At 44.9% G+C, this 57,671-nt stretch carries 31 protein-coding genes (1 of these 31 running past the window's edge); 18 read left to right on the top strand and 13 right to left on the bottom strand.

Features of this window, described 5'->3' with window-relative positions; all coding sequences use genetic code 11:
- Positions 1-722 carry the 3' portion of a 2-oxoglutarate dehydrogenase complex dihydrolipoyllysine-residue succinyltransferase gene (odhB, locus tag AC59IL_RS33675; RefSeq protein WP_496556656.1) on the top strand. 505 nt of this gene lie to the left of the window's left edge, so the window shows 722 of its 1,227 coding nt (coding positions 506-1,227); the start codon falls outside the window, past its left edge; it ends in the stop codon at positions 720-722.
- A 64-nt stretch (positions 723-786) separates the two neighbouring features.
- Positions 787-1,314 (top strand): hypothetical protein, encoded by a 528-nt coding sequence (locus AC59IL_RS33670; RefSeq protein WP_496556655.1) that lies wholly within the window; start codon positions 787-789, stop codon positions 1,312-1,314.
- On the opposite strand, the gene AC59IL_RS33665 is transcribed toward AC59IL_RS33670, so the two are convergent.
- Both AC59IL_RS33665 and AC59IL_RS33660 read right to left on the bottom strand, forming a co-directional pair.
- Positions 1,315-1,941 (bottom strand): response regulator, encoded by a 627-nt coding sequence (locus tag AC59IL_RS33665; RefSeq protein WP_496556654.1) that lies wholly within the window; start codon positions 1,939-1,941, stop codon positions 1,315-1,317. It abuts the gene before it with no gap.
- Between the two features lie 268 nt (positions 1,942-2,209).
- Positions 2,210-3,043, bottom strand: coding sequence for a sensor histidine kinase (locus AC59IL_RS33660; protein ID WP_496556653.1), 834 nt, complete (start codon positions 3,041-3,043; stop codon positions 2,210-2,212).
- Between the two features lie 59 nt (positions 3,044-3,102).
- Here AC59IL_RS33660 and AC59IL_RS33655 point away from each other — a divergent pair, with 59 nt between their 5' ends.
- Positions 3,103-4,332: an RsmB/NOP family class I SAM-dependent RNA methyltransferase gene (locus AC59IL_RS33655; protein ID WP_496556652.1), complete on the top strand. Its 1,230-nt coding sequence runs from the start codon at positions 3,103-3,105 to the stop codon at positions 4,330-4,332.
- Here AC59IL_RS33655 and AC59IL_RS33650 read toward each other — a convergent pair.
- The 4 genes from AC59IL_RS33650 to AC59IL_RS33635 all read right to left on the bottom strand — a co-directional run bounded on the left by AC59IL_RS33650 (position 4,313) and on the right by AC59IL_RS33635 (position 9,117).
- On the bottom strand, positions 4,313-6,016 hold the full coding sequence (locus AC59IL_RS33650; RefSeq protein ID WP_496556651.1) for a S8 family serine peptidase: 1,704 nt from the start codon (positions 6,014-6,016) through the stop codon (positions 4,313-4,315). The genes AC59IL_RS33655 and AC59IL_RS33650 overlap by 20 nt on opposite strands.
- Positions 6,017-6,139: 123 nt before the next feature.
- Positions 6,140-6,910, bottom strand: coding sequence for a hypothetical protein (locus tag AC59IL_RS33645; RefSeq protein WP_496556650.1), 771 nt, complete (start codon positions 6,908-6,910; stop codon positions 6,140-6,142).
- A gap of 162 nt (positions 6,911-7,072) precedes the next feature.
- A complete protein-coding gene (gene mnmA / locus AC59IL_RS33640) occupies positions 7,073-8,176 on the bottom strand; it encodes a tRNA 2-thiouridine(34) synthase MnmA (RefSeq protein ID WP_496556649.1) in 1,104 nt (367 codons plus the stop codon).
- A 767-nt stretch (positions 8,177-8,943) separates the two neighbouring features.
- Positions 8,944-9,117 carry a hypothetical protein gene (locus AC59IL_RS33635; protein ID WP_496556648.1) on the bottom strand — a complete coding sequence of 58 codons (174 nt, stop codon included), beginning with the start codon at positions 9,115-9,117 and terminating at the stop codon, positions 8,944-8,946.
- 180 nt (positions 9,118-9,297) lie between these two features.
- Here AC59IL_RS33635 and AC59IL_RS33630 point away from each other — a divergent pair, with 180 nt between their 5' ends.
- Positions 9,298-9,738, top strand: coding sequence for a single-stranded DNA-binding protein (locus tag AC59IL_RS33630; protein WP_496556647.1), 441 nt, complete (start codon positions 9,298-9,300; stop codon positions 9,736-9,738).
- A 138-nt stretch (positions 9,739-9,876) separates the two neighbouring features.
- On the opposite strand, the gene AC59IL_RS33625 is transcribed toward AC59IL_RS33630, so the two are convergent.
- Positions 9,877-11,193, bottom strand: coding sequence for a hypothetical protein (locus AC59IL_RS33625; RefSeq protein WP_496556646.1), 1,317 nt, complete (start codon positions 11,191-11,193; stop codon positions 9,877-9,879).
- 332 nt (positions 11,194-11,525) lie between these two features.
- Between AC59IL_RS33625 and AC59IL_RS33620 the strand changes: the two genes are divergently transcribed.
- The 3 genes from AC59IL_RS33620 to AC59IL_RS33610 all read left to right on the top strand — a co-directional run bounded on the left by AC59IL_RS33620 (position 11,526) and on the right by AC59IL_RS33610 (position 15,765).
- On the top strand, positions 11,526-12,929 hold the full coding sequence (locus tag AC59IL_RS33620) for a Gfo/Idh/MocA family protein (protein ID WP_496556645.1): 1,404 nt from the start codon (positions 11,526-11,528) through the stop codon (positions 12,927-12,929).
- A gap of 236 nt (positions 12,930-13,165) precedes the next feature.
- On the top strand, positions 13,166-14,245 hold the full coding sequence (locus tag AC59IL_RS33615) for an Ldh family oxidoreductase (protein WP_496556644.1): 1,080 nt from the start codon (positions 13,166-13,168) through the stop codon (positions 14,243-14,245).
- A 194-nt stretch (positions 14,246-14,439) separates the two neighbouring features.
- On the top strand, positions 14,440-15,765 hold the full coding sequence (locus AC59IL_RS33610) for an aspartate kinase (RefSeq protein ID WP_496556643.1): 1,326 nt from the start codon (positions 14,440-14,442) through the stop codon (positions 15,763-15,765).
- A 78-nt stretch (positions 15,766-15,843) separates the two neighbouring features.
- Here AC59IL_RS33610 and AC59IL_RS33605 read toward each other — a convergent pair whose 3' ends face one another.
- A complete protein-coding gene (locus AC59IL_RS33605) occupies positions 15,844-16,764 on the bottom strand; it encodes an alpha/beta hydrolase (RefSeq protein WP_496556642.1) in 921 nt (306 codons plus the stop codon).
- Between the two features lie 332 nt (positions 16,765-17,096).
- Between AC59IL_RS33605 and AC59IL_RS33600 the strand changes: the two genes are divergently transcribed.
- Positions 17,097-17,528, top strand: coding sequence for a hypothetical protein (locus tag AC59IL_RS33600; protein ID WP_496556641.1), 432 nt, complete (start codon positions 17,097-17,099; stop codon positions 17,526-17,528).
- A gap of 130 nt (positions 17,529-17,658) precedes the next feature.
- Here AC59IL_RS33600 and queA read toward each other — a convergent pair whose 3' ends face one another.
- Positions 17,659-18,708 carry a tRNA preQ1(34) S-adenosylmethionine ribosyltransferase-isomerase QueA gene (queA, locus tag AC59IL_RS33595; RefSeq protein ID WP_496556640.1) on the bottom strand — a complete coding sequence of 350 codons (1,050 nt, stop codon included), beginning with the start codon at positions 18,706-18,708 and terminating at the stop codon, positions 17,659-17,661.
- Positions 18,709-19,284: 576 nt separating this feature from the next.
- On the opposite strand from queA, the gene AC59IL_RS33590 reads away from it, so the two are divergent.
- Entirely contained in the window at positions 19,285-23,181 is a 3,897-nt protein-coding gene (locus AC59IL_RS33590) for a TraB/GumN family protein (protein ID WP_496556639.1), read from the top strand.
- A gap of 140 nt (positions 23,182-23,321) precedes the next feature.
- Entirely contained in the window at positions 23,322-23,864 is a 543-nt protein-coding gene (locus AC59IL_RS33585; RefSeq protein ID WP_496556638.1) for a DUF1415 domain-containing protein, read from the top strand.
- Between the two features lie 66 nt (positions 23,865-23,930).
- Here the strand turns inward: AC59IL_RS33585 and AC59IL_RS33580 are convergent, their stop codons facing one another.
- Positions 23,931-25,661: an ABC transporter ATP-binding protein gene (locus AC59IL_RS33580; RefSeq protein WP_496556637.1), complete on the bottom strand. Its 1,731-nt coding sequence runs from the start codon at positions 25,659-25,661 to the stop codon at positions 23,931-23,933.
- 142 nt (positions 25,662-25,803) lie between these two features.
- Positions 25,804-31,233 carry an alpha-2-macroglobulin family protein gene (locus AC59IL_RS33575; RefSeq protein WP_496556636.1) on the bottom strand — a complete coding sequence of 1,810 codons (5,430 nt, stop codon included), beginning with the start codon at positions 31,231-31,233 and terminating at the stop codon, positions 25,804-25,806.
- Between the two features lie 319 nt (positions 31,234-31,552).
- Here AC59IL_RS33575 and pbpC point away from each other — a divergent pair, with 319 nt between their 5' ends.
- On the top strand, positions 31,553-33,934 hold the full coding sequence (gene pbpC / locus AC59IL_RS33570; protein WP_496556635.1) for a penicillin-binding protein 1C: 2,382 nt from the start codon (positions 31,553-31,555) through the stop codon (positions 33,932-33,934).
- Between the two features lie 96 nt (positions 33,935-34,030).
- On the opposite strand, the gene AC59IL_RS33565 is transcribed toward pbpC, so the two are convergent.
- The gene (locus AC59IL_RS33565; RefSeq protein ID WP_496556634.1) at positions 34,031-34,747 is read right to left on the bottom strand and encodes a head GIN domain-containing protein; all 717 of its coding nucleotides are present in this window, start codon (positions 34,745-34,747) and stop codon (positions 34,031-34,033) included.
- Positions 34,748-35,096: 349 nt separating this feature from the next.
- Here AC59IL_RS33565 and guaA point away from each other — a divergent pair, with 349 nt between their 5' ends.
- From guaA to AC59IL_RS33535, 6 genes are all read left to right on the top strand, one after another.
- A complete protein-coding gene (gene guaA, locus AC59IL_RS33560) occupies positions 35,097-36,659 on the top strand; it encodes a glutamine-hydrolyzing GMP synthase (protein WP_496556633.1) in 1,563 nt (520 codons plus the stop codon).
- Positions 36,660-36,800: 141 nt separating this feature from the next.
- Positions 36,801-37,979, top strand: a complete 1,179-nt coding sequence (locus AC59IL_RS33555) for a type 1 periplasmic-binding domain-containing protein (protein ID WP_496556632.1) — start codon at positions 36,801-36,803, stop codon at positions 37,977-37,979.
- Between the two features lie 137 nt (positions 37,980-38,116).
- Positions 38,117-39,133: a ligase-associated DNA damage response exonuclease gene (locus AC59IL_RS33550; protein WP_496556631.1), complete on the top strand. Its 1,017-nt coding sequence runs from the start codon at positions 38,117-38,119 to the stop codon at positions 39,131-39,133.
- A gap of 88 nt (positions 39,134-39,221) precedes the next feature.
- Entirely contained in the window at positions 39,222-40,865 is a 1,644-nt protein-coding gene (locus AC59IL_RS33545) for an ATP-dependent DNA ligase (RefSeq protein ID WP_496556630.1), read from the top strand.
- A 201-nt stretch (positions 40,866-41,066) separates the two neighbouring features.
- On the top strand, positions 41,067-42,449 hold the full coding sequence (locus AC59IL_RS33540; RefSeq protein WP_496556629.1) for a c-type cytochrome: 1,383 nt from the start codon (positions 41,067-41,069) through the stop codon (positions 42,447-42,449).
- Between the two features lie 325 nt (positions 42,450-42,774).
- On the top strand, positions 42,775-45,567 hold the full coding sequence (locus AC59IL_RS33535; protein ID WP_496556628.1) for a T9SS type A sorting domain-containing protein: 2,793 nt from the start codon (positions 42,775-42,777) through the stop codon (positions 45,565-45,567).
- A 55-nt stretch (positions 45,568-45,622) separates the two neighbouring features.
- Here AC59IL_RS33535 and AC59IL_RS33530 read toward each other — a convergent pair whose 3' ends face one another.
- Complete coding sequence (locus tag AC59IL_RS33530; protein ID WP_496556627.1) at positions 45,623-47,224, bottom strand: T9SS type A sorting domain-containing protein; 1,602 nt, start codon at positions 47,222-47,224, stop codon at positions 45,623-45,625.
- Positions 47,225-47,842: 618 nt separating this feature from the next.
- Between AC59IL_RS33530 and AC59IL_RS33525 the strand changes: the two genes are divergently transcribed.
- On the top strand, positions 47,843-57,671 hold a 9,829-nt coding region (locus AC59IL_RS33525), incomplete at its 3' end, for a beta strand repeat-containing protein (protein WP_496556626.1).

The following is a 57,671-nucleotide window of genomic DNA, read 5'->3' as shown; positions in this document are numbered from 1 at the left end:
ATAAGAAAATGGAAAAAATGAGCCAGCTGCGCAAAACCATCAGTCGCCGCCTGGTAGAAGCCAAGAATACAACAGCCATGCTCACCACCTTTAACGAGGCTGACATGAGCAGCATTATGGCTATCCGCAGCAAGTTTAAAGATAAATTCAAGGAAGCACACGGTGTTGGCCTGGGCTTTATGAGCTTTTTTGCCAAAGCCTGCGCCATTGCCTTACAGGAATGGCCTGCTGTTAATGCCTATATCGATGGCGATCATCTTGTATACCACGAATACTGCGATATTTCGATCGCCGTTTCAACACCACGCGGTTTAACGGTTCCGGTAATTCGCAATGTTGAAAGTTTGAGCATGGCCGAAATTGAGAAGAAAGTAATTGAGCTGGCCAATAAAGCAAGAGACAATAAATTATCAATGGACGAACTGCAGGGCGGTACCTTTACCATTACCAATGGTGGCGTGTTCGGCTCCTTAATGAGCACACCGATCATTAACCTGCCCCAAAGCGCCATACTGGGTATGCACAAAATTCAGGAGCGCCCGATGGCTATAAACGGACAGGTAGTAATTAAACCCATGATGTACCTGGCTTTAAGCTACGATCACCGCATCATCGACGGCCGTGAGAGCGTAAGCTTTTTGGTACGCGTAAAAGAATTGCTCGAAAACCCTGAACTGTTGCTGTTTGGTAAAGATCCGGTAAAAACGTTGCTGGAATTATAATAAAGTGAGTGTTAAATTTTTGAAAGTGCTTGTTGCAAAACAGGCACTTTTTTATTTTGTATAGATGCGTAGTTCCATAATTATACTGCTGCTCTTTGTTTGCCAAACCGCATTCCCGCAGAATAAAAAACTTTTTTTTATCGATCCGTTTATAAAACCCCGGTTTGAGGGAGACACCATTGTACCATATCTTGCAATTGGGAACAATGTGTGTTATAAGTTCTTTGGTGAATCGGGAATGCCCTGCCTGAATTTCATGAAATTTGAATACTATGCAGCTAATTACCCAATCGATTCCATAATAGTATTCACCCACCCGCAATACATGCTGAGTTTGCGTTTATATTCAATCTGGGCTTTAGTAAGAAGAAACTATGATTCAATAGAGAATATTGGTGAAAGTTTTTTTACAGATACTACCAGTTTTCGATTTTATGTAGAAAGCTTAGACTTATACCGCGTTAACATATTTGTATATGAACTATTAGCCGGCAATATTGATGACGCCTGTAAAAAGCTATCTAAAGAACGCTTAGTGGCTATTAGAAAAAAATACAATATAAAACCGATGTATAAAGATGAGTATGAGTAGTTACACGATCCGCTCGCTCAATGCTTTCGCTATCGCCTCCTTACCACAATTCACATGCAGTTTCTGATAAATGTTTTTCAGATGCGAGCGCACGGTATCGAAAGCAAGACTCATTTCAGCTGCAATTATCTTAATGCTATAGCCCTTGATAAGCCATTGCAGCACTTCAATTTCGCGGGGAGATAAGTGATATTTATTGGAGGTTTCTTTTACCTGAAACGAATTCAACACCTTGCGTGCAATAACCGGACTCATCGGCGCGCCGCCTTCGAGCACTTCCTGAATGGCATCGAACAAACGCGCAGGCGGCGTTTTTTTAAGCAGATAGCCATTAGCCCCGGCACACAGGCACTCAAATAACTTTTCATCATCTTCAAAAACCGTATACATGATCACCGAGGTTTGCGGTCGCGCCTCTTTTATCATTCGCACGCCTTTGATGCCATTGTCGCCCGGCATATCGATATCCATCAAAACCACATCAGGTTCATACACCCGCGCAATATTGGCCGCCTCGCTGCATTGGTTATAATCGCCCACCACCTCATACTCATTCATCTTCAGTAAATAAGCCAGCGACTCGCGCAGGCGGTCATTATCTTCGAATAACACAATTTTTATAGGCATTGTACAAAATTAAAAAGGTTATACAACTCATAGGTATCGCTCATTGGGGGGATAGAAGAAGGTAGTAGAGAATATCGTTTAATTAGGAATGGGTAAAAGAATGGGGTACTCTATTGTCCCATCAGGGACATAATGTTGGTAGAAAATTCAAACAAGGAATGTCGCCCTGTAAGGACGAAACATCGATTCCATGCTTTAGGTTTCGTCCCTACGGGACGATACCAATCCAAACATTCTTTCTACCAACATTTGATGCCTAATGGCATTATCAAACAGGCATCTTCAGCTCCGTCATAGTACCCTCCCCCTCCGACGAAGTGATCGTTACAGCACCCTCCCACTTTTGTATACGATTGCGAATATTTTTCAATCCGTTCCGGTGCGTTGCCGTGGTAATGTCAAATCCCTTCCCATCGTCTTTTATCATCATGTGCAGCTGACTTTTTTCGATCCACACTTTTATCTGCACATTCCTTGCCTGTGCATGTTTGTAAATATTATTTAAGCTTTCCTTGAAAATCAAAAAGCAATCACGGCGTTGCTCCATGTTCAGTTTGTAGTTTTCAAATGCTTCATTCAGATGCAACGAATAGCGGATGTTGGCGGCATCGAATATTTCGGCAGCATACCGTCGCATGCGGGCAACAGTTTGTTCAAGGGTATCGTTTTTTGTATTGATGCTCCATACAATATCATCGAGGGCCTGACTTGAATTTTGCACTTCTTCTGCTATACGGTCGAGAAATACGATAGCGTCTTCTTTCTGTTGCAGATTTTTCTTACTCAATTCTGAAAGTATACTGATGTTTGTTAAGGTGGTTCCAATTTCATCGTGCAGGTCGGTAGCAATGCGGTTGCGCACTTTTTGCATTTGTATCAACTGGTTAATGCGGTACCGGTAAAACGCATACAACAGAACCGCCAGCAATAAAATACACAAAGCAAGTAACCAGTATGTACGCCAGAAAGGCGGCTTTATAATTATTTCCAGTATTGTTACAGGATCCTTTACTTTAAAAACATAATGTTCCGGAGAAGCAGGCTGGCCCGACACATACAAATGCACATACAGCACATATAGTAATAGCAGCAATTTGCGCATACCGCACAGGTAATTAGTAAGGTAAGATATTATTTTTTTGGATCGTATCTTGCATGGCAATGAAATATTTCTCCCATCTGAATACCGCCGTGCAATTGCTGCAACAATACAACGGAAAGCAACCGTTCGGCAACTTTATAAAACAGTTCTTTGCTCAGCATAAAAAATACGGGTCAAAAGACAGGAAAAATATTTCTCAGCTTTGCTATGCCTGTTTTCGCACGGGTAAGGCATTACCGCATCTTTCAATTGAAGAACGGATACTAACAGGTTTATTTCTTTGTTCAACCGGGCCTAATGAATTACTGCAAAACCTGAAACCCGAATGGAATGAAACAGCCCATCTTCCGGTAAAGCAAAAGCTTGATCAGTTAAGCATTTCATTAAACGCCATTTTTCCCTGGAAAGACGAACTGAGCGAAGGCATCGATTACGAACAATTCTGCATTTCTTTTTTTACACAACCCGATCTTTTTCTGCGTTTACGCCCCGGTAAGGAACAAACGGTACGGCTAAAACTGCAACAGGCCGGCCTGTCATTTACCAATGTATCCGATACATGTATCGCCCTGCCGAATGCTTCTAAAATTGACACGGTAATTGAAACAGATAAAGAAGCGGTGGTGCAGGATTACAGCTCACAGCGGGTGGGTGAGTTTATGAAGCACGTTCGCGCTTCGGCTACGCTCAGCGCTTCTCAATCACACACTTCGACTTCGCTCAGTGCGTCTCAATCACGTCCTTCGACTGCGCTCAGGACCCTCAGCGTATGGGATGCCTGTGCTGCCAGCGGCGGAAAATCAATATTGGCGCATGATGTATTCAAACAAATTGATATCACCGTTACCGATATCAGAGAATCGATCCTCTTCAATCTGAAAAAAAGATTTGCCGCCGCAGGTATAAGCGCCTGGCATCCGTTTGTTATCGACTTATCGGCATCCGCATTTACAGGGTCAACATTCGATATAATAATCACCGATGTTCCCTGCAGCGGCTCGGGCACATGGAGCCGTACACCTGAGCAGTTATACTATTTTAATGCAGAGGAGATTAACAGGTACAGTTCTTTACAAAAAAAAATTATTCATAACGTAATACCGCAACTGAAACCAGGAGGCTGGTTATTGTACTGCACCTGTTCGGTTTTTAAAAAAGAAAATGAAGAAATGGTTCAGTTGCTGCAACAACAGTACCGCCTGCGATTACATAAAATGGAATTATTAAAAGGATATGATCAAAAGGCCGACACGTTGTTTGCGGCCCTGTTTATCGCCGAACCACAGTAAGCGTTTGCTTAATTGACCCTTCGGTATATTTGATGTAATACACGCCTTTCGCAAGAGTTTGCGCATTTGAAAAATCAACGAGGTATACCACATCCTGTGTTACATCCAGCACACGGGTCTCAATCACCTGGCCAATGACGTTCGAAACACGAATGGCGGCCCGGCCTGTTTCGGGCGCTTTCAGCAATACTTTAAAACCGCTGGTAAACGGAACCGGATAGGCTTTAATCCATTTGCCTGATAATATCTGGTCTTTATTACGGGCTTCGCGTAAATTTTCAAGCAGCGTATAGGCTGTGTGAAAATTGGGAATGCCGTAACCGAAACGGTAATCAGGGATGTTATATTTACTGGCGCTTTTCTGAACAGCATCCATGATTTCCATATTGGTAAATTCCGGAAAGGCCTGCCACAGACAACATACCAGTCCGGCCATATTGGGGCAGGCAAACGAAGTACCGCTGCTGGCAGTGGTATTACCCGATGGCGCGGCAACAATAGCCCCCTGCCCTACCGAAACTACATTGGGTTTCAGCAATCCGGCTCCATTGGGTCCCCAACTGCTTGAACTGGCAATATTGCCGTATTTATCAATTGAACCAATAGTAAACACGCTGTCGGCGTCGGCCGGACAGCCTACATATTTCAAATCAGTTGAATTATTTCCACTGTTGCCGGCGGCGGCCACTACCAGTATGCCTTTTTTAGCAGCCAGTTTGGCGGCGATTGAAATCATAGCGGTGTTGCCATTTCGCTGCGCATAGGTATAGCTCAGGGATGGATCATCGAAATTTGAATAGCCGAGGGAGGTAGATATCATGTCAACACCTACACTATCGGCAAACTCAGCGGCTACCGCCCAGTTTTGTTCTTCAACCGGGTATTCTGTAGCAGCATCTTCGGTTCGCAACAGCCAATAGCTGGCATGGGGCGCCGCCCCTACCATTACGCCCGGCCGGTTGGCAGCCAGCACCGAAAAAACATAAGCGCCGTGCAGGTTATCTTCGTTTACACTGGCTTCATTGGCCACATAATCCCAGGTGCCTAATATGCGATTTTGCAACCGCACGCTGTCGAACACAGGATTGGTGAGATAGCTGTAAAATCCGGCATCCAATATGGCAATGGTCATTCCCCGGCCGGTAAAACCCTGATCGTGCAGGTATTCACCTTCGTGTATATGTATCTGATCGTAATTATTGCCATAATCAAACCCATCAATACCCGTAACACCCTGTAAGCGGCCATTCGTTGCCGGTATTACAGGTTGCTCATCATCGAATTTATTTTTGGATGTGGCAGTTGCAGTAACGCCAAGCCGGGGAGCTACTCCGTTTGATTTTTTTACAAAAGGAAAAGAATTGATTTTGGCAAGTGCATTGGCATCACTGGTTTTAATAAGCACCTGGTTCAGCCATTTCGAAACATTCAATACTGTAACGTTAGACACATTGCGAATACTATCGAGGTAAGCCGGTGTTACCGGCAAATCGGTTGAATCGTATGAAATTTTCTGATTTGTTCTTCGGGCAATGGCTTTGGTCGAAAGCCAGGCCGATGGAGTTGTAAGCGAGTAGGGTGTTCCTTTTTTATCGGTAAACTTTATAACATAACGGGTAAACTGTGCATGAGTGAAACCAGTGACTGCTAACAATAAAACTAACAGGATATATAGTTTTTTCATGCCGATATCTGATTTGATGGTTTGATGGTTGGAATGGTTTGATGGTTATGCTGTTGCGAATTGATCAGTGTTTCAAAAACGAAACGACCCAACAATCAATCAATTGAGCCATCAAGCCATCTTTTAGTTATGGTCGAGTATAGTCATTTTTATACCAAAACCTTGCCGGTATGCGCTTTGCGTGCTGGTTGCCGGCTGGTATTCCCACATTTCCACTTCTTTATAAATGAGGCCAATGTTGCGGGCGTATTTTTCAATCCAAAGATTTTTTGAGGCCGGTATACCTGCCTGAATGGGTAAATTGGTTGAATCGGCAGCCTGTAAAACGGTAACCGTGCTGTCGTAATTTTTATTGCCAAGGGTTACAGAGGCGCCTACATCCTGATAAGTATAATCCCATGTTTGAATATCTTCGTCATTGCTAAACGGATACAGATCAACATATGGATTATCGGGCAGATAGGTATTGCCTTTCCAGGTAACACCTTCCTTAAAGGGATAGATCAGTTTTAAGTACCGCAGATTCGATTCTATTACTTCAATGGTTCCGCGGGTTGGGGTAATCTGGTATGTAAGTGTGGGTTCCCAATCGTCTTCATTGGTACTGTTAACATTACGAAGGTAACGTACAACCCGCCAGCCCGGGCGGCCAAGATTATCTGTTATTGCACCTTCAATCGCATCCTTTGCCTGGTACGAAACGATGGTATCTTTTTGACCTCTGTTAACAAAGGTCAGGGAGTCGAGCCGGTAAATAACATATTTGCCTAACTGCAGGTTCATATAATCAGTTACCTGATCGCCTGCATCTTCATCTTTTTTATTACAGCCGGCTACTGAAATAGCGTAAACCAGTACACCGGTGAGCATTACAGCAATGATACTTTTCTTCATACAACAGTTTGTAAAACAGCGTCTTTTTTTACAGGACAATAACGAATATGATTTTGTTGCCTGCCCTTGCCGCCTTTCGCTTCTACACATATGCAAAATAAACAAACCACGCGTTTGCGCGTGGTTTGTAACGTATGCAAATATTTATTTATTGCCTGAAAATCAGGCTATTTGTCCTCTTTGTATAACGCCTCCGCCTATTACATCGTCGCCTTCATAAAAAACGGCGCTTTGTCCGGGTGCAATGCCTTTGGCAAAATGATAAAAGCTTACCCGAACCCCATTTTCATGATTATACAGGTTCGAAAGAGCGCCTTTATCTTTATAACGAATTTTCGTAACGGCCTCCTGGCCATCCGAAATGCCATCGTATTTCATCCAGTTTATTTTGCTTACCACCATTTCCTGGCGGTTCAGGTCGTCTTCATCACCCAGCATTACCGTATTGGTTTCGGGAATTATGTTGGTAACATACACCGGTTTGCCGAAAGTGATATCAAGCCCTTTTCGCTGGCCGATGGTATAAAACGGATATCCTTTGTGTTTACCCAGAATTTTTCCGGTTTTATCTACAAAATGGCCGCCTTCTACTCTTTCTTCAAGGCCATCTACCCTGCGTTTCAGAAAGCCACGGTAATCGTTATCGGGCACAAAGCAAATTTCATAGCTCTCGCTTTTTTTAGCCAGTTCGGGATAGCCGTAGTCAAGCGCCATCTGGCGAATTTCAGTTTTATGATAAGTTCCCAGCGGCAACAGGGTGCGACTTAACAGATCCTGCTGCAGGCCCCACAAAACATAGCTTTGATCTTTTGTTTCGTCGGCCCCTTTGCTGATAAAATACCGGCCGTTTTGGTGCTGATGAACATTGGCGTAATGCCCTGTTGCAATGTAATCGCAGTTAAGTGCATCGGCGCGTTTTAACAAAGCCCGCCACTTAATGTGTGTATTGCACATCACACATGGGTTAGGTGTGCGGCCTGCGAGGTATTCATCAACAAAATTCTCAATTACAAAATCGCCAAACTCGTCGCGGATATCGAGAATATAATGAGGGAACCCGTGCTGCACGGCAGCCATACGGGCATCATTAAAGGAATCGATATTACAACAGCCGGTTTCTTTTTTGCCCCCGCCACTGGTAGCATAATCCCATGTTTTCATGGTAATGCCAACCACTTCGTACCCCTGATCATTTAACATAAGGGCCGTAATGGTACTATCGATACCACCGCTCATTGCCACCAAAACTTTTCCTTTCCGGCTCATGACTTTAAAAAATTGAAGGGGCAAAGATACAATTTAAGGGGCAAGGCGCAAGGCATAGAAAGGCAATGGGCAATAGGCAATGGGCAGTAGGTCAATACTAAGCAAGGAACAAAGAAGAGTATTGATAATCAGCAATATATCGCGAACTAATAATTAATGGTCGGGATCAGTTCATGTGGCGGAAAATGTCACCGGAATGTCAAACTATTTCCGCTATCCGGTTATATACAGGTTTAAAGAAATTAATTTTATTACTCCAGCCTTTTAAGTCACTATCAAGCCAGCCTAATGCGCCAAAAGGCAACGTAACCCGGGTGTTGTTTTTTTATACCCTTCTTACTTTCTCTTGTTAGGATAATCCATCAACTATATTTATATCACAGCAGGATACATAACGTGACCCTGCATTAGTGGTACAAGTTGAAAAAGTAATCGGCGCGAAGCTATAAGCAGAACTATACCAGAGAGATTTTCACAGAGATAGAATAATGAACAACAGTTATTGGTTCACGTAATAAAAATAATTATTTTTTCACATACGAAATGTTCTTCTTTTTTAACCTGCGTATCGACGTGAGTATTATTCCATTTTGTCGATCTGTTTAACACCAATACCATTTACCCTGAAAGAAATAAAGTCCTTATCTCAATCCTTTTGTGTATAGCGACAAACCATTGCAAAGCGGGTTCATAACAAAATAAAATAATGACGCCCTTAAGAATACAGCGGCGGAACTCGTGAACACATTGGGTAACGGCCATGTTATTCAATTGCCGGCAATCCCAACTTCAGGGCCTTTTGGCTGTTGTAGCACCAAATTATTTATGAATGCTATTTTCTTTGAAAGATAGATTGAAACAGGATCGGCGAAGAGCTGATATTGATGGTTCGATGGTTTGATGATTTGATGGTTCGGAGTTTCAATTTTAAACAGTTCCATTTGTTACGGAGTTCCCAAATTTTTGGAGCCCATAACAATCTAACAATCAATCCATTCAACCATCATATTGATACTTAGCAATATTTTTTCCCCACCCCATAAAGGGGTATTGTTGCTGTTGCGGGAAACCGTAAATTGCCCCACAAACAATTTTAAAGTACGACGCTAAATTTATTAAGTATGATTAAGTTACAAGTTATCGGCAACCTGGGTAAAGATTGCGTTACCAACAACGTAAACGGAAAAACAGTAATGAATTTTTCTGTAGCACATACCGAAAAATTCCGTGATGCCCAGGGTAACCAGAAAGACAGGACCATATGGGTGGACTGTGCTTACTGGAGCGACCGCACCGGCATAGCACCTTACTTACGTAAGGGCCAGCAGGTGTATGTTGAAGGAAATCCTGACCTGAGAACCTATACAAAAAACGATGGCAGCTTTGGTGCCACACTTACACTTCGCGTACAAACTATACAATTACTGGGCGGCCGTCCTGAAAATGGTGGTGGTGGATTTGGTGGTGGAGAAAATACCTATGCGGCACCTGCGCCCAAAGCAAACACAGGCGTTCCATCTTCGAGCGACATTACCGAGCCCGTTGATGATCTTCCATTTTAAATTTTAGCTGAAGTATACTACGCCCCGTGTTGCACAACAGCACGGGGTGTTTTGTTTTCAGGCCCTGGCTTGTTATTGCTAATTGTCTATTGTTTATTGCCTATTGCCTTTTACTTATTACTTATAACTTATAACTTATTACCTAATACTTTCAGCCTTCTTCGCTTCAAACTCCTTCACCCATCGCTCCACCTCGCCCCTGCTTACGGCTTTTTGCTGATCGTCGATATCAATCACATACAAATATCCTCTGTTACCTGCTGTAGCATTAAATGCATTAACAAGATTAAACTGATCGCTTTCGAGCAGGCGGCCATTGGTAACATTCCACAATTCTTTGGCACATAAACAACCCATGGTAGGAGTAAGCGGATAATACGGTTTATTTTTAAAATACTCCGGATCAATAGTAGTGCCATGTGCAATGATGGCATTGCGACCGATCTTACCGGCATAAAAAGCTTCGGTACACATTGGCAAGGCTCTCCATGCTGGCGGCAGCAGTTGCAAATACGACCACAATGCATCATAACCCGCATTCCATACAACGGTATCGCTTAACTGAAAATAGGTCGTCCATTTTCTTTCAAAAGGCAATAGCAGTTGCAGGTTGGGTGTAGGACCAATAAGCTTGTTGTAGGTCACTGCTGTTCCCTGAATGCTGTACACGCCCTGTGGTGTATTGCCATCGGGAATAAAATACGGCAGGCCCGAAGCCGAGCGCGCCAGCTGCTGAAAAACCATTAACCGGCCATCGTTATATCTTACAAAACTGCCATCGGCATTGTGTACAATGGCCAGTCCGGCATAATTGCGGCTATGCCTTTGAAACGAATAGATCGTTTTCTTTTTTACGGTTTGCTGATAGCGGAACAGGTCAGCAATTTCGGCCATAGTGAGCGACTTGTAACGGACACTTGCATTCAGATATCTTTCCAGCTCGGCCAGCACCGGTATATTGATATAATTCGGGAATTGCTCCCTGATCCTTTTTTTAATAGTGTTCACATTGGTTGCCGACGTATCGTATCTGAAACTGTAAACGGCGGCAATGGAAAAAAGCATGGGATTGGTTTCTTTGGCAAGCAGTAACTGAACACTTTGAATGTATTGATCGGGATACATGCCATAAACCGTTTCGAGCATGGCCCGTTTGGTATCGAACTGTAAAGAATCGTATTGAACAAACAACTCGGTGATTCCCTGCTGCGTGGTATCATTATCGAGCATAAACTGTACGATAGCACGGCAGGCAGCTTCGTAGCGGTATTCAGTATTGCTGTCGAGTGGCGCTAAAAATGCTTTTCCAACAACATTCTCATGCAGGTCTTTGTACAACAGCTGCCGTTTATGGTATAAAACAAAATCACTGTAAATATCTTCACGGCGCGACTGTGCAACTGCATCAAATTGTGAAATAATAAGTAAACAGTAGAGTACGGCCCGTATTTTCATATTAGTAAAGATAATTTACCGGGCGAAAAATTTCTGCATAATATGTATCTTGAGGTAAGCAGAAAAATACCTGGCATTGTGTTTCGGTTCTAAGTTCCGGGGGCTCAGTCACAAATATATAGCTATAAGATTATTTTAATAATGTTGTTTTTATTTTATGGTTTGGTTTTTGCATAACTCTTGCCCGGATTGCCAATTACCACTCCATTCCCGTGAAAGCCCCCGTGAATATTGAATATCGAATATCAAATGTGAAATGTTGAAGCGAAAACCCTTCGAAATTCATCATTCAACATTCAATATTACTATCTGTTACCTTAACTCTTATGAATATGTCAAAAGACTACACTTCGGCCCGCCGCAAATTTTTAAAACAGCTAACTGCTTCAACAGCCATGCTGGCTGCAGGCCCCTTTGCCTCACTGGCCAATCACGAAAAACTCGAAGAACGGATCATTCGTTATCAGCGACCCATCAGCCCCAATGACACCATTCGCATAGGCCTTATTGGTACCGGCATTATGGGGCATAGCGATTTGGAAACAGCGTTGAAGGTGCCGGGTGTTGAGCTGGCAGGCGCCTGCGATTTATATACCGGCCGGCTTGAACGGATGAAAGAGTTATATGGCAGTACCTTATTTACCACACAGGATTATCGCGAACTGCTTAATAAAAAAGATATCGATGCCGTGATCATTGCAACCACCGATGTATGGCATGCACGCATAGCTACCGAAGCATTACGAAAAGGAAAACATGTTTACTGCGAAAAACCCATGGTGCATAAATTATGGGAAGGGTTGCCGCTCATAGGCGCCCATCGCTTAAGCAAAAAAGTAATGCAGGTAGGAAGTCAGCGGGTAAGCAGCATTGCCTACCTCAAAGCAAAAGAATTATACAAGGCCGGAGAAATTGGACAGCTGAATTGTGTTGAAGCGACCTACGACCGCCAAAGCGCCATCGGCGCATGGGAATATACCATGCCCACCGATGCTTCGCCACAAACGGTTGACTGGCGACGCTATACATCGGGCCAGCCTCCGATGCCTTTTGATCCTAAAAAGTTTTTCTGGTGGCGTAATTATAAAGCATTCGGCACCGGCATGGCCGGCGATTTGTTTGTGCATCTGTTATCGGGTATTCATATGATCACCGATTCAAAAGGGCCCAACAGAATTGTTTCGAGCGGACAATTATCTTACTGGAAAGATGGCCGCGATGTTCCCGATGTAATGACAGCTATTATGGATTATCCGCTTACCAAAGACCATCCTGCGTTTCAGGTAATGCTGAGAGTGAACTTCATTAGTGGCAGCGGCAATAAAAGTGTTATCCGTTTAATAGGCACCGAAGGGATGATCGAAATGGATGGAAACGGATTTACCCTGTCGCACAGCCTGCTGCCCAAAGCGCCCGGTATTGGCGGCTACGATGCATTGAGCACCTATCCGCAGGCTATGCAGGATGTATTGAAACAACAATACAACGATCACTGGACCAAAGACGATCAGAAAAGACCCGAAAAAGCGCCGGTAAAATACCAGGTGCATGAAGGATACAGCGACCACCTCGATCACTTCACGAATTTCTTTGACGCCATTCGTTCAGGCACCATGGCCAACGAAGGACCCGAATTTGCCTTTCGCGCTGCTGCGCCCTGCCTGGCAGCCAACGATAGTTATTTTCAAAAGAGAATTATTTTCTGGGACCCGGTTAATATGAGACTGAAAGCATAGTTATAGTTTATGGTTTGTGCCCGCCCGGATGACCCGGTCGGACGGGGTTTGAAGTTTGTTGTTGCTACCGCGCTTTGGAATTTCTGAATATTAGCAACAGTCTGTATTTTTCTGAAGCATTGAACTAAGAAAGCTTTTAACCTATTCATCAGTTCAGGTTTTAATCAGCGTGACCGAACCGCAAGAAACCACAAACAACAAACCACAAACCTCAAACTTTTTGCTTTCTTTGCACCATGTCTGAAAAAACATATTCGTATCAACAGTTATTCAACTTCACCAATCAGATATTTCAACACATAGGATGCAGTGCAGAGCAGGCCGAACTGGCTGCCAGAGTTTTGATTAGTGCCGATTTACGCGGCATCGACTCACATGGCGTAGCCCGCCTCAGCGGGTATGTTCGCCTGTGGGATGCAAAACGGGTAAATGCCAAACCCGAAATCAAAATCATTCACGAAACACCCTCCACGGCAGTGATCGACGGCGATAGCGGATTAGGCCTGGTAGTGGCGCCTTTTGCCATGCAGGTGGCTATCGATAAAGCCAAAAACGTAGGTACCGGCTGGGTAAGCGTGCAAAACAGCAATCATTTTGGTATTGCCGGTTATCATGCCATGATGGCCCTGCAACACGATATGATCGGCATGGCCATGACCAATGCAAGTCCGCTCGTAGCGCCTACTTTTTCAACAGAAAGACTGCTGGGCACCAATCCTATTTGCGTTGCCATTCCCGGTGGTGAAGAACCGGCTTTTGTGGCCGACCTGGCCACCACTACGGCCGCCAATGGCAAGCTGGAAATATTACAACGTAAGAACCAGGAAGCTCCGCAGGGCTGGATACAGGATAAAACCGGACAATCTTCCACCAATCCGCACGAATTAAAATCAGGTGGCGCTTTGCTGCCCCTGGGCGGTGATCGAGAACATGGCAGCCACAAAGGCTATGCGCTGGGAGCTATTGTAGATATTTTTTCGGCCGTGCTGAGCGGCGCCAATTATGGCCCCTGGGTACCTCCCTTCCCCGCCTATGTACCTATGCCCACCGAAATGCCCGGCAAAGGCATTGGTCATTTCTTTGGCGCTATGCGGGTTGATGCTTTTCGCCCCGCTGCTGAATTTAAACAGCATATGGATAAATGGATCAGGCGTTTTCGCACTGCCAAAACTGTTGAAGGACAGGACCAGGTGCTTATTCCCGGCGATCCTGAACGCGAAATGGAAGTGGCCAGAATGAAAAACGGCATACCTATTCTTGATGCGGTGGATGAAGACCTGCAATCGCTTGGAGCAAAATTTAATATTAGTCTATAAGTTTTGTGCTATTAATCTGTTTCCGGTTACCGGATGCCGGTTACCGGAAACAGGGAACAGGAACCAGGTAACCGGAAACAGGTACCCGGCACCATTAAAAGTTCCTGCTTGCGTAACTGATAACTGCTATTGGCCAATTGCCAACTGGCAACTGCTTATTATCTTTGCAGCCCTTAACTAAAAGCAACTTAGAAATGAAAATTATGAAGTTCGGTGGTACCTCGGTTGGCAAACCCGAAAGGATGCACCAGGTAGCGCAACTGATTACCAAAGACAACAGCGAGTCGCGCATAGTTGTTTTAAGTGCATTAAGTGGTACTACCAATGCACTTGTATCCATTGGAGAAGCCATGGCATCGGGCAACCGTGAGCAGGCCAAAGAACAAATCAATAAGCTGGAAGCACATTATCAGTCGTTTATAAAGGAACTGGTGAAAACCGACAAGGCTTATTCGAAGGCCAAAAACATTGTATCGGAACATTTTGAGTTTCTCAACATCATATTGAAGATTTCTTTCAGCGAAGCATTGAGCAAGGATATCCTCGCACAGGGCGAATTGCTGAGCACCAAATTATTCAGCGTTTATCTCGAAGAAAAAGGCATCGATCATATGCTGTTGCCGGCGCTTGAATTTATGGTTATCGATACGCAGGATGAGCCGCAACTGAGCACCATCAAAGAAAAATTAGCCCGCTTATTACAGCAGCACAGCAGCAAAAAATTATTCATCACGCAGGGATATATCTGCCGCAATGCCCGTGGCGAAGTAGATAATCTGAAACGCGGAGGCAGCGATTATACAGCATCACTGGTAGCAGCTGCAGCCAATGCATCGGTATGTGAAATATGGACCGATATCGACGGCATGCACAACAACGACCCTCGTATTGTGAAAAAAACAGTACCGGTTGAACAACTTAGTTTTGAAGAAGCCGCCGAGCTGGCTTACTTCGGCGCCAAAATATTGCACCCTACCTGCATCTGGCCCGCACAGCAGCAAAAAGTACCGGTGAAACTGCTCAATACCATGCAGCCCGAAGCAATTGGTACCACCATTACCCAGGAAGCTGGTTCGGTAGGAGTAAAAGCAGTAGCAGGCAAAGACGGAATTATTGTTATCAATATCAAGAGCAGCCGCATGTTGCTGGCTTATGGTTTCCTGCGTAAGATATTTGAGGTATTTGAAAAATACCGTACGAGTATTGACATGGTAACTACTTCAGAAGTTGCAGTATCGGTAACCATCGATAATGGAGGCAGTTTAGCATCTATTGTAAAGGAACTGGAGCCGTTTGGAACTATTACCGTAGAAGATAATTATACCATTATTTCTGCAGTAGGTAATGAAATAGCACAAACCAACAATATACTGAGCAAACTGTTCGAAGCCTTAATACCCGTGCCTGTACGCATGGTAAGTTACGGCGGCAGCAAACATAATATTTCAATGCTCGTTCCTTCATCTTACAAAACACAAACCCTGCAATTGCTTAACAAAGGATTGTTTGGCCTGGAATAATGAATATCGAATAATGAATGTCGAATTTCGAAGTTGTTTTCACTTCATCATTCGACATTCATTATTTAACATTCGATATTACCTTTTGAGCCACCCATTCTTATCCAGCCATTCCTGCACCATATCTATCCACTTCACATCACTGGTAGGATTGTTTAAACCGAAACCATGACCGCCCTGTTCGTACAGGTAAAAATCAAACGGTACTTTGTTCTTTTGCAAAGCAGTAGCAAACAACAGCATGTTCTGCACTTTTACAGCACTGTCGTTTTCGGCATGTACCAGATAGGTGGGCGGTGTTTTTTTGGTAACATGTAATTCGTTCGAATACTCCAGCTTTTTTTCGGGCGAAGGATTTTTTCCCAGCAGATTATCTCTTGAACCCATGTGCGTAATGCTGTCGGCAAAACTGATCACCGGGTAAACCAGTATCATAAAATCGGGTCGCAGGTTGGTTTTACGGCCCGCGTTTATATAGGCGTGATTAAAATGGGTGCCGGCCGTTGATGCCAGGTGTCCGCCGGCCGAAAAACCAATTATGCCAATGCGGTCTTTATCGATATTCCATTCCTTTGCTTTTTCACGCACCAGCTGAATGGCTCTTTGCGCATCCTGCAGTGGGCCGATTTCTTTATTGATCATCGTGGCGTCGCTGGGCAGGCGGTATTTTACAACAAAGGCGGCCACACCCATTTCGTTAAACTTTTTTGCCACATCGCTTCCTTCATGACTGGCTGCCTCAATACGATAACTGCCGCCGGGAAATATAAGAATCCCCGTGCCGGTAGCTTTTTCTTTTGGGGGTAAATAAACGGTGATTGCAGGCCTGCTGATATTACTGATACGCACCTTACCGCTTTGATCGGTATCTGATTTTTCTTCATCAGGCGTTGATATGGAATTGGGAATTGAGTCGGTGTACAATGGCAATACTGTTTGTGAATAGCTTACCAATGCACAGCAAAGTATAGTTGTTAAAAGGCTGATTTGTTTTTTCATACATCGGTACTTATAAATCAAATTTACTTTTATTGCATTAAAATTAATAACCATTCTTTTACACCCCCGCAAATCGTGCAGGTATAAAGAATATTACTCAGGTATCGCATACCTCACGAAAACTTCGCTTATTCGACGTTAAAAATTGATCATTCCCGGCCGTATGTCGTTGCATCGGACCAATATTACCACTATCAACGTTAGACTCCCTTTCTTCCTATACCCTTTTAGCCCTAATATTTGCTGAATATTAAGTTAAATGCCCACTGCGGCTGAAACGAAAGGCAGACAGTAATACGATCTTTATTGTATCACTAACAAAACCTCATTGTATGAAAAAAATCTACCTGCTTTTTCTTCCCTTCTTCTTCATTCTTATTGCCGCCTGCAGTAAAGACATTTTTAAATCATACGACAAACGTATAACGGGAGGAACCTGGGAGCTATATGATGTAAATACATTCGGCATCGGCAGCCGGTACAGCCCGGCTTTCGTTAACGGTTATTTTACGTTTATGGAATCGGGCCGGTTGCAATACCAAACCCCTCAGGGCGAGGTGTACGAAGGCAGCTGGGATATACGCCGTGAAAGACCATCCGACGACGATGGCCATGTTCGCAGTTTATTTGTAACTGTGGTAAATTTTCAAACCCAGGATGTGTTGTCGGAGTACTTCGATGAAATGTGGTTCACGGGCACCAACCACTTCAAGGCGCAGATCAACAGCGGCTCAAGATCATATACGTTTAAGTTTAAGAGATAAGTAAAGCTAAACGCTTAATGCTGAACGCCAGCCAACTGTTCAACACCCCTTTAGGGGATGGGGGGCAAAAAATAAGCCCCGTCAACGACGGAGCTTAATTTCTTATAACTTATTACTTAAAACTTACAACTTAGATAACCAGCATTGCATCGCCATAGCTGAAGAAGCGGTATTTGTCTTTGATCGCTTTTCTGTACGCTTCCATAGCCAGGTCGTAACCGGCAAATGCGCAAGTCATGATCAGCAAACTGGTTTTAGGCAGGTGCAGGTTGGTAACCAGTGAATCGGCAATATTGAACTGGTAAGGCGGATGTATAAAAATGTTAGTCCAGCCTTCAGACGGCTTCAGCAGCTTTTCAGCGGTATACGAGCTTTCAAGTGCCCGCATGGTGGTAGTACCAATGGAGCAGATACGGTGATTGCCCTGGATCGCTTTATTTACAATTTTGCAGGCCAGGTCTTCAATTTTATAATATTCCGCATCCATCTTGTGTTTGCTGAGGTCTTCGACTTCAATGGGGCGGAAAGTACCCAACCCCGTGTGCAGGGTTACTTCGGCAAAACGAACGCCTTTTATTTCCAAACGTTTAATCAGCTCAATGCTGAAATGCAAACCGGCGGTAGGCGCCGCCACAGCTCCTTCGTGCTTGGCATATACAGTTTGATAACGTTCTTTATCTTCTGTCTCGGGTTTGCGTTTGATATATTTTGGCAATGGGGTTTCGCCCAAAAACTCGAGCATATTGCGAAACTCCTCGTCGGTACCATCCCACAAAAAGCGAATGGTTCTTCCGCGCGAGGTGGTATTATCAATAACTTCAGCAACCAGTTCATCGTTCTCACCAAAGTACAGCTTATTGCCAACGCGAATTTTACGGGCCGGATCAACGATAACATCCCACAGCCTGTTTGGCTTGTTCAGTTCACGCAACAGGAAAACCTCAATTTTTGCTCCTGTCTTTTCTTTTCTGCCATACATACGGGCCGGAAACACTTTTGTGTTGTTTACAACGAACACATCCTTGTCATCAAAATAATCCATGATGTCGCGGAAATGCTTGTTTTCAATCTGGCCGGTTTTACGATGCACAACCATCAAACGGGAATCCTCACGTTTTTTTGCAGGGTGCTGGGCAATAAGGTTAAGTGGTAAATCGAACCGGAACTGTGAAAGTTTCATGTGTATTTTTAACTGTTTTTAAATGCCACATGATACGAACGAGGAGGGGGTAAGATCAGGGTACATCGGGGGCTATTCCGATACAAACGAGGTCTTACGGCACCAGGTTTGATATCATGTAAGGCTCAAATTCGAGCGGGCAAAGGTAAATAAAAAAAAGTCCAAACCCAAATTAAAAATCAATAATATGCCCCGCATATAGCCTGCTGCAGCTATTCCCGTCATTGCGTAGCGCCAACAAATATTCTTCATTACAATATATTCGTTACCATACTCTTCTAATGAATTGGTTACGGGGTTTGCACAACCCTTTGTCTATACTTACACTACTTTACAATTACCCTGAAAGCGCAAAGAGATAATAAAGTGCGCTTTTAAGGTAGCCAAAGGGTTGCGTAAAACCGGATCAGGGGTGGTGAAAACCTGTTTTGCGTCAACAGTTATTTAGACTGTTAAACTTAACGGCATTGATAAATTTTGAAATAATCCACTGCCCCGATGTGGCATATTATTACGAATTTTATGTTGGAAAATAAAAGCGCCTTCGGCCCCGCCTTCCGGCTATAATTTTAATATATGAGAAAATTTATCGCCCTTCTTCCTGTTCTGTTAATTGCAATAGCCGTTCCCACACTGGCGCAACGACCTGCGCATCCTAAATTACCTGCTGCGCTGCACAATGCGCCTGTAACACAACGCCCCGCTTCGAAAAAATATCCCAGCCTGTTATGGGAGATCAGCGGCAATGGTCTTAAAAAACCATCTTACCTCTTTGGCACCATGCATGTAAGCGATAAACTGGCCTTTCATCTGGGAGATTCTTTTTATACCGCCATCAAAAGCGCCGATATAGTTGCCCTCGAAACCAACCCCGAAAGCTGGCAGGACGATTACAGTCAGTCGGTTTTCTTCAGAGGACGCCGCAATGCAAACAGCATGCTGAACATGTATAACAACCGGTGGGAATGGCCTTCAGACCATATGCGCATCACTTCCTTTGCCATCGACCGTTACGAAGAATCCATTAAAGCGGCGCTGGCCGTTGAACCTTCGATGATCAATGGCATGTTGTACCGGACCTACGGCCGGCAGTCGGAAGATTTTGAAGAAGACACGTTTCTCGACATGTATATTTTTCAAACCGGTAAAAAGCTCGGCAAAAGAGTGAGCGGAGTTGAAAATTTTCAGGAAAGTGAAAAACTGGTTATGGAAGCCTATCGCGATATGGTGCGCGATCAGAATAAAAAAAGAAGAAGTTACGATTACGAAGGCATGATGACCAACCCTAAAAAGGTTGAAGATGCCTATCGAAAAGGCGATCTCGATCTGCTCGATTCACTGGAAAGCCTCACTATTTTTTCCGACGCCTTCCAGGAAAAATTTTTATACAAACGCAATGAAATACAGGCCAACTCAATCGACTCCATCATAAAAAAAATGTCGCTGTTCGTAGGCGTGGGCGCCGCCCACCTGCCCGGCAAACGCGGGGTGATTGAATTATTACGGAAAAAAGGATACACCCTGCGACCCGTTCATATGGACGATCGCAACAGCAACCAGAAAGAAATGGTTGATAAAATTCGTATCAACAACGCCTTTACCAACCAAACCGCCGATGACGGTTTTTATACAGTGGCTATTCCCGGAAAAAAGTTTTACCGGTTTACCGACTGGAACGGTATGGACGTAGTGCAGTATGCCGACATGGTGAACGGCGCCTATTACATGGTAACCCGCATAAAAACAAACAGTCTTTCGTGGGGTCATAACAGTGAAACGGTGTACCATAAAATCGACAGCCTTTTATATGAAAACATTCCCGGTAAAATACTCCACAAAACACCTCTGGTTAAAAACGGCTACAAAGGAATGGATGTGATCAACCGTACCCGCCGCGGCGATTACCAGCGCTACCAGATTTTTGTAACACCTTTTGAGATCGTTCTGTTCAAAATGAGCGGCAACGGCGAATACGTGAATACAGGCATCGAATCGCAGGAATTTTTCAATTCCATTAAACTGAAAGAATATACTGCCGGCAACTGGCTTACCTGGCAACCATCTACAGGCGGGTTCAGCATACAGGTGCCGCATGTACCTTCGTTATTAAAAGATAACAGCTTTGGTACCGACCGGCTCGAATACGCCTCCCATGACGAAGCAACCGGAAACAGCTTCCTCATCATGAAGACAAACCTGCACAATTATTCTTTTATTGAGGAAGACAGTTTTGAACTGAACCTGATGGACGAAAGCTACGGGTACTCCAACTTCATCAATAAGCAACTCAGCCACCGGTTCACCACTGTTAACGGTTATCCCGCCCTTGAATGCAAATACAAACACAACGATGGCAGTTTCAGCAGTGTAAAATATATTATTCACGGACCGGTTTATTACGCCGTTATTGCCAATTATAAAAACGACAATCCCGGCGTGCAACGCTTTTTACAATCCTTTACCATTACACCCTATATTTATCCGCTGGCACAAACACACACAGATACTTTACTGAATATAACGGTGACATCGCCCTTATACATCGAAACGAATAAAAAAGGCGAAGCAGCCGACGGGCTCGACGACTTTATTCAAATGGCCTATGGCTTAAGCGATGATGATGACAACGACTATAATTTTTCATCCTTCAGCACACGCTTAATCGGCAATGATACCATAGGCGAAAAAATTCTCGTTACGCACCTGCGCCTGCCTCAATACCAATACAAAAAAGACAGTACGCAATTATGGAAGAATATTGCAGGCAACAGCTGGTTTTCCGACAGCTCATTTATCATAAAGCAAAACGACCAGTATACGTTGACCAATGGCATGCATTGCAGGGATATTCAGCTAACAGATACCAACAGCAGCCGCCTGCTAATGGCCCGATTGTTTTATAAGAACGGACATTTCTTCAGCATTTCAACACTCACCGATACATTAAGCAAACAAAGCGCCTTATTAAAAAACTTTTTCAACACGTTTAAACCGGCCGATACCCTTAAAGGCGAATCGATGTTTGTTCGAAAAACGGCCCGTTTCTTTAACGACCTGTTCAGTAAAGACACCGTAGCTGTAAAAAAAGCACGCAGGGTGTTGTACCAGGTGTCGTTCGATTCGCTCGACGTACCATTGATCAAAGCAGCCATTGATTCACTGAACTGGAAGATGAAAGATTACCTGACGCTGAAAAAATATTTCATTGAAAGTCTTGGCCGCCTGCAGGATTCGTCTATTACCCCCTGGCTGCAAAAATTATACTGGAAAGTAAAGGATACGGCCGACTGGCAATCGGCTATTTTAAACGCCCTGCTGAACCAGCGCACCAAAGCATCATTTACGGCATTCAAAGAACTGGTATTGCAGGAACCACCAATTACCGATGACGATGCTTCGTATATAAGACCGCTCAGAATACCAGGCATGGCCGATGTAAGTGTAACGATGCAAAAGCAAACCAAAAAGAATTCATGGTACGGCCGCTGGGCGCCGTTATATGATACGCTGGCGCTTACCAAAGTTATTTTCCCCGATATGCTGCAGCTGATGAATATCGAAGACTACCGTAGCGATATAATGGGTCTGCTGGTATCTATGGTCGACAGCGGCTATTTGCATGCGGCAGACTATGAATCTTATTTTCCCAAGATATATCTCGAAGGAAAACAACTGCTGAAGAAACAAATGGCCAAAGAAAATAAAGTTAACATGGAAAGGGCCGCCCGTAAAGATGCGCCCGCTTCGTTGTATTCGGGTTATGATGATGACGACGCCGGCCAGGTTTCGGATGCAGGAAATAGTGAGTTGGATAAGTATGCAGTATTATTGCTGCCTTTCCACGACAAGAACCCCGGCGTGCAAAGCTTTTTTGAACAACTGTTAAAAACGCAGGACAGGCGCCTGTTGTACAACACGTTTATTTTGCTGGTACGCAATAACCATAAAATAAACGATTCGCTGTTTTTGAAATATGCGCAAATTGATGAATACCGCAGCGAATTGTACGATGATCTTGAAAAAATGAAGAAGATCGACAGATTTCCGCGTCAGTTTAAAACCCAGCCGGCTATTACGAAAAGTCTGCTTACAAAAACCCTTACCAACTACGATAAAATCGATACGCTTATTTACCTTGACAAACTACCTGTATCGTATGACCATAAAAAAGGGTATGTATACTTTTACAAGTACAAACGCATGCGTGATGATGTAGCCTGGCAACTGGCCAGCGTGGGCCCTCAACCCGAAAAAGCCGATGCGGTTGATGTACAGAACGACGACTTTACCACGGCCGAAGAAAGCCGTAAACTCGAAACTGATAAGCCTGTAAAAGAACAGTTGCAAAAAATGTTAAAGGAAATGTTGTATGCCCGCCGAAGCAGCGCCTCGGTATTTTACGACGCCCGTTCGTACAGTTTGTATAAAAATTATTTATCAGAGATGGTGAAAAGCCAGCGGTATCGGGATTGATGGCTTTATGGTTTTATTGTTTGATTGTTGTGGTCTCCGAAATTCGAAGAGGCTGCAAAAATAAAGCAGCTTTAAAATTGAACCGTTCAACCATCAAACAGTCAAACAATCAAACCATCTATTAGTTATCTTTACCTGCTATGTTTGATGAACAACTGGTGATAACCCAAACAAAAAACTGGATTCAAAAGCTGGTAATAGGATGCAACTTCTGTCCTTTTGCATCGAGGGAGTTTAAACAGAACAGCATTCATTACCAGATTGAAACCGGCACTACGCTTACAACTGGCCGGCAGGCCATATTGAATGAATGCAAGCGGCTCGATAAGGATAAATCCATCGGCACCACCTTACTTATCTTCCCCAATGCATTTCGTGAATTTGAAGCGTACTGGCAATTTGTTGCCTATGCCGAAAAATTGCTGCAGCAAAAGAAATACACAGGTGTTTACCAGATAGCCAGTTTTCATCCGTTATATCAATTCGAAAATACACCCTTCGATGATCCTGCCAATTTCACCAACCGGTCGATATACCCCATGCTGCACTTTCTGCGCGAAGATCATGTACGTCAGGCACTGAAACATTACCCCAATGCCGAAGCTATTCCTGAACGCAATATTCAGTTTGCGAGGGAAAAAGGGGTAGCTTATTTGAAGATGCTTATTGAGAGCTGTATTTAAGTTGACACGGTTAACAAGTTGACAAGTTAAAAAGTTAACTGATCAACTTTTCAACTTATCAACTCCTCAGCCAACAACTCCTTTGGGAATAGAATTAATTAATTGTCGCGTATATTCTTTCTGCGGATGAAAATACACCTGATCGGCATCACCGATCTCCTCGATCTTTCCTTTGTTCATTACCATAATGCGATCGCTGATATACCGTACTACCGATAAATCATGTGATATAAAAACGATGGTAAAGCCCATTTCTTTTTTCAGATCGTTCAACAGATTTAATACCTGCGCCTGCACGCTTACATCCAATGCCGACACAGATTCATCGCACACAACAAAAGAAGGATTCAGCGCCAGCGCCCGGGCAATTACAATGCGTTGCCGCTGACCACCAGAAAATTCGTGCGGGTATCGATGAAAATGTTCCGGCTTCAGATTTACTTTTTCAAGCAGCTCAATCACTTTGTCTTTGCGTTGCTGCTTTGTAGTTATAATATTATGCACCTTTAACGGCTCTGCTATGGCCGAACCGATCGTTAAACGGGGATTGAGTGAAGAATAGGGATCCTGAAAAATGATCTGGATATCTTTTCGCATTTGCTTCATGGCACCGGCATCTACCGTGCTCAGGTCAACGCCGTCGTAATGCACTGAGCCCGATGTAGGCTGAATAAGCCCCAGCAACGTTCGGCCAAGCGTGGTTTTACCGCAGCCCGACTCCCCTACCAGCCCCAGCGTTTCGCCTTTATATATTTCAAACCTGATATTGTCAACAGCCTTTACGTATTCCAACGGCTTGCCTAACAAACTTTTTTTCGAAGGGAACCAAACATTCAACCGCGATACCTGTATAAACGGAGGCCTCGGTGCTTTTGAATCTGGTGTTGCAGGCACTGCAGACTCACTAATAGGGCCTGTAAAATTTGCCGGATTGAAAGAACGCTTGTTTTCGAGAAAATCACTTACAACAGGCAACCGCTCTCTTTTCGGATGCAATACGGGCCTGCATGCCAGCAAGCCTTTGGTATAGGCATGTTGCGGATTACGGAAAATAGCTGCCACCGGTCCTGCTTCAACAATTTCTCCTTTATACATTACAACTGCCCGGTCGGCCACTTCGGCTACAACGCCCAGATCGTGTGTAATAAATATTACGCCCATCTGTTGCGTTTGCTGCAATTCTTTTATCAGCTGCAGAATGGTTTTCTGTACGGTTACATCCAGCGCTGTTGTAGGCTCATCACAAATCAGTAGTGATGGTTCGCAGCTCATGGCCATGGCAATCATCACGCGTTGCTTTTGTCCGCCGCTGAGCTGGTGCGGATACCTGCGAAACAATTGTTCAGGATTGGGCAGCCTCACCTGCCTGAACAGTTCAATTGTTTTTTGAGCAGCTTCTTTTTTGGGGATGCGCTGATGCAAACGGATGGCCTCCTGCACCTGGTGCCCGCAGGTAAAAACCGGGTTTAGCGAGCTCATGGGTTCCTGAAAGATCATGGCTATTTTATTGCCCCGTATTTCGCGTAGCTGGTCCTGCGATTGGGTAAGCAGGTTTACCGGCGTTTCGCCATCGGGTGAAAATAATATTTCTCCGGTGGGATACCTGGCCGGTGGTTTGGGCAGCAATTGTAAAATTGATAATGAAGTAACCGATTTACCCGAACCCGATTCGCCCACAATAGCCACTATTTCGCCACGATTAACGGTGAGCGAAATATTTTTAACCGCAGTAGTTGTTTCAATATCTGTTACAAAATCTACCTGCAGGTTATTGATTTGTAGTAGCGGGTTCGCCATATTGTTTTGAGCTGGGTGTAAACAAATATAGCGATTAAAAGAAAAAGTCCGAAAGACCGGAAGACGGCAAAGTCCGAAAGAATACTGCTCACATTGCATTTTCTTTCGGACTTCCGGACTTTCCGTCTTTCGGACTTACTTATTACTTCTTAACTACCCTAATCACGCCCGCCCCATTATACGAATGATATTCTCCGTTATACATAGCTTCGGCGCTGACCGGACCCATGTGGTAATTACCGGGCGATACGGCGCGTACAGCATAATAATATACCTGGCGGCTACTATTCAGATCAACGAATAAATTAATACGATCGTCGCGCACATCCAGTGCAGTAGGCGTACCTGCATCCTGTACCCAGTCCATACCCGGAATTTCTTTGGTGCGCGGATTTTCGATTTCAAACCCGGCAGGCAGCATGTCGGTGATCACAATATTATCAACATTACCGGCATATGCTTTTTCGAGCGTGATCTGCACAACCACCAGATCGTTTTGGGTAAATGAATTATCACTCACCGGGCGACCAAAGCGATCGAAGAACCGGCGACGTACCCGCAGGAAATTATCTTCTTCTTTATAAGTACCGCTGGCGCTGATGCCTTCACTTTGCCAGTAATAATATAAACGGCCATCGCCTTTCGAAGCGATTTCGATATTGGTGCCGCCTAATTGTTTGGCAGTTAATTTAAGCGAACTGGCCTCCACTCCTGCTATTGTTTTGCCATTTACTTTAACATCTGCGGTAATGGTCGCTTTATTTGCAGCACGCGCCATTTTACCCAGGGCCAGAAAACTAAACGAACATTCCTGCGTACTGTACCAGGGACGTTGTTTCAATTTATCGGCTACGTGTTTGGCCATAATGGGTATTTGCGGGTTCGAAGGATCTGCATCGAGCAACGCATTCAGTGAAATGGCTTCATCGCGAATATCCGAATAAAAGCTGCCGCCTGTTTGTGCAACTGAAACTTCACCACTGAAAGATGAAGGCAGCATTTCACGGAACTTTGCTTTATCACCTGCAATGGCATAAGCTACGCTTAACAGGTACTTACAATCAAGACTCAGTAACTGGGGATTGGCTTTATAATAGTTCATGGCGCTCACATTGGGCTTGCCTGCAAGAGCCAGCACATATAAACCATAGGCCACTTCTTTAGGAGCAATTTTCTTTTTCTCGGTTTGATTATAGTAGTACAAAATAGTTTCTTTCCGCTTCAACTGGTTGTTGATGTAGTTCAGAATACCATTCAGCACATTCTTATCTACATCGAATCCGGCTTTTTGCGCTTCAAGCAAAAAATGACCGGCATAAATGGTAGCCCATTCATTTTCTGAACCTTCACCATCCCACAGGGTAATGGCGCCATTGTATAATTGCCGCAGTTTTATTTTACGAATCGCTTCCAGCACATTCCAGTTAGCATTTGAACGCGCGCCGGGCTTGTTTTGCAACTGATCGGCCAGATCGCCAAAATACAATTGCGGGAAAGCGATAGATACCGTTTGTTCGGTACAACCAAACGGATACATCACCAGGTACTTCATTTGTTTTCCTAACTCAAGCGCCGGACTTCGACTTACCACCAGCTGATAATCGGTACTGTTTGGCAGAAAATCGTTCAACGGAATATTAACGCGCTGCACACTGCTGTTGGTTATAGAACCGCTTCCGGTAACAACCTGTAATGGCGATGCAGGACGCACGCTGATTTCGGTTTCATCGGCAAATTTTTCGCCCAGTCCCTGAACTTCTACCATCACCTTTCCAACACTTACGGCCGGCGATGCCACCACCTGAAACAGGGCCTGGTTTTCGCTATTGCTATTGAGCGAAAGTGATTGTTGTTTATCGCCCAACACACGCAACGGCCCATTTACATTTAATGTAGCTGTTGCCGAAGCCGACTTGTTAGTAGTATTGGTAATGGTAACGGGAATATTCACCGTATCACCCGGACTCAAAAAGCGGGGCAATGCAGTGCTTAATACCAACGGATCAGCAACGGTCATCGCCGCTTCACCACTGCCAAAGCTTTCGTCTTTATAAGCTACGGCCATCAATCGCACTTCGCCGCTGAACTGCGGAATATCAAATTCAAAATCTGCTTCACCACTGCCGTTCACTTTGGTACTACCGCTCCAGTACGACACAATTTTAAATCGTTTGGCCGGCATAGGGTTGGTGCGTTTGCTCATTTCCACTTCGCCGTCACCGCCGGTGCTGCTCAGCTGAGCTTTTAATTCAGGGAACAACAACGGATATAGATCATAAGCGTTTACTTCAAGTGCTTTAGCCGCATAGAAGTGATTGTACGGATCGGGTGTTGAAAAATTGGTTATCTGCAATACGCCATTGTCAACGGCAGCCAGTGTTACATAACTGTTGGGCGCTGCTTTTACCGTAACCTTTTGATGCGTGCGCGAACGAACCGATTTCTGCGCTACAATTTCAACCGGTATTTTGCGGCTCTTCTCTTCAACTTTCAAACTTTGAAAACCATGCGCCACCGTAAGGGGAATATCGCTTACATCGTGTGGTTTTATCAACGTAGCCGTTACATACACGTTCGGCAGGTGGTCGGAAGTTATTTTAAGATCAACCGAAGCAGTACGATTATCAACATTTACATATTGGTACGATACCACTTTATCGGTTTCCATGGTTACCAGCATGCGGCCGCTGAACGGCGTTTTAAACAACACTTTGGCGCTTTCGCCTGCCTGGTACGATGTTTTATCGGGCTCGATATCGATATTGCCTTCGGTATTTACTTCAAACGAAGTGTTATCGCCGCCCCAGTAACCGTAGCTATAAAATTCTTTGCTTACATAGCTGTTTGAGCCAGGTACAGCCACCCGTAATTCGTAAGTACCGGGTGAACGCGGCACAAATGAATAACTTGCATTTTCACCACTGATGCTGATAGTTTGCGCTGACACTATTTTATCATCGGGCTGCGATTCGTACCTGAAGTAACTGCCGTTTTTGGTAAGCACGGTACGAAACTCATGTTTGATCACTGTTACATCGGCCTTTGCACCATTCAGTACATTTTCGCTTTTATCAAGGGCAATCAGCGGAAACTTTACCATCTGGTTCAAAGGATAATACCAGTAGCCGTCGCTGCCGATGCCAAAAAATACATTCTGCGTATAAATATTGGCCGAAATACTGCGACTCACCGGGCGGCCGGTTTCATCAAATACTGTAGCATAAAAGGTAGCTTCCAACAATCCTTTGTTCTTAAACAGATCGGGCACCGCATATACTTCACGGGCATTACCATTATCATCGGTGCTGCCTTCTTTAACTGTTTTATCGAACGACATTCCCTGGTTAACAATGCTGTAATCGTACTGGTTATATTTTTTGGGGTTGAAGTTTATGGCGCTCACCTGTATCTCGGCTTCATAATTGCGATGCGCCGCAGGCGGACCAAAAAAGTTAACTGCATTGATATTTAAACTGGTAGTTTGACCCGGTTCCAGTGAAGGTCTGTCGAGCTTAGCGGTTACCTTAATGCGATCGGGTACAAATTCTTCAATACTGAAATTCTTACTGGCCAGCAATACATCGTTCGACGTATACACCTCCAGCGTATAACTACCTGTAATAGCCGCTTCTGAAATATCCACATCGCCATCAGTGGCTCCCTGCACATTCAGGGTTTTACGAAAATTCTTTAATTCTTTTCCGTTTGGCAGTAAGAACTTCATCTTTACCGGTAGTTCGCCCGGCGACTTCCACAAACGATCGCGAAGGATAACGGAGAAATTTACTTTTTCACCGGGGCGGTAAATATCGCGCTCGGCATAAACAAAGGCATCCAGTCCGGTGCTGTTGCTGCGCTTGCCGCCCACTGAAAACTTCGATGTATTTACTTTGGTATTGCTAAACGGCAGGTAGTTGAAATCATCGGCTGTTTTGGCAATGATCATAGCCGGCTTAAATCCTGCATACTCTTTTCGCGACAAAGCAACTTCTGCAACACCATCTGCATTGGTAGCGCCGGTTCCCAGCACCTGGTTATTGTTACCATATACCACCACATTCATACCGTTTAACGGCTGTGCTGTTTTGATGGAGTTGGCAAATACAAACAGCTTATCTTTTCCTTCTTTGGCAATTAAACCGATATCTGATTTTGAAATAAACCGGCTGTCGCTGATCCAGTAATCGGTTGCCGATCGTATTTTAATATGATAAATACCTTTAAAATCGGGTAAACGATCTTCGATATTAAAGCTGAACAGGCGGCTGTTGCCATATTTGGGTAACGAACGCGTATCGATTTCCTGTTCATAGATCACATCGCCCAAAGCGCCTTCATCGCCTGAACCGCCGCCGTAATCGCCTTCATATTCTTCCTCGCCACCCTCACTGCTGCTTTGCTCCCTTTTATCGGCCGGCGTATACCCATAACGTTGTGCAGCCAGCAGGTTGCTTTCATATATTTTTGAAATGATCACTTTTACTTTGGGGATGTTAATAATGCGCACTTCAAGATTCTGATTACCCAGGGCCGACAGGTACACGGCTTTACTATTACCAAAACGCAATGAAGGCTCCAGCTCGCCAAAAGCGATGTTATTATTGTATTCTTCGCGCAGCACACCGCCTATTTTTCCACGCAATCCTTTGGCAATGGTGAACACATAACTTTTGTCGGCATCGAAATTTTCACTCGTTACCGAAAAGCCGTCTTCGGTTTGTTCAACAGAGAATTTTATAGCCGGATTGAAATGGATCAGCGAAGCAACATTCTGCATCAGCACCTGCTGACTGGTACGTACATACACTGTACCGGTTAATCCGTCGTGCTCGGCATGCACATCATTAATAGTAAGATTATAGGGCGAAGGAATGAATACTTTATTTTCAATAGATTCTTTGGTACCATTCACACCGCCATCGGGCACTATTCCTTTTTCAAGGGTAACCTTTGCCTCGAGGTCTTTATCTTCCATCTTTAATCCTGCCACCCGTAACGACATCTTGCTATCGTTGACGGTTGTTAGTATGCTGTAATTAACCGGTTTGCCGCCGATGGTCAGCGTCATTTTATCTTTAATAACAGCCGGGTTAATGGCATAATTAAAATATAGGTCAACCTGCGGATATGGCGTAGCCGAATGCTGATCGGGCAACATCCAGGTTACGTTCGAATTATCGAGCTGCAGATAAGGTGTATTAAAAGTTATTTCATCGCCTTTGTTCAGCTTACCATATTTGCTAAATTGTAATATATCGTTGCGCAACTTTGCCTGAAAGGTAGTGGCAGGCGAAAGAGGCTGTGCCGGAGAAAAAACCAGTTCATCGGGATGCTCCCAGCGAAAACGCCCATTGATCTTTGGTTCAAAGGAAATGTATTCGGTAGAATCCCATTGGTTCAACAATGAATCAGACACCAGCGATTTATCAAAACGGAAAACAAGATTGCCTAACGGCTGCACTTCACCTTTGGCATTGGTATAATTTAAAGAAACAGTGCTTCGATTACAGCCAAACAAAAAAATCAATAAGGGTATGGCTGCAGTAATAAGCGAAAACAGTGGCTTGCGCATATAGGGTTAAAGTTATAGTGGGGTTTTTGGTTGCGGGCAACAAAATACAAAAAGGAATTAATAATGGAAATGATTCCTGTTACGTTAATAAGAAAAGCGGAAATTAGCAAAGAAACTAAGGAGGCAGGCTTGACGAAGCCATAGAATTGAAAATTGTATCCGAAAGTTACTTGCAAATTTTACAACTTGCCTGTTAATTTGTTATTAAAGCGTAAAGGCTCGCGCCAAGGCGCAAAGCCTTTTCTTAGCGTTCTTACAGATCGCGAAGCGATCAAATTTGTCCCGCCATGGCGGGAGCGCCTTTGCGAAAAATAAAGAAATGAAAAACCTTAAACTGATAGAAATAAAAAGACTGATCAATCAGGCTATTGCCTGGAAACCCGCAAAGCCGGTTCCGGCTTTTTTATATAAATGGTTCAAACGCTCAGTCATTACGCTGGCAGCGGTTGTTATCATATTCTTTTTACTGAACTGGCTATTTCCCCTACCCGATCGCATTGAATATTCAACCATTGTTACCGACAGTAAAGGCGAAGTGGTGCATGCGTTTTTAACAAAAGACCAAAAATGGCGCATGAAGACCGAGCTCGATGAAATATCGCCCCTGCTTCGCAAAACCATTGTTGAAAAAGAAGATAAATACTTCTATTCGCATCCCGGCATAAACGCCCTCGCCATCAGTCGCGCTTTTGTAAAGAATATCTTTAAATGGAAACGAACTTCCGGCGCTTCAACCATTACCATGCAGGTAGCCCGCGCCCTTGAACCCAAACGAAGAACCTATTTCAACAAACTGATCGAAATGTTCAGAGCGCTCCAGCTCGAACTAAAATACAGTAAGAACGAAATACTGCAACTGTACCTGAACCTGGTTCCCTATGGCGGCAATATCGAAGGCGTAAAGTCGGCATCTATCCTGTACTTCAAAAAAAATCCCGATCACTTATCACTGGCCGAAATCACGGCGCTATCAATAATACCCAATCGCCCTTCTTCGCTGGTAATGGGTAAGCACAACGACCGCATTGCGCAGGAACGCAACCGCTGGCTGCAGCAATTTGCAAAGGATAAGGTGTTTACGCAAAAAGAAATTCAGGATGCCATAAGCGAACCGCTCACCGCAACAAGAGGAACGATTCCGCAACTGATACCGCATCTTGCCTGGAAACTGAAACAACAGGGCGGCGATATCATTAAAACGAATATTGAATTAAACACCCAGCTGAAAACCGAAAAGCTGGTAGCAGATTATGCCCGCATTCTCACTTTAAAAAATATACGCAATGCGGCAGTGATCATCATCAATAACCAAACGCATAACGTAATCACCTATGTAGGCTCGGCTAATTTTACCGATACCATCGATGCCGGTCAGGTTAATGGCGCCAAAGCCATACGCCAGCCTGGCAGCACATTAAAACCGCTGTTGTACGGATTGTGCATCGACGAAGGACTGATGACACCTAAATCGGTGATCACCGATGTGGCCGTTAACTATAATGGGTACGCACCCGAAAACTACGACAAGCAGTTTAATGGTTACGTTACCATGGAGTATGCGCTGGAACATTCGCTCAACATTCCTGCTGTAAAAGGATTGCAATTGCTGGGGAAAGATGCGTTTATTGAAAAGCTGGGCGCATGCAATTTTGAACAGATCAAAAAAGACCAGCGCAAACTGGGTTTATCGATGATACTCGGCGGATGCGGCGCCACGCTCGAAGAACTGACCGGGATGTACACCATATTTGCAAACAACGGCCAATTTGTAACGCCCAATTATACACAAGCGCCAACACAGGCGGGCAAAGGAGTAACCATTTTAAGCCCGGCGGCTACTTTTATGATCAACGAAACGTTATCGAAAGTAAACCGCCCCGATTTTCCGCTGAACTGGCAAAGCACCGAACACATGCCAAAGATCGCCTGGAAAACCGGTACCTCCTATGGCCGTCGTGATGCCTGGAGCATTGGGTATAATAAAAAATACACCGTAGGTATATGGACAGGCAACTTTTCGGCGCTTGGCATTCCTGAGTTAAGTGGCGCCAACATTGCCACGCCGTTGCTGTTCAAAATTTTCAATACCATCGATTACGACAGCGACGAAGAATGGTTCACCCAGCCGAAAGATTGCGACATACGCATGGTTTGCTCCGAAACGGGGTTGCCACCGGGCGAGCATTGCACAAACACGGTAACAGATTATTTTATTCCGTTGATATCTTCGACCCAGCTTTGCAACAATATGCAGGAGGTAGCTTTATCGGCCGATGAAAAGATATCGTATTGCAAAACCTGTATGCCGGCCAGCGGTTATAAAAAGAAATGGTACCGCATTGTTACGCCCGATATGCAACGCTTTTATGAAGAAAGGCATATAGTATACGAACATATGCCGCCGCATAACCCGGCCTGTGAACGGGTATTTAAAGAGGGGGGGCCGGCCATTACATCGCCCCGTAATGGCTCGGAATATTTTATCAGCAAAAAACACCCCGAGCCATTACAGCTTTCGTGCAATGTGGGTAATGATGTACATAAAGTTTACTGGTATATAAACGACCAGTTTTATAAGGCAGATGTAGCGCACAACCGCCAGTTTTTTATACCCGAGGAAGGCCCTGTAAAAATTTCCTGTACCGATGATAAAGGCAGGAACAGAGATGTGTGGATACGGGTGAAATTTGTTAATTTATAAACAATGCTGAACGCCTAATGCTTAACGCACGGATCACTAAGGCATTCAGCGTTTTGCGTTCGGCGTTCGGCATTTTGCGTTCAGCGTTTAGCGTTCTTAATCCAGCTTCTTCACGCCCCCGCTCCCTGCAATATGGCTATCGACCTGAGCGCCGCCTTTATAACGAACATCGCCGCTGCCGGCAACATTTACATTTAGCTTTACACTGCTGTACACTTCAGCATCGCCGCTGCCAACTATTTTAACGGTTGTTTCTTCCGATTTCAGGCCAAGCGCCCTGATATCGCCGCTGCCCACGATTTCGCCGCTGAATGATTTTGCATCGCCGATAAGGTTCATATTACCGCTGCCGCGTACTTCGGCCATTACTTCCGGCGCATCAACATCTACCTTAATATCTGCACTTCCGTTTACTTCCAGTTCAATTTTTGAGGGATCAGTGATCTTCGACTGGCTGATAATATTACCCGAACCATTCGATTGAATTTTATTAAATGCCGGAGCGCTCACAAATACCTTAATGCTTCTTTCGGGCCGCAACCAAACTCCTTTGCGTGTGCTCACTTTTAAAACATCTCCATCAATATAAGTTTCAATATAAGGCAACAGGTTTTCTTCTGCCTCGATTTTTACCGAGGGTCCGCCCGATGACACATACACATCAAAAGATCCTGATGATACTACACCATGAAAACCCGATAAATTCCGGTCTTCTGTTTTCACGTTTCTGTTTCCATGTACACGTCTGCCGCCAAACCGGCAGGATGATATTACGATAGTACCTAACAGCAGGAACGAAAGCCAATTTTTCATATTATGTGGTTTAGTTTGATTTAGTTATACAAATTAACCGGTTTTTACTGCATTTGACGCGAAGAATATCAAAATGTTACACATCGATCCCCGGCCCCTTACAGGAAAGGCGCCCGGATAACCAGCAGGACGTGAATGGTAAAGTTTTTCCAGTACTAAGAAAAATACGGGAAGGACGCCACGGAAACGGCATTTTCAGGAGGATAACCCACAGATAAGCCAGAGATAACCCAGTGATAAACCACTTCTTTAAAGATATGGGTTATTTATAGATCATATATGGGTTAAGTGTAGGTTATGCATATTCATCATACAAATCGAATAAACGTTTAAAATCCTGGTTCTGACAATGGGCCGTTTTTTTTACCTTCGCACCACCATGACGGAAAAGATTCTTATTCTCGATTTCGGCAGTCAGTATACTCAATTGATTGCCAGGGCCGTCCGGGAGGCCAGAGTTTATTGCGAAATAATTCCCTACCACAAAAAAGTTGAATTTGATCCTTCACTGAAAGGCATAATCCTGTCGGGTTCGCCCTTTTCGGTAAACGATCCCAATGCACCGGAAGTAGATGTAAAAGCACTGAACAGCCAGTTGCCTGTATTAGGGGTTTGCTACGGCGCCCAGTTAACGGCCAAACAATATGGCGGACAGGTAGCCAAAAGTAACAAACGCGAGTATGGCCGCGCCCTGATGCACAGGACAACCGACGATGTTTTACTGAAAGACGTAATGGAACAGTCGCAGGTGTGGATGAGCCACAGCGATTCGGTGCTGCAAATGCCCACCGGATTTGAGGTGCTGGCCACTACCGACAGCATTCCCTTTGCAGCCTTCAAAAAGAATGGCGAAGCAAAACCGCTGTATTGTGTACAGTTTCACCCCGAAGTATACCACTCGGTAGAAGGCAAAAAAATTGTAAAGAACTTTCTTGTAAATATTTGCGGTTGTTCGCAGAACTGGACGCCCGCGCACTTTATCACCGACACTGTAGCCGCCCTGAAAAAACAGATCGGCGACCGGAAAGTGATCATGGCATTGAGCGGCGGTGTTGATTCAACCGTGGCAGCCACTTTAATACACAAAGCCATCGGCGATAACCTGTCGGGCATTTTTGTCGACAATGGTGTGCTGCGTAAAAATGAATTTGAACAGGTATTGGAAACCTACAAAACCATTGGCCTGAATGTAAAAGGCGTAGATGCCAAACAATTGTTTTACGATGAGCTGAGTGGTAAAACAGATCCTGAAGCCAAACGCAAAACCATCGGCCGCCTGTTTATTGAAGTGTTTCAGCAGGAAGCAAAAAAAGTACAGGGTTTTGAACTGTTGGGCCAGGGCACCATTTACCCCGACGTTATTGAAAGCGTTTCGGTACACGGTCCTTCGGTTACCATCAAATCGCATCATAATGTGGGCGGCTTACCCGATATCATGCACCTTGAGCTGGTTGAACCTTTACGATTTTTATTTAAAGATGAAGTGCGCCGTGTAGGTCATGAGCTGGGTATTCCCGGCGAATTGTTACATCGTCATCCTTTCCCCGGCCCCGGTTTAGCCATTCGCATATTGGGCGAAATCACGCCCGAAAAAGTGCATTTGCTGCAGGAAGCCGATCACCGCTATGTACAGGGATTAAAAGAACATAATTTATACGACCAGGTTTGGCAGGCAGGTGCTATTTTGTTGCCGGTAAAAAGTGTTGGCGTAATGGGCGACGAAAGAACGTATGAATACACCGTGGCTTTACGTGCGGTAACTTCGGTAGATGGCATGACGGCCGACTGGGCTCACCTTCCTTACGAATTTTTGGCACATATTTCGAACGATATCATCAACAACGTTAAAGGCATCAACCGGGTGGTGTACGATATTAGCAGCAAACCGCCTGCAACGATCGAATGGGAGTAAACGTCTTTGTGTTACAGGCCGGTTCACAATAAGTTACCGGTTACCGGTTGTTCCGCTATGGCGGAATAACCGGTAACATGAATTTAAGGGTGCTTAAACTACAGGACCACAATCAAAACAATAGCACATAAAGCATTCCCTATGACGAAAAAATGGATCGTATTAATACTAACTTTTCTTGCTCTGGTTACAGTAGTACCTGTATTTTCACAAATAACAGCCGATACTACCCGCCAACACATTGCGATATTTACTCCACTGTATCTCGATTCAACTTTTGATGCAGCCGGTAATTACCGGTACGATAATAAAACTTTTCCCCGCCAGGCCAGTGCCGGATTAGAGTTTTGGGAAGGCGCCGAACTGGCTATAGATTCATTAAAAAGCGAAGGTGTTCAACTCGATATTCATGTGTACGACACCAAAGTTGCACCGCTGCGAATGGATTCAATTCTGACGAGCGAAGAGTTCAAAAAAATGAACCTGATCATCGGACATGTAAATTTAAATGAAGCGGCAAAGCTGGCGCGGGTGGCTGCAACCATGGATATTCCATTTATCAATGCCAATTATCCCAACGATGCAGGCGTTACCAATAATCATAATTATGTTATTTTGAACCCTACCCTGCCAACGCATTGTGTGGCTATTTACAGGTTCCTGCAAAAGAATTACTCCTTATCTGATATCATATTCTTTCGTAAAAAAGGCGAAGACCGGCTGAGAAACTACTTTGCCGATTTTGAAAAAACCACCGCCGTAAAGCTGAAGATAAAATACATTACACTCCCGGATAACTTCACATCAGATCAACTGTCGGTTTACCTCGACGAAGAAAAACCCAACATTTGTATCGCCGGCAGCCTCGATGCCAACTTTGCTCAAACGCTTTGTCAGCAACTGGCTTCGTTAAGTACTGCCGGAAGGCCCAATGTTGTGATAGGTATGCCTACCTGGGATGTAATTGACTTTGAAAAATCGCAGTTCAAAAATCTTGAAATAGTTTACAGTACGCCGTTTTATGTAGCGCCAACCGGCAAACTCGCCGCATCGGTGTACGAAGATTTTAAATCAACTTTTTATTCACGTCCGTCGGATATGGTTTTCCGTGGTTTTGAAACACTGTATCATTTTGCTCATTTGTTAAAGCTGTATGGTAAAAACCTCGGCTCAAGTATGAGCGATAAAAAATACATGCTCTTCGGCGAATTTGATATTCAACCCGTGATCAATAAACAAACCACCACCCTCGATTACTTCGAAAACAAAAAACTGTATTTCGTAAGAAAGGCCGATGGAGTGGTGAAAACGGTGCAATAGGTCAATGGTGAATGGTCAATGGTGAATAAAATACTGCACGATATAGATGTGCCACACTTTCGAAGTGTGGCACATCTTTTTTAGCCCTACTTGTGTTTTCCCTGTGCCTTGAAACCTGAAACCTGTAACTTGTCTCTATGCCTTTAATCGAGTTCACCAATAAGGGACTGTATTGTGCGGCCGGCAACTTTTACATAGATCCCTGGCAACCGGTTCAAAAAGCAGTGATCACCCATGCACACAGCGATCATGCACGCTTTGGCAGCGATGCATATTTATGTCATACCGATACATTGCCCCTGCTACAATTACGGTTAGGCCACAATAACTATCAAACGGCAGGCTGGAATGAAAAGATATACCTGAACGAAGTAATAGTATCATTACATCCTGCCGGACATATCATTGGTTCATCACAGGTGCGCATCGAATACAAAGGCGAAGTTTGGGTGGTAAGCGGCGATTATAAAACCGAAGCCGATGGCATCAGTGGTACGTTTGAACCTGTACCCTGCAACACATTCATCACCGAATCAACTTTCGGATTACCTATTTACAACTGGAAGCCACAGCACACTATTTTTCATGATATACAAAACTGGATACGCAGCAATGAAGTGGCCGGCAAAACATCGGTATTAATTGCCTATAGTTTGGGCAAGGCGCAACGGGTATTAAATGCAGTAGCAGCAATAACCACAAACATTTTTGTACACGGCGCCATTTACAATGTACACCAGGCACTCACGCAGGCAGGCTTTGCATTGCCCGCCGTAAAACGCATTACACCGGAAATTGCAAAAGATGATTATAAAGGCAGCGTGGTAATTGCACCACCTTCGGCCGATGGAAGTGTATGGATGCGCCGCTTTACCCCCTACAGCGTCGGTATATGCAGTGGCTGGATGCAGGTGCGCGGGCATCAGCGCCGCCGTAATGCCGATGCCGGTTTTGCCCTTAGCGATCATGCCGACTGGAATGGCTTGTTACAGGCGGTAAAAGCAACCGGGGCACAAAAAGTGTATGTTACGCATGGGTTTCAATCGGCTTTCAGCCGTTACCTGAATGAACAGGGCATTGAAGCGGCAGAAGTGAAAACGGAGTTTGGAAATGAAGATGAAGAAGACCAATTATCTAATGTGATAATTAGCTAATATGCTAATGAAAGAGGCATTTGGTTTTCCATTAGCAAATTAGCGCATTGGCTAATTAGCACATTTGATTCAGCACAGTATCAAATACATGAAAGAGTTCGCACAATTATTGTTCTCTTTAAGTGCCTCCACAAAAACAAACGACAAGTTGGAGGCGCTGGCCAGGTATTTTACGCAAGCCAATGAAAAAGACAAGGTGTGGGTGATAGCGCTGTTCAGCGGACGCCGGCCACGCCGCACCGTTAGTGGCAACCAGCTCGCCGCCTGGTGCACCGAACTGATCAACCTGCCGGCGTGGTTGTTTGCCGAATGCTATCATACAGTAGGCGATTTGTCGGAAACCATCGCTTTACTCATACCTGAAAAAGAGGTTTCTTACTCCCTCCCGATCCCGATGCATCGGGAGGAGGGTTGGGGGCAGGCCGGCGCCGGCAAACCGCTTCATTATTACGTTGAAAAGTTCCTGCACCTTGAGCAGGCAACAGAGCAGGAAAAGAAAACATTCATTCTGCAATCGTGGCTCGAACTCAGCAGCCGCGAACGGTTTGTATTCAACAAACTATTATCAGGCGCCTTTCGCGTAGGAGTATCACAAAAATTAATGGTGAATGCATTGGCCAAAACGGTTCAACTGGAACCCAATGTTATTGCACATCGCATCAGCGGTAACTGGGATCCATCTACTACTTCATTCGATGAATTGCTAAGCGAACAGGCAACACATGTAGATTTTTCAAAGCCCTACCCTTTTTATCTCGCCTATGCACTGGAAGATACGTTAAATGAGTTGGGTGATCCGGCCGACTGGCAGGCTGAATGGAAATGGGATGGCATACGCGGCCAGGTGATCAAAAGAAATGATCAGCTGTTTGTATGGAGCCGTGGCGAAGACCTGATCACCGATAAGTTTCCGGAGTATGCCATACTGCAAAACAAATTGCCGAATGGCGTAGTGATCGACGGAGAAATATTGCCTTATAAAGACGAACAGGTGCTGAACTTTAATGTACTGCAAACCCGCATCGGCCGTAAGAACATTACCAAAAAACATCTGCAGGAAGCGCCTGTTGGTTTGTTTGCCTACGACCTGCTTGAATTAAACGGTGAAGATATTCGTCACCTTGCTTTATCCGAACGAAGAGCCGCACTGGAAAGCCTCATTATATCCATGCAATTGCCGTTTCTGCAATTGAGTCCTATTGTTACGTTCACCGGTTGGGATGAGCTGACAACCATTCGCGAACAAAGCCGCAGTATCAACAGCGAAGGACTGATGCTGAAAAGAAAATCCTCGGCCTATCTTGTTGGCCGCCGCCGTGGCGATTGGTGGAAATGGAAGATCGATCCGCTTACCATTGATGCTGTAATGGTATATGCACAAAAAGGAGCCGGCCGGCGCAGCAACCTGTATACCGATTATACATTTGCCGTGAAAGATGGCGATAAACTGGTTCCTTTTACCAAAGCCTATTCAGGATTAACCGACAAAGAATTTGCACAGGTAGATGCATTTGTAAAAAAGAACTCACTCGAAAAGTTTGGCCCTGTGCGCACTGTAAAACCCGAACTGGTATTTGAAATAGCGTTTGAAGGTATTGCCGCCAGCAACCGGCACAAATCAGGTGTTGCCTTACGTTTTCCCCGCATCAGCCGCTGGCGAACCGACAAAAAAGCAGATGAGATCAATACGTTGGAGGATCTTAAGAAAATGCTGGAGCAATATGGAAAATAGCTACAGTTCGTGGTTTACGGTTTATAGTTTGTGGTTATCTCGCGGTCCGGACATTCACTTTTTCATTTTTAATTCTTCATTTTTCATTTCTCATTAACATTCCCACGCTTCATTCTCATTTCATTCACTTCATCATTCAACATTCTTCTGTTCAATATTCGTAATTCAGGATTTCGTAATTTAGGGTAGAAATTCCTGCGAATGAATAAATGGATCGTATTGATGCTCATTGCGATGAGTGGGGTGGCGTTTGCCCAAGTGTTATCTAATGGCGAATATGAGCCCGTTCCAATTCCGCCCAGTGTTCAACGTACCGGCGGTGATGCACAAAAAGGTTATGAATACCTGACCACCGGTGATTACGTAAAAGGCGGCATTCCCTACAACACTTTTATAATGGGGTTGGGTAAAAACAAAACCAATTACCTCGAACGCGACGGAAAAAATGCCAACATATCGCACGAATACACAGCAGTAACCGCATCCAATGGCGAGGTGCTGGTAGCGCCCAATTGCATGCAATGCCATGCCCAGGTATTTGATAACAAGCTGATAATGGGACTGGGCAATACGTTTATCGACTTTACCGAAAATGAAAAGCTGAATGTAAAGAACCTGAAGCTGGTCGAAAACATGCTGAAGCTTTCGGCTCCGCATAAATACAAAGCAGCCAAACCATTTTTGGATGTAGCCAAAACCATTAGTCCCTGGCTCATTACAGATATACGCGGTGTAAATGCGGCCGACCGGCTGGCTGCGGTGCTGGCGGCACATCGCGATCCCGTAACATTTAAATGGAATGCCGAAGTGCAGCTCGACATTCCCGGGGGCGTAATACCATCTGATGTACCACCATGGTGGTTGCTGAAGAAAAAAAATGCCATGTTCTATAATGGATTTGGCCGCGGCGATTTCGGGCGGTTTTTAATGGCATCCAATCTGCTTACGGTAAACGACACTGCCGAATCGCACGAAGTAGATACCCATATGCCCGATCTGCTGGCGTACATTTATTCATTACAGCCGCCTAAGTATCCAAAAGAAATAAATACAGAATTGGCGAAACAGGGAGAAACCGTATTTATAAAAAGCTGTTCCAAATGCCATGGTACATATGGCGCCAATGACAAATACCCCAATTTGTTAATTCCGGAAGCTGTTATTCAAACAGACTCATTTTTATTCAAGAATAATTATTCAAGTCCGCAGTTTGTAAACTGGTTCAATCAAAGCTGGTTTACCACGGGCGATCATCCGGCCCGTTTGGAACCATTCAAAGGTTATATTGCTCCACCGCTCGACGGCATCTGGGTAACGGCGCCTTATCTGCATAATGGTTCTGTACCAACACTTGAAGCATTACTGAATACCGATCTTCGTCCAAAATACTGGTCGCGCGATTTCGACAAACCCGAATACGATTACGAAAAGCTGGGGTGGAAATACACCAAAGAAGAAAAGCCCGGAGGCAAATTCATTTACAACACCGATTTACAGGGTTATGGTAATTATGGTCACACTTATGGCAATAAATTAACCGACAAAGAACGAAAAGCGGTGATTGAGTATTTGAAAACGTTGTAGAAATCCCTGAGCGTCCTGAGCGAAGTCGAAGGATCGAAGGGGCCTTAAAAGACATCGAGCGTAGTCGGGATGTTCAAACCGTGGCACGGCTAAAAAAAATTTAAACTATTTTTCCCGATTCACTCCCGCCGGTTACTAACAGATCCATCCTTACAATAACATATTACTACTTCCTGCGTAAAAAAGCAGTATATACCAGGGCAACCATGCACGGTTTGTCTACCGGCGCACTTACAATTTAACTTTTACAGCCTCGTTTGTTCCTATTCCCGAATCGCCTGTTCATCATGGTGAACAAGGATCTTCTACCCTAAATTATTTTCATATGATCCGAATACCCTTAACCATTATTTGTTTTATTCTATTGAGCATTAATAGGTCATTGGCTCAATGTCCTGCACCTGTTGCATTAGCCATTACGTCTGTTACAACAACCGAAAGCAGGTGCCAGTCGTCGGGCACTGCCACAGTAACTGCTTCGGGAGGCAGTGTACCATATACTTACAGTATTATTTCAGGACCTGTGCTGGCTTCACCACAATTATCGAATGTATTTCAATCACTGTCGGCAGGCAACTATGTTGTACAGGTAACAGATAACTGCAATACCAGTATAACCACGAATTTTTCTGTTAGCGGCTCCTATGCAGTTCCACAGTTAATTACTACCCCGCAATCACCATCCTGTCCCGGCGGAAACGATGGTTCCATAAAAATTGATGTAACCAATGGCCGGCAACCTTTTTTGTATTCATTGATCAGTCCTTCACCTGTTACAGCCGGTCCGCAAACAGGCAATATGTTCACCGGCTTGCGCGCCGGCACCTATACCTGTAGGGTTACAGATTCGTGCGGCAACTTTCAAACACGAACGGTAACGATATCCGATGGAAGCGCGGGCAGCCTCTCAATCGCAAGAGAAGAGTTACAATATGTAGCATGCGATTCTTTCGCTATACCTTATTACCTGTTATTAAACACTGCTTCCGATATAAAACCGCCTTACACCGTCACGTTAACCAAACCCGACAACACAACCATCACCCACATTATAAATTCTACTTCAAATTATATAACAGACACCATTCGCTTTCGCTACCATCATATTGCAGGTGCCCCATCGGGCGATTTGTATTCAATAAAAGCAACCAATAACTGTGGAGCTGCCGGCATTTCCAATGGCGCTATGAGTGTGCTTGACATGAACGTTTCCTCATCCGCCCTTACCGGTTGCAGCCGGCAAAACACTTATACATTCGACGCCTATAAAGATAATGGCTCCGGAACGCTGTACCACCTGCATTGTAACACTATTACATATACGTTGATTAACCCTTCGGGCGTGGTATTGGCAACACAAACCAATAATTCAGCGTTTTCAGGATACGCTGCCGGTAGCGGATACAAAGTAATTCGTGAAGACTGCTGTAAAAAAGATACGCTGCAATTCGACTGGACAGAAGCGCCAACTTTAAAGATAAACGCCCGATTATTACGTCAATCAGATGTTTGTAAAGAAGGAACAACATCTGAACTGCTGCTGTTCAATAAAAATTCACAGGGAGATATTATTATTGCATCGGGGCCAACTGCTGTTACATTTATAGATGGCACCGTGCACAACTATTCCTGGCCCGATACTATAAAAAACATAAAATTCAATACCTATGGAACCTCGGTGAATGCTTTTTCAGCAGGCACCTATAAACTGATCGTTATGGATACCTGCGGCGAAAAAGACAGCATTACTTTTTCTGTAACTGCATCTCAAACACGGCATGCTGAATTTACAGCCATCCTGAAAAAAGGTTGCACCAATGCCAATACAATTTTATTGAATGCTGTTTCAAACGACAATCCTTCACCCTGGTTCGCCGATGCAACAATAACTGTTAATCAAATTAAAAATACCGGTATTTTCATATCACCCTATAATGATTCCGTGGTTAACCTTTCATCGGGAACATACTATATAAACTATGCTTATAATTCCGCGCTTGGTAATCCTGATGCATACCTGAAGAATATGAGTACCTATGGTTGTGATGTTATCAAAGACACGATCATTATTTCGGCCTATACACAACCTGTGTTTGATCCATCGGCAGCTATAGCCGTGTGCGGTTCAACCCGCAATGCAGCGCTGCTGCCCGATACTACCCGTGGCGTTTCGCCTTACCAGTACCAGATAACTGCCGGTCCTGTTACACAACCACCACAATTGAGCCCGGTATTCGCCAATCTGAGTCCGGGAATTTATACCTTCCTGATGTCAGATGCCTGTGCAAACAGTTATTCAAGCAATATAACCGTTAATTCACTCACCATGCCGAAACTGGTTACCACAGGCAACACCTGTGAAGGACAGGCAGCCACGCTTACATTTCCGGCAAGTCCTTTTTATAATTATACATGGCAGCGCCCGAATGGAAGCATAAGCACCGGCAACACGCTCACCATTAACCCGGTAATGCATTCAGATGCAGGCATCTATAGAATATCAGTAACAAGCGCATTGGGCGGATGCACCGATAATCAAACCAATACCTATACTTTACAATTGTGTTCGCAGGTAGTACCACTACCTTTAACGCTGTTGAACTTCACTATTAGCCCTGAGGGAGATTACCAGGTTTTAAAATGGCAAACAGCTGATGAACAAAACACCAGTTATTTTATTACACAGCGAAGCGCCGATGCCTCACATTTTGTACCTATACAGCGTGTCACTGCATTGGGAGATGCTCATAACACCTATTCGGCTATCGACCGGCAGCCTTTAGCCGGAACTTCATACTACAGATTACAAATGACAGATACGGATGGGAAAACCACCTATAGTAAAATAATAACTGCGCATAATGCAACAGCGCATAGGCCGGATGTTTATCCACGGCTGATCACAAATGAATCACACGTTACAGTTTCTTATCCTGCAGCTACACAGAGCGCCTTTATACAGGTAGTGGGTGCAGAGGGCACAATATGGCTTACTCAACCGGTTGCCAAAGGTTCAGTACAAACCAATATTGATGTACAAAAGTTTACTAAAGGAAATTATCTGATCGTGATTGTAAACAATGGCATACGAACAGCAATACAGGTGATGAAAGAATAAAAAAGCAGCCCCGCCAAAAGGCGGGAACTGCATGTGCAAAATAACCCCCGTAACATCATTTAGTCAGTTTGTGAAATGTTGTATGATCGCCTGCCTGTATGCACGCCACATAAACGCCGGGAAGCAATGATGATAAATTTCCAACGACAATGGTGTTACGGCCGGTGAGTCCTTGTTGTTGAAGCGTTTTCACCATTCTGCCGCCTGCATCGTACAGCATTATCCGAATCATTACGGCGCTTTGTAACTGCAAACTGATTTGCAGGTTATCGGTAAAGGGATTGGGGAATACCTGTGTAGCCGGGTTCGTGGTATTCCCTGTTTTTACCAGCACTACATTACTGTAATAAATTGTTCCATCAACGGCAGTTTCCCTGATACGGTAAAACAGTGTGCCCGTTTCACTGGTGTAATGCGTGTACTGGTAACTGGAGGTTTGGTTATTGATGCCTGCGGCCGCCATCTCGCCTGCTGTGACAAAGGTTTGGCCATCGCGGCTATATTCAATGGTAAAGGAACGGGCATTTGATTGGGCATACGCATACCAGTAAAGCTGAACCTGGTTATGCTGGTACACTGCCTGAATGGCCGAAATTTGAAGTGGTAAAATACTGCAAACATCGGGGTTAGCCATTGAAGCTGTATAGGTTGATGTATCGGCTGCCACCAGGCTGCTATTTACCGTAAGGTTAGAAGTGGTACCCGAAATAGTTTGGTTAACTACCAATTGCTGGCTGGCGCTTTTTCCCGTAACAGAACTGTTATTAGTCACACTGCCTGCAATATGCAAACTGCCATTACCCGTTAATTGAGAATTGTTACTTAAAGATCCTTTCACCCGAAGTTGGGCATTGCTGTTATTAATAAGCACCTTATTTGAATTGTTGGTAAATGCGCCGCCAACCGTAAAAAGACCTTCATTACGAATATTTGTGGAGCTTGAAACACTGCCTGAAAAGGTCATCCAGGCAAGGTTTACGATCGAATCGCCCGAATTGATATTATTGGAGCTGCCTTTAAATACTGCTTTATACTGATTATAAAATAAGCCCGAAGAATTAAAGTTGCCTGCTACAGTTACCCTACCCCGGTTATTGATGGTAGAACCGCTGCTGGTGTTGAGATCACCGGTAAAATTCAAAATGCCGTTGTTTAAAATAACACCGCTGGAATTTACATTGGTACTTGTGCTAAAGGTCATGGTACCGCACGCGGTATTCGAAACAGTGATGGCATTGTTCTGGTTCCAGTTGCTTAGCCAGGTAAAGCTGCCGCTATTGGTAATAGCGGCGCCATTGCTAAGAGAAATATTATTAAGATTTACGGTGCCGTTATTAGTAAGAGTGCCCGCAAAATTATTAGCTGTAGACGGTGCGAGTGTGCCACCCGTTTGAACCTGAATGGCAGAACCATTATTAGCCGTAAGGTTACCGGTATAATTTCCACCGTTCACGACCACCATGGTTGAGCCGTTATTCAATTGAATGTTTCCGCTAAATGAAGTGGAGATGCAAATGGTTTGTCCGTTAGTGTATGTACCTGCAGCATTGCTAAAGCTGCCGGCCGGACATTGGGCGTTTGCCCGATGGGCAACAAAAGCCACTATATTTATAACCAATATCGTTACAATATTGGGGGTACGAAAACAGCGTTTCATTTGTACGGAGGTTGGGGGTTGCCTCACTATTCGCCAAACTGGGGCCAGATTAAAAAAAGAAGTATCTGATGATCAATTATATATAAACTATAATATTTAAGCGGCTGGCTACATCCTAATTAGAATCATTTAATTGAATGGCAAAAAACGCTTATACGAAAAGGAAAAACCTTTAGCAAAGTGTACATATTTCCGGCTACGGGAATATTCTTTCCATAAATGGGACGAAAAAATATTAACCAATTCCCCCTAACAACAAAATTGACTTCTATCAATTTAAAGAATGCCCTACCCACAGGCGTTGCACATGAAAAAAAAACCACATACCTTAACGTTACATTTCACTCATTCTCTTCATCCTATTAGCTGAAAAAAACATCCTCTTTCTACTAAAAAACCACCAGGTTATTCTTTGATCAACCGTTCGCTGTAACCCAGATTTTTAATTCAGGTTTTGCTTGAAACGGTTCGCAGTAGCAAATCACTGAATATAGTTTCAAGGAACACGCTTAAGAACATACCAAATTGATTTACACGCATTAATTGCCGTGGCGCGGAGTATATACATATTCCGGCAGGGTAGTTTATGCACCCTAAACATTCCTAAACCACTCCAAAATGAACTGTTTTTTACGCTTAATGGTATCGGTAAAGGTTAGTTGTATTATTGCTCTGTTGCAGATGCGATTATTTTTACGCTTTGCTTTGAAACAGCTGCCCACACTGATCTTGTTAGTATTCATTGCATCAATAGCGCAACAAAGTTTTGGGCAACAAACCCAAACTTTTACTACTTCCGGGACTTTTACAGTACCGGCGGGCGTAACAAGTATCACAGTTGAATGTTGGGGCGGTGGTGGCAAAGGAGGCACCGTGAATGCTTCAAATGTAGGTGGCGGTGGCGGTGGCGGTGCTTATGCCAAAAAAGTGGTCACAGTAACGCCAGGGAACACATACACCGTAACGGTTGGAGCAGGTAGTAGTACAACAGCAGCAGGTGGTAGTTCCTGGTTCATAGATAACACTACCGTTTTAGCTGTTGGGGGCAACAGTGTTGCTGATAATAGTACTACCGGTGCATCAGGAGGCTCTGCTGCCAGTAGTATAGGTAGTACAACATTTAGTGGTGGTAGCGGGGCAAGCGGATCAGGTAATAACCCAGGAGGAGGTGGCTCATCAGCCGGAACAGCAGCTAATGGAGGTAATGGTAGTGGCAGTACCGGAGGAACAGCACCAACCGGCGGTGGAGCGGGTGGAAGTGGGGCTTCAGGTAATAATCCTGGCACAAACGGAAGTACTCCGGGTGGCGGAGGGGGTGGCGCCAGAACTAATAATACCACAACACAAAATGGTGGTAGCGGTGCAAATGGGCAGGTGATACTTACATATAATTGTTCTGTTTTCAGTTTAATATCTACTTCAGCTTCATCTCCTGTTTGTCCAGGCAATACTTCCACCTTAACGCTTTCATCTCCCACTCTTACAACCGGTACTTATACCGTTACTTATAATTTAAGCGGGGCCAATACCACTACAGGCTCCACAGCCACAATGACTGTATCCTCTGCAGGTTCAGGTAGTTTTACCACATCCGCATTGGCCAATTCGGGTACTACATCGGTTACTATTACAAATATTGCATCCGGCGCTTGTACAAATACCATTAGCGCTAATAATGCAGCCTCAATTACAGTAACTGTACCTACAGGTTCTGCCTCTCCACAATCCATTTGCAGCGGGGGAACCACCAGCGTTGCTTTAAATTCAACAGTATCAGGAACAACATTCACCTGGACAGCAGCCGTTCAAAGCGGCACGATCACAGGCTTTGCAAACTGTACAACCGGGTGCGGAACTACCATTTCCCAAACACTAACCAATACTGCCACCACAGCAGGGGTTGTACGCTATACGGTTACGCCAACCGCCAACGGATGTACGGGCAGCACATTTACGGTTGATGTAACCGTGAATCCTTTACCTCAGGGAAGTCTGAGTGGCAATACCATCTGTACAGGCGGCCAGGGACAACTGACCTTTACTGCCACAAGCGGTACAGGTCCGTATACGGTGGTTTATAGTACCGGCGGAAACAATTTTACCGCGAACAACGTAAGTTCGGGAACACCATTTAATGTAGCAGCGAATCCTTCTTCTACTACCAGCTACACATTGGTGTCTGTCACCGGCAATAATAGCTGTGCAAGAACAACAGGGTTTACAGGGGCCTCAGCCACCGTTACCGTCAATACACCTCCATCCATTTCCTCCGGACCAGCCAGTCAAACGGTTTGCAGCGGCAACACAGCTAATTTTTCGATTACAGCTACAGGTTCGGGGCTCTCTTATCAGTGGCAGGTCAGCACAGATGGCATTAGCTTTAGTAATGTTTCCACGGGAACAGGCGGAACTACGGCCAGCTATACTACAGCGGCCACAACCGCTTCGGATAACGGTAAGCAATATCACGTAATTGTAACCGGCACATGTACTCCTTCAGCTACTTCTTCAGCAGCAACACTCACAGTACACCAAAGTATTTCCATCACCTCACACCCCTCTGATCAAACAGTATGTAGCGGTAGCTCAGTTAATTTTTCTGTAGCTACTACGGGAAATAACCAAACATACCAATGGCGCAAGGGGACTTCCAATCTTTCAGATGGCGGAAATATTTCCGGAACAAATACAGCCACCTTAACCATCAGCAATGTTGGCACGTCAGATGCAGCAACTAATTACAATTGCGTAATATCCAATGCATGCGGATCTGTAACTTCAAACAATGCAACCTTAACAGTAAATATCATCGTCACTCCATCGGTGACGATTGCCCAAACCGCAGGCACCAACCCAACCTGCGCCGGAAGCCCGGTAACCTTTACGGCTACCGCAGGCAATACCAGAGGTGGCACAGTAACTTACAACTTTAAGGTGGATGGCGCCAGTGTGCAAAACAGCACCTCCAACACTTACAATACCTCATCACTGGCTTCGGGCCCGCACACAATAACCTGCGATATCAGCATAAGCGGTGGAAACTGTTTGACAACCACTACAGCCACTACAGCTACAGGAGCGACTATCACCATAAATGCTACAACAGCTATTACCTCGCAGTCAATGGATGATCCTACGTATTGCGAGAACGCAACTCCTGCGGCTTTATCAGTAACGGCAACGGGCACCAATTTAACTTACCAGTGGTACAGCAATGCAACAGCTTCAAATGCAGGAGGTACATTAATAAGCGGCGCTACTTCATCAAGCTTAACCCCATCTACCACCACAGCGGGTACAACTTACTATTATGTTGTTGTTAGTGGCGATTGCGGAACGGTAACAAGTACGGTGTCGGATGGAATAACAGTTCAACCACCACCGGCAGCAGATATCAATGGCAACACCACTATTTGCAATGGCAGTTCTGCAACCATTAATTTCACTGGCTCAGCCAATGCGCGAATTACCTACAATATTAATGGTTCGGGCAGCTTTACCATTGATTTGGATGGAACCGGCAATGCTTCTTTGAATACCGGATCTTTAACATCCACTACAACATATAACCTGGTAAGTGTTGCTTATACAGATGGGGCAAATTGCAGCGCATCCGCCAGCGGAAATGCCACTGTAACCGTAGCCGACAACACTGCACCAGTGGTGCATACACAGGATGTAACCATTTATCTGGATGCAACCGGACACGGCTCGATAACAACTGCACAAATCAACAATGGTTCAACCGATAATTGCGGTATACAGAACCTGTCGCTCGATAAAACCAGCTTTGATTGCAGCAATATTGGTCCCAACACCGTGACCTTAACAGCAACCGATGGCAGTAGCAACAGCGCATCGGCAACAGCAATTGTAACTGTAGCTGATAATACGGCACCGGTAGTGCATACGCAGGATGTAACCATTTATCTGGATGCAACAGGGCATGCTTCTGTGACAACTGCCCAGGTAAATAATAACTCAACCGATAATTGCGGCATCACCAACCTGTCGCTGGATAAGAGCAGTTTTGATTGTAGTAATCTTGGTCCCAACACTGTGACCTTAACGGCAGCCGATGGCAGCACCAACAGTGCCTCTGCAACAGCAACTGTAACTGTAGCCGATAATACGGCACCGGTAGTGCATACACAGGATGTAACCATCTATCTCGATGCAACAGGACACGGCTCGATAACAACCGCCCAAATCAACAATGGTTCTACCGATAATTGCGGTATACAGAATCTGTTGCTCGATAAGACGGGCTTTGATTGCAGCAATATTGGTCCCAACACTGTGACCTTAACTGCAACTGATGGCAGCACCAACAGTGCCTCTACAACAGCAACGGTAACTGTAGCTGATAATACGGTACCGGTTGTGCATACACAGGATGTAACCATTTATCTGGATGCAACAGGACACGGCTCGATAACAACTGCACAAATCAACAATGGTTCTACCGATAATTGCGGCATACAGAATCTGTCGCTCGATAAGACCAGCTTTGATTGCAGCAATATCGGTCCCAACACCGTGACCTTAACCGCAACAGATGGCAGCACCAACAGTGCCTCTGCATCGGCAACGGTAACCGTAGCCGACAACACTGTACCAGTGGTGCATACGCAGGATATCATTATTTATCTCGATGCAACAGGATATGCATCGATAACAACCGCCCAGGTGAATAGTGGTTCTACCGATAATTGCGGTATCACCAATCTGTCGCTGGATAAGACCAACTTTGATTGCAGTAATATTGGTCCCAACACTGTGACCTTAACCGCAACCGATGGCAGCACCAACCACGCATCGGCAACAGCAACTGTAACCGTAGCTGACAATACTGTACCTGTTGTGCATACACAGGATGTAACCATCTATCTGGATGCAACAGGACATGCAGCTATAACAACTGCCCAGGTGAATAATGGTTCAACCGATAATTGCGGTATCGCCAACCTGTCGCTTGATAAGAGCAGTTTTGATTGTAGTAATCTTGGTCCCAACACTGTGACCTTAACTGCAACGGATGGCAGTAGCAACAGCGCCTCGGCAACGGCAACGGTAACCGTAGCCGACAACACTGTACCAGTCGTGCATACACAGGATGTAACCATTTATCTGGATGCAACAGGACACGCTTCGATAACAACTGCACAAATCAACAATGGTTCTACCGATAATTGCGGTATACAGAATCTGTCGCTCGATAAGACCAGCTTTGATTGCAGCAATATCGGTCCAAACACCGTGACCTTAACTGCAACAGACGGCAGCAGCAACCACGCATCGGCAACAGCAACTTTAACTGTAGCCGATAATACCGTACCAGTCGTGCATACGCAGAATATCACGATCTACCTCGACGCAACAGGACATGCTGTCTTAACAACGGCCCAGGTGAACAATGGTTCTACTGATAATTGCGGTATTCAAAACCTGTCGCTTGATAAAACAGACTTTGATTGCAGCAATATTGGTCCCAACACCGTGACCTTAACTGCAACAGATGGCAGCAGCAACAGCGCATCGGCAACAGCAATTGTAACTGTAGCTGATAATACGGTACCAGTGGTGCATACACAGGATATAACCATCCATCTCGATGCAACAGGACACGGCTCGATAACCACCACACAAATCAACAACGGTTCTACCGATAATTGCGGCATACAGAATCTGTCGCTCGATAAGACCAGCTTTAATTGCAGCAATATTGGTCCCAATACCGTTACTTTAACCGCAACAGATGGCAGCAACAACAGCGCATCGGCAACAGCAACTGTAACCGTAGCTGATAATTCCGTACCTGTCGTGCATACGCAGAATATCACCATCTATCTGGACGCAACAGGACATGCTGCCATAACAACTGCCCAGGTGAACAATGGTTCTACCGATAATTGCGGCATCACTAACCTGTCGCTTGATAAGACCAACTTTGATTGCAGCAATATTGGTCCCAACACCGTGACCTTAACTGCAACCGATGGCAGCACTAACAGTGCCTCGGCAACGGCAACTGTAACTGTGGCCGACAACACTGTACCAGTGATGCATACGCAGGATGTAACTATTTATCTCGATGCGACAGGACACGCTTCGGTGACAACGGCACAGATCAACAATAACTCAACCGATAATTGCAGCATCACCAATTTGTCGCTCGATAAGACCAGCTTTGATTGCAGCAACATCGGTCCCAACACAGTTACTTTAACCGCAACAGACGGAAGCACCAACAGCGCCTCAGCAACGGCAACGGTAACCGTAGCTGATAATACGGCACCGGTAGTACATACACAGGATGTAACCATTTATCTGGATGCAACAGGACATGCAGCTATAACATCTACCCAGATCAACAATAACTCAACCGATAATTGTGGCATCGCCAACCTGTCGCTCGATAAGACCAACTTTGATTGCAGCAACATCGGTCCCAACACCGTGACCTTAACAGCAACCGATGGCAGCACCAACAGTGCCTCTGCAACAGCAACGCTAACCGTAGCTGATAATACTGCGCCGGTGGTGCATACGCAGAATATCACGATCTACCTCGACGCAACAGGACATGCTGCCATAACAACTGCCCAGGTGAACAATGGTTCTACCGATAATTGCGGTATCCAGAATCTGTCGCTCGATAAGAGCAGCTTTGATTGCAGCAACATCGGTCCAAACACCGTTACTTTAACTGCAACAGATGGCAGCAGCAACAGCGCCTCAGCAACAGCAACTGTAACCGTAGCTGATAATACGGCACCGGTAGTGCATACGCAGGATGTAACCATTTATCTGGATGCAACAGGGCATGCTTCTGTGACAACTGCCCAGGTAAATAATAACTCAACCGATAATTGCAGCATTGCCAACCTGTCGCTCGATAAGCCCAGCTTTGATTGCAGTAACATTGGCCCCAACACAGTTACCTTAACCGCAACAGACGGAAGCACCAACAGCGCCTCAGCAACGGCAACTGTAACCGTAGCTGACAATACTGTACCTGTTGTGCATACACAGGATGTAACCATTTATCTGGATGCAACAGGGCATGCAGCTATAACATCTACCCAGATCAACAATAACTCAACCGATAATTGCGGCATCACCAATTTGTCGCTCGATAAGACCGACTTTGATTGCAGCAATATTGGTTCCAATACCGTGACGTTAACTGCAACAGATGGTAGCACCAACAGTGCCTCGGCAACAGCAACGGTAACTGTAGCTGATAATACGGCACCGGTTGTGCATACGCAGAATATCACGATCTACCTCGATGCAACAGGACACGGCTCGATAACCACCACACAAATCAACAACGGTTCTACCGATAATTGCGGCATCACTAACCTGTCGCTCGATAAGAGCAGCTTTGATTGCAGTAATCTTGGTCCCAACACCGTTACTTTAACTGCAACAGATGGCAGCAGCAACAGCGCCTCAGCAACAGCAACTGTAACCGTAGCTGATAATACGGCACCGGTAGTGCATACGCAGGATGTAACCATTTATCTGGATGCAACAGGGCATGCTTCTGTGACAACTGCCCAGGTAAATAATAACTCAACCGATAATTGCAGCATTGCCAACCTGTCGCTCGATAAGCCCAGCTTTGATTGCAGTAACATTGGCCCCAACACAGTTACCTTAACCGCAACAGACGGAAGTACCAACAGCGCCTCAGCAACGGCAACGGTAACCGTAGCTGATAATACGGCACCGGTAGTACATACACAGGATGTAACCATTTATCTGGATGCAACAGGGCATGCAGCTATAACATCTACCCAGATCAACAATAACTCAACCGATAATTGCGGCATCACCAATTTGTCGCTCGATAAGACCGACTTTGATTGCAGCAATATTGGTTCCAATACCGTGACCTTAACTGCAACAGATGGTAGCACCAACAGTGCCTCGGCAACAGCAACGGTAACTGTAGCTGATAATACGGCACCGGTTGTGCATACGCAGAATATCACGATCTACCTCGATGCAACAGGACACGGCTCGATAACCACCACACAAATCAACAACGGTTCTACCGATAATTGCAGCATTGCCAACCTGTCGCTTGATAAGAGCAGCTTTGATTGCAGCAATATTGGTCCCAATACTGTGACCTTAACTGCAACGGATGGCAGCAACAACAGCGCATCGGCAACGGCAACTGTAACCGTAGCTGATAATTCCGTACCAGTCGTGCACACACAGGATGTAACTATTTATCTCGATGCAACAGGACATGCATCGATAACAACTACCCAGATCAACAATAATTCAACTGACAATTGCGGTATTCAAAACCTGTCTCTCGATAAGACCAGCTTTGATTGCAGCAATATTGGTCCAAACACTGTGACCTTAACGGCAGCCGATGGCAGCACCAACAGTGCCTCGGCAACGGCAACGGTAACCGTAGCTGATAATACGGCACCGGTAGTACATACACAGGATGTAACCATTTATCTGGATGCAACAGGACATGCAGCTATAACAACTACCCAGATCAACAATAACTCTACCGATAATTGTGGCATCGCCAACCTGTCGCTCGATAAGACCAACTTTGATTGCAGCAACATCGGTCCCAACACCGTGACCTTAACAGCAACCGATGGCAGCAGCAACAGCGCCTCGGCAACGGCAACGGTAACCGTAGCCGACAACACGGTACCAGTCGTGCATACACAGGATGTAACCATTTATCTGGATGCAACAGGACACGCTTCGATAACAACTGCACAAATCAACAATGGTTCAACCGATAATTGTGGCATCGCCAACCTGTCGCTCGATAAGACCAGCTTTGATTGCAGCAATATTGGTCCCAACACCGTTACTTTAACCGCAACAGATGGCAGCAGCAACAGCGCCTCAGCAACAGCAACTGTAACCGTAGCTGATAATACGGCACCGGTAGTGCATACGCAGGATGTAACCATCTATCTGGATGCAACAGGACACGCTTCGATAACAACTGCACAAATCAACAATGGTTCAACCGATAATTGCGGCATTCAAAACCTGTCGCTTGATAAGTCTGATTTTGATTGCAGCAATATCGGTCCCAACACCGTGACCTTAACCGCAACCGATGGCAGCAGCAACAGCGCATCGGCAACAGCAACTGTCACCGTAGCCGACAACACGGTACCAGTGGTACATACGCAGGATGTAACTATTTATCTGGATGCAACAGGACATGCAGCCATAACCACTGCACAGATCAACAATAATTCAACTGACAATTGCGGTATTCAGAATCTGTCGCTCGATAAGAACAGCTTTGATTGCAGCAATATTGGTTCCAATACCGTGACGTTAACTGCAACAGATGGTAGCACCAACAGTGCCTCGGCAACAGCAACGATAACTGTAGCTGATAATACGGCACCGGTTGTGCATACGCAGAATATCACGATCTACCTCGATGCAACAGGACACGGCTCGATAACCGCCACACAAATCAACAACGGTTCTACCGATAATTGCGGCATCACTAACCTGTCGCTCGATAAGAGCAGCTTTGATTGCAGTAATCTTGGTCCCAACACCGTGACCTTAACTGCAACAGATGGCAGCAGCAACAGTGCATCAGCAACGGCAACGGTGACTGTAGCTGATAATACTGTACCTGTTGTGCATACGCAGGATATCACTATTTACCTCGATGCAACAGGACACGGTTCGATAACAACTGCACAAATCAACAACGGTTCTACCGATAATTGCGGCATACAGAATCTGTCGCTCGATAAGACCAGCTTTGATTGCAGCAATATTGGTCCCAATACCGTGACCTTAACTGCAACAGATGGCAGCACCAACAGCGCCTCTGCAACGGCAACGGTAACCGTAGCCGACAACACGGTACCAGTTGTGCATACACAGGATGTAACCATTTATCTGGATGCAACAGGACATGCAGCTATAACAACTACACAAATCAACAACGGTTCTACCGATAATTGCGGCATTGCCAACCTGTCGCTCGATAAGACCGACTTTGATTGCAGCAATATTGGTCCCAATACCGTGACCTTAACTGCAACAGATGGCAGCACCAACAGCGCCTCGGCAACGGCAACTGTAACTGTAGCCGATAATACAGCGCCAGTGGTGCATACACAGGATGTAACCATTTATCTGGATGCAACAGGACACGCTTTGGCAACAACCGCTCAGGTGAATAATGGCTCTACCGATAATTGCGGTATCGCTAACCTGGCGCTTGATAAGACCAGTTTTGATTGCAGTAATATTGGTCCCAACACTGTGACCTTAACTGCAACGGATGGCAGCACCAACAATGCATCAGCAACAGCAACGGTAACTGTAGCCGACAACACTGCCCCTGTTGTGCATACACAGGATGTAACTATTTATCTGGATGCAACAGGACATGCAGCTATAACAACCACAC

Source organism: Niastella sp. sgz303648 (genome assembly GCF_059587045.1).
This window is presented reverse-complemented; position numbering and strand designations above follow the sequence as displayed.

What these genes read in the sequence shown, in the direction of transcription:
- AC59IL_RS33665 (WP_496556654.1), bottom strand. Translation starts at nt 1,941, where the DNA reads ATGCCTATAAAAATTGTGTTATTCGAAGATAATGACCGCCTGCGCGAG.
- AC59IL_RS33605 (WP_496556642.1), bottom strand. Translation starts at nt 16,764, where the DNA reads ATGAAAAAACAAATCAGCCTTTTAACAACTATACTTTGCTGTGCATTG.
- AC59IL_RS33545 (WP_496556630.1), top strand. Translation starts at nt 39,222, where the DNA reads ATGAAAGAGTTCGCACAATTATTGTTCTCTTTAAGTGCCTCCACAAAA.
- AC59IL_RS33635 (WP_496556648.1), bottom strand. Translation starts at nt 9,117, where the DNA reads ATGGAACTGTTTAAAATTGAAACTCCGAACCATCAAATCATCAAACCA.
- AC59IL_RS33585 (WP_496556638.1), top strand. Translation starts at nt 23,322, where the DNA reads ATGTTTGATGAACAACTGGTGATAACCCAAACAAAAAACTGGATTCAA.
- AC59IL_RS33630 (WP_496556647.1), top strand. Translation starts at nt 9,298, where the DNA reads ATGATTAAGTTACAAGTTATCGGCAACCTGGGTAAAGATTGCGTTACC.
- AC59IL_RS33575 (WP_496556636.1), bottom strand. Translation starts at nt 31,233, where the DNA reads ATGCGCAAGCCACTGTTTTCGCTTATTACTGCAGCCATACCCTTATTG.
- AC59IL_RS33550 (WP_496556631.1), top strand. Translation starts at nt 38,117, where the DNA reads ATGCCTTTAATCGAGTTCACCAATAAGGGACTGTATTGTGCGGCCGGC.
- AC59IL_RS33645 (WP_496556650.1), bottom strand. Translation starts at nt 6,910, where the DNA reads ATGAAGAAAAGTATCATTGCTGTAATGCTCACCGGTGTACTGGTTTAC.
- AC59IL_RS33535 (WP_496556628.1), top strand. Translation starts at nt 42,775, where the DNA reads ATGATCCGAATACCCTTAACCATTATTTGTTTTATTCTATTGAGCATT.
- AC59IL_RS33650 (WP_496556651.1), bottom strand. Translation starts at nt 6,016, where the DNA reads ATGAAAAAACTATATATCCTGTTAGTTTTATTGTTAGCAGTCACTGGT.
- AC59IL_RS33670 (WP_496556655.1), top strand. Translation starts at nt 787, where the DNA reads ATGCGTAGTTCCATAATTATACTGCTGCTCTTTGTTTGCCAAACCGCA.
- AC59IL_RS33555 (WP_496556632.1), top strand. Translation starts at nt 36,801, where the DNA reads ATGACGAAAAAATGGATCGTATTAATACTAACTTTTCTTGCTCTGGTT.
- AC59IL_RS33625 (WP_496556646.1), bottom strand. Translation starts at nt 11,193, where the DNA reads ATGAAAATACGGGCCGTACTCTACTGTTTACTTATTATTTCACAATTT.
- AC59IL_RS33590 (WP_496556639.1), top strand. Translation starts at nt 19,285, where the DNA reads ATGAGAAAATTTATCGCCCTTCTTCCTGTTCTGTTAATTGCAATAGCC.
- guaA (WP_496556633.1), top strand. Translation starts at nt 35,097, where the DNA reads ATGGGCCGTTTTTTTTACCTTCGCACCACCATGACGGAAAAGATTCTT.
- queA (WP_496556640.1), bottom strand. Translation starts at nt 18,708, where the DNA reads ATGAAACTTTCACAGTTCCGGTTCGATTTACCACTTAACCTTATTGCC.
- AC59IL_RS33565 (WP_496556634.1), bottom strand. Translation starts at nt 34,747, where the DNA reads ATGAAAAATTGGCTTTCGTTCCTGCTGTTAGGTACTATCGTAATATCA.
- AC59IL_RS33620 (WP_496556645.1), top strand. Translation starts at nt 11,526, where the DNA reads ATGTCAAAAGACTACACTTCGGCCCGCCGCAAATTTTTAAAACAGCTA.
- AC59IL_RS33615 (WP_496556644.1), top strand. Translation starts at nt 13,166, where the DNA reads ATGTCTGAAAAAACATATTCGTATCAACAGTTATTCAACTTCACCAAT.
- pbpC (WP_496556635.1), top strand. Translation starts at nt 31,553, where the DNA reads ATGAAAAACCTTAAACTGATAGAAATAAAAAGACTGATCAATCAGGCT.
- AC59IL_RS33540 (WP_496556629.1), top strand. Translation starts at nt 41,067, where the DNA reads ATGAATAAATGGATCGTATTGATGCTCATTGCGATGAGTGGGGTGGCG.
- mnmA (WP_496556649.1), bottom strand. Translation starts at nt 8,176, where the DNA reads ATGAGCCGGAAAGGAAAAGTTTTGGTGGCAATGAGCGGTGGTATCGAT.
- AC59IL_RS33580 (WP_496556637.1), bottom strand. Translation starts at nt 25,661, where the DNA reads ATGGCGAACCCGCTACTACAAATCAATAACCTGCAGGTAGATTTTGTA.
- AC59IL_RS33600 (WP_496556641.1), top strand. Translation starts at nt 17,097, where the DNA reads ATGAAAAAAATCTACCTGCTTTTTCTTCCCTTCTTCTTCATTCTTATT.
- AC59IL_RS33655 (WP_496556652.1), top strand. Translation starts at nt 3,103, where the DNA reads ATGAAATATTTCTCCCATCTGAATACCGCCGTGCAATTGCTGCAACAA.
- AC59IL_RS33610 (WP_496556643.1), top strand. Translation starts at nt 14,440, where the DNA reads ATGAAAATTATGAAGTTCGGTGGTACCTCGGTTGGCAAACCCGAAAGG.
- AC59IL_RS33530 (WP_496556627.1), bottom strand. Translation starts at nt 47,224, where the DNA reads ATGAAACGCTGTTTTCGTACCCCCAATATTGTAACGATATTGGTTATA.
- AC59IL_RS33660 (WP_496556653.1), bottom strand. Translation starts at nt 3,043, where the DNA reads ATGCGCAAATTGCTGCTATTACTATATGTGCTGTATGTGCATTTGTAT.